Consider the following 57,671-nt stretch of genomic DNA (forward strand, 5'->3'; position numbering starts at 1 on the left):
CCCCAACCCCCCCTTATTAAGGGGGGGCTAAGACTTCATCCATAGCACATATGAAAGAAAAATGGTATAATAATTATTCTCAGTTGATGATTGAGAGAGAGAACGATTATCAGCGGCGGTTAGTTATTAATTAAGCCGTCGGATAAATTCTAAAGGTAAACCATCAGTATCAGCAATAAAAGCTACTTCATAAACATTTTGCCCGATCGCCTGTTGAGTCGGTTCTAATAAAACTTTCAAAGGTTGAAACTGGTTTGGTTGGTCTTTAGCTGCTTCCTCAAACTGTTTTTTGAGAGACTGCAACCAAGTAGGCAAGTCAGTTGTCGCCTCAGTTAAATCGAAAGATAAATGATAATACCCAACATAATGCTCGTCACCGAAAGCATCCGGTGCGGGTTTTGGTTCCGGGATTTGGATTAGTTCGATGCGTCCGTTGAGACCTTCCATCCAGCAGGCTAAGGTGTAACCTGTGGTAAAGCGATCGCTCACAGTAAATCCTAACTGTTCGTAAAAGGCGATCGCCCGGTGAATGTTAGCAGTGCGAATCGAGGCGTGGTGCATTCAATTTTAGATTTTAGATTTTAGATTTTAGATTGGGGAATTGGGAATTGGGAATTGGGAATTGGGAATTGGGAATTGGGAATTGGGAATTGGGAATTGGGAATTGGGAATTGGGAATTGGGAATTGGGAATTGGGAATTGGGAATTGGGCATTGGGAATTGGGAATTGGGCATTGGGCATTGGGCCTTGGGAATTGGGAATAACAAATAACCAACAACAAATAACCAATAACCAATAACCAATAACTAATAACCAATAACCAATGACTAATAACTAATGACTATTCAAACAATCGAAAATAGGGATATCTAGTAGGAACTCCCGGCTCTTTTTCCAAATCAAAATTAATCACTTCCCAGCAAGGTTCCTCCTGGGGATCGGGGCTAAAATCCACAGGTAAACCGTACAGCCTCGGGTGCGGCGATTCCGGCTGCCCTCGCCAAGGCGTGCTGCGTTCCAAATAAGTGCTGATTAATTCCCGATAGCGTTGGGCAACGATTACGCGAGTTGCTCGGTACCCTTGAGTATAAAGTCGATCGAGCGCTTCGTGAATTTCAAACCGAATCCCGTCGGGGTGGGTGTGCTGACGATACCATTCATCCTCCCAGCGGCGCCAGTGCCGCCCTGACTGAAGATGAACCAGTTCCCCCGTTTTTGGATCTGCCTCAAATGCCCCGTGACGCGAACACAAATAGGTATCGGTGAGTGTTAAAGCCGGAATTGTTTGGCGACAGTGGGGACACTGAATTTCCGGGCCAAACATCGGGTATTGCAAGGCAACTTCAATCATTTATTGCGTCCCAGCATATTTATCTGCAAAAGTGGCAAATAGTCTTATTATATCCCGTATCAACAACCAGCTAATCTGCTAGAAGTATCACGATCGACCAAAAAGATGAGTAATCTCAACGAACCTCTGCCTTTACTTCCTGCTTATTGGCCCGCGCCGGATCTCTCCCAAGCTGCTTTTGTCGCTTTTGGCGCTGTTGTCATCGGCTGGGTAGAGGTGGCTGCGGGCGCTAGTATTTGGTACGGGGCGGTGGTTCGGGGGGATGTAGAGCGAATTGCGATCGGCAAAAGTACCAATATCCAAGATGGAGCAATTCTGCACTGCGATCCGGGAAAACCGACTGTGTTGGAAGATTTTGTGACAGTCGGACACCGAGCGGTGATTCATTCAGCTTACATTGAACGGGGGTGTTTGATCGGGATTGGGGCGATCGTCCTGGACGGAGTGAGAGTGGGCACAGGCTCGATCGTCGGTGCAGGGGCGGTTGTCACCAAGGACGTTCCCCCTCGCACGCTGGTTGCGGGAGTGCCTGCGAAGCGGCTGCGGGATGTCTCTGAGGAGGAATCTGAGGAGTTGGTGGAACACGCTAAGCGTTACGAAAAGTTGGCTTTGGTGCACGCGGGGAAAGGTTCTGATTTGGGATTTGGTTAGTTGATAGAATAATATCAATTCCGGTTGCACCGGAATAATATAGAGGACACGGCAGTGCCGTGTCCCTACGCCAGATTAATTGTAGGGACACGGCAGTGCCGTGTCCTGGCTGTGAGTAATATTAATTCCGAGGCTACCGGATTTGATATAAAGTGTTTAGCATTGCTCTGGGCTAGTTTTATTTGACATGAATGCTAAACTACAGTAATTAAAATCAAGCAAAAAAACTATTGGTTTCCAATGGCTTACACCGCGCCAAAACTCCTAACTTTTGAAACATTTGTCGATCGATATTGTGACAACTCTCGCTACGAACTCGCTGACGGAGAATTAGTTGAGATGGAACCCACAGGCGCCCACGAAACCGTCGGCGGTAAACTAGCAACTCAAATCGGCATCGCCATCGCAGCCGAAAAACTACCTTGGTTCATTCCCCGCACTTGTTTGATCCGTCCATTTTCCGACGCAGCTACGGCGCGCCGTCCCGATATTCTCGTATTAGATGAAACCGCCATTGTTAGCGAGCCACTTTGGGAAAGAGAACCTGTGATTGCGCTGGGACGAACTATTAAATTGGTGGTAGAAGTAGTCAGCACTAATTGGAAAACAGATTACGCCCGCAAGATTGAAGAATATGCTCTTTTAGGAATTCCAGAATATTGGATCGTTGATTGTCGCGGATTGGGTGGCGTAGCTTTTATCGGTAAACCCAAACAACCTACTATCACCGTTTGTCAACTGATTGACGAAGATTATACCAAGCAACAATTTCGCCTCGGACAACCGATTATTTCTCCTTTGTTAAAAAGCTTGGAACTTCAGTTAGATGATATTCTGCCGCGATAAAGTGGGGTGTCAAACTAGATATAGGAATTACCCACGGGTAGTCAGGGTTTCGACACTTCGACGGAGTTTATTCTGATTCATCTATCATCGGTTTTTGGGCAGCGTGTCGCACAAAAATAATCTGAACGCTATCATCAACAATCGTAAACAGAATTCGATAGGCATTTCGTCCCTTGCCGTAAACAAGTTGTCGTATTTCTTCGTCAAAAAAACTATTCTCAAACGCGAAGGAACAACGAGAAGGCATATTTTCTAGCGATCAGATAGCTTTGTACAAGCCTTCTAACCAATTTCTAGCCTTCTGAGAAGAATGATTACTCAACCAAAAATAAGATTCCTCTATCGCTTTTTGCGCTGCGGGTTGGATAATGACTTGATATTTCTGATTCATGGCTAACTGTCTAGCTTATCAAACAGTTGATTGAAAAAATCCTCCGCTTTTTGCCCTTCCCCTCGATCCATTTGTGCCAAACCCAGTTTAATTCCCTTTAAAGTCTCTAATAACTCAACCGCATCTAAAAGTTTCTGATAGGATTCAGCATCCTGAATAACTAACTCTGCTTTCCCATTGACAGTTAGAACTAAAGGATGTTTTGTTTGTTTGAGGCGCTGCACAAACTCAGTCGTATTACGTTTAAAATCGGTGAGAGAATGTATATCTCTTGAAAGGTTAATCATAATGATGACATGAAATTAGCATTTAATTAAATGTTAAACGATACCTGCGGAGTTTGTCAATCTAAGCTTAGGTGATATTCTGCCCCGATAAAGTGGCTTGCTGCAATCTAAAATCTAAAATATAAATCAGAAACTGGGTTTTTTGCGTAAGTCCTATATATACTATTAAAGCTCTGCCGGAATTCCGCCGATCGCCTTTGCTTATAAAAATAAATTATGAACGATCGCACATCCAATCCAAACATCCCTCCACACACCTGGAAACGCGCCATTGGCCAGGGTTGGGACAATCCCTATACAGTCCGCTACGCAAGCAATCTCGACGACGGCCCCTGGCACGGAATGCCTCTGGGCGGGTTCGGGGCCGGCTGCATCGGGCGATCGCCCCGAGGCGACTTCAACCTCTGGCACATCGACGGCGGCGAGCACATTTTTCGCAGTTTACCGGCTTGTCAGTTCAGCGTTTTTGAAGAAACAAAAGGCAAAAAACAAGCTTTTGCACTGTCCACTGAACCGCCTACAGATGGCAGTTTATCTAGTTGGAAATGGTATCCCTCGGAAGGAAGAAGGAAGAAGGAAGAAGGAAGAAGGGAAGAAGAAGAAGGAAGAAGGGAAGAAGGGATAGGAGAAGAGTCAAATTCTGGGACTTATCATGCTTTGTATCCGCGCAGTTGGTTTGTTTACGAAAATGTCTTTGAAGCTCAATTAAGCTGCGAGCAATTTTCGCCAATTTTGCCGAATAATTATCAGGAAAGCAGTTATCCAGTTGCAATGTTTGAATGGGTGGCGCACAATCCTACAGATGCGCCGATAACTCTTAGCATTATGCTGACTTGGCAAAATATTGTGGGCTGGTTTACTAATGCTGTACCCCCCCAGCCCCCCCTTACTAAGGGGGGGTACGGGGGGGTTCCCGTGATGGTGCGAGATGATGGTAGTCCATTTTATGACTATCAATCCCGGTGGGGAGAAAGTGCCGGGAATATGAATTTGTTGGTGGAAGATTTTCACCGTATAGGTTGCGTGATGACGCGGTTGTCTGCTGGCGACGAACCGCAAGAGGGGGATGGACAATGGGCGATCGCAACTGTGACTAATCCGGCGGTTGAAGTATTCTATCAAACTCGCTGGAACCCGGCGGGGGACGGCGATGATGTTTGGCGCAATTTTTCGGCTGAAGGTTTCTTGTTGGATGACAGAGACGAGACAGCCGCAGCAGCCGGGGAACAGTTGGCTTGTGCGATCGCAGTTCGGTTTACAATTAGACCAGGCAAAACTCGCAAAATTCCCTTTATTTTAGCTTGGGATTTGCCCGTTACTGAATTTGCATCTGGAGTTTCTTACTACCGCCGCTATACCGATTTCTTCGGGCGGAATGGCAAAAATGTTTGGCCGATTATTCGCACGGCGATGAAGCATTCTGATACTTGGCGCGAAAGTATTGAAGCTTGGCAAAAACCTATTTTAGAACGCACAGATTTGTCCGACAGTTTCAAAATGGCGCTGTTTAATGAGTTGTACATTTTGACTGACGGCGGTACTCTTTGGAGTGCGGCGGACGAACGCGATCCCAAGGGTCAATTTGGAGTTTTGGAGTGCATTGATTACCGCTGGTATGAAAGTTTAGACGTGCGGCTTTACGGTTCTTTTGCTTTGTTGATGCTGTGGCCGGAATTGGAAAAGTCGGTAATGATTGCCTTTGCTAGGGCAATTTCTGCGGGAGACGATACGCCGAGAATTGTGGGCTGGAATCAAGCTTCGGCTATTAGAAAAGCAGTCGGGGCGACTCCGCACGATTTGGGCGCTCCTAACGAACATCCTTGGGAGAAAACGAATTATACCAGCTATCAAGATTGCAATTTGTGGAAGGATTTGCCTTGCGATTTTGTCTTGCAGGTTTATCGAGATTTCCTGTTGACTGGCGGCACAGATTGCGAGTTTTTGCAAGAGTGTTGGCCGTCAATTGTTGAGGCTTTGGCTTATCTGAAAACCTTTGATGAGGATGGGGACGGCATTCCTGAGAATTCGGGTGCACCGGATCAGACGTTTGATGACTGGCAAATGCGGGGAATAAGTGCGTATTGCGGGGGTTTGTGGTTGGCGGCGCTGGAGAGTGCGATCGCGATCGGCGAAATCTTAGAAGATGCAGCACCTGAGATAATTCCCAATCCCCAAGAGAAGATTGCATTATATCACAGTTGGCTGTTACAAGCAAGACCTAGCTATCAAGAAAAACTGTGGAACGGTCAATATTACCGTTTGGACAGCGAGAGTAAATCGGAAGTGGTGATGGCAGACCAATTGTGCGGTCAATTTTACGCGAAGCTGTTAGGATTGCCGGATATTGTGCCGCCAGAATGTGCTGTCAGCGCTTTAGAAACTGTGTACGATTCTTGTTTTTTGAAGTTCAACGATGGCGAGTTTGGGGCTGCGAATGGGGTAATGCTGAACGGTTCGCCGGAAAATCCTAATGCGACTCATCCTTTGGAAGTTTGGACGGGGATTAATTTTGGGTTGGCTGCTTTTTTGGTACAGATGGGAATGGAGGAGAAAGCGTTTAAATTGACGGATGCGGTGGTGAAGCAAATTTATGAGAATGGGTTGCAGTTTCGCACGCCGGAAGCGATTACGGCTGGGGGGACTTTTCGGGCGAGTCACTATTTGCGGGCGATGGCAATTTGGGCGATTTACTATGTTTTGAATGGTAAAACCGCAGATATTGGCAGGTGAACACTAATTAACGCTGCCTCTGATTTATTGATCTCTCTTTTTTGGAGGCTTTGCGTCATCAGCATCAAGACTGGTTCGATCGTTCAACAGCAACCGTAAACTATACGATCGCCTGCATTGTTGACTGTTGACTGTTGACTGTTAACAGTTAACAGTTAACATCATGAGGAGTGCAACCGGAATTGATATGATGCAAGAACTGTAAAGAAACCCGGTTGGGAGTGTGTATTTTATAAACCTGGAATACGCTGTATTATAGCTATAAACGGGGTTTTTTGGGAAAATACACGCCTGAAAACCATCAATCTCAAAAAAACCCGGTTTCTTTGGGTTTGATGCGTAAGTCTCAATTATTATCAACTACCAGACTTAAGATCGATCGCCTAACAGTTCTTCTGCTACCAATCCTTTCTGAATTGCGAGAACAGCAGCTTGAGTGCGATCGCGCACTTCTAACTTTTGCAAAATCGCGTGAACGTGCACCCGCACAGTCCCCGGTGCAATGTACAATATTTGTGCAATTTCCTGATTGCTTTTCCCACTAGCAACTAAAGCCAATATTTCCTGTTCTCGCTTCGTCAGCGGATTGTCTAAAACTTCCGATTTTACCCCGACTTTCACAGGTTCAGGATGAGTAAAAACTGCCCTAATTTCTGCAGTTGCGCCCTTATCCCACCAAGAAGCGCCCGACGCTACCGATCGAATTGCCAAAACCAAAGTTTCCGCCGCAATTCCCTTGAGACAATATCCGTGAGCTCCAGCAGCCATCAATCTTTCAATTAACGATTTTTGCGAATGGGATGTTAAAATTAAAATGGGAATTTCTGGATGTCGCTGTTTAATTTGGCGGCACGCTTCAATACCACCAATTCCCGGCAAACCTACATCCAAAACCACCACATCCGGCAAGTATTCTTGAGTCAATTCTACCGCAGTTTCGCCATCTTCAGCTTCGGCAATTATTTGCAAGCAACTTTCCTGCTGCAATCGAGTTTGCAGTCCCAACCGAAACAGTTCGTCGTCTTCAACTAGCAGAATTCGTAAGGGAGAATTAGGTTTCATTGGCGGAGATTGCTGGTAGTCGGAATCCAAACAAAGCACCGTGGGGTAATTTGTTTTCTGCCCAAATTATACCGCCGTGGGCGTCAATAATTTGGCGAGATAAGTATAATCCCAATCCCGATCCTTTAGCTTGCCGATCGCTATTTCCTTGATAAAAACGCTCGAATAGGTGCGAGAGTTCCCCTGCGGTAATTCCCAACCCGCTATCGCTCACTTTCACTACCTGATAATTTGAATGAGATGCCATCACAATTTCTACTTTGCCGCCTCGGGGAGAATGGTTGAGCGCGTTTGTTAGCAAATTAACAAAAACGCGCTGGAGTTGGACTGCATCGCCGTTTACCCACAAACAGCGACGGAAATCTGACTCTCCGTAACTCGTACTAATATAAACTCGACGCGCCGCCGATAAATCTGCGAGTGTGGCAATTACCTCTGTTGCTAAAGCTACTAAATTTACAGGAGCAAGTTGCAGTTTCAAACCTTCAGTATCGTTGCGGTAAATATCTAACAGGGTTTCTACTAATTGTAGCGACATTTTGTGCGATCGCGCCATTGTTTCGAGAACCTTTTGCTGACTGGGAGTAACATCGCCAAATTTTGCCGATTTAAAAGCTTTAATTGTTTCTATCGCCCCCAGCATCGGCGTTTTCAAGTCGTGAGTCAAAGTAGAAACAAAATCCTCGCGGATGGTGGCTAGCTGCTGCTGCGACTGCAACTGAGCTTTAGCAAGAGCGATCGCTTCTTGGTATTGCTGATTGCGATCGCTCAAATATCCCGTCACTCCCAAAGCCATAATTGCGATCGCTCTATTTGCAAAAGTTGCTAGGGCGATCGTTTCTCCAGGAGGGATAAACACATTCAACAGAGTCAAAGCTGCCGCTATCAGCGTAATTTGTAATTTCCCCAACCGACTCAAGCGCGAATTTGCCAGTATAATCGGCCCCGTGTACAAGTATCCAAACAGATACTCCGAGGGAGTGCTAAATTCCAGCGCGATCACAATAGCAAACAAAATGGCGATCGACCATCTTCCGCGCAAATACTTCTCTTGAAGCAGTACATTTTTGGGGACTTTTAATAAGCTTTTAAACATTCCTAATCAATCCATTTTAACATGACCAGTCCCGAAAGAATTGACCCTCAAACACCTAGTTTTTTACCAAAAAACTCAATTTTAGCCCTTAATTGCGCTAAAAACTCGATTTTTTGAGTCGGAGTGCGTAATATCAATTCCGGTTGCACTCATACATGATGTTAACAGTCAACAGTCAACAGTCAACAGTCAACAGTCAACAGTCAACGTCTGAATTTACTATTCCGATGAAGAGATGATTTGATATAAGTCCTGAAATATTCAGTAGATTGTCCCGCACAAAACAGCGTTTACACAGCATCTATACCTGCAAGTATAGACTTCAAACATCATCTAAACATTCGCCTATTAGTAAAAGTATATAGCATAGAAGCATAAATTCTAAACAGTAACTTATATCTTAAGACTAATTATCAAACACCCCAAAATTCTGTAGAGTAATCAATAAAAGTAAACCTAACCTTGCGGCCTACGGGAGTCGTTCATGAGCTTTGCAGAACCAAAACTCATTCAAATACCGATCCAATTCAACAGCAGTTATTGTGGCCTAGCACTAAGTGCCATACAATTGCCCGATCACTGCTGTTGCTTGGGATTAATAAGAGAAAACCGATTCATTATAGCCAGCGAAATTCCAACAATTTTCTGCGGAGATCGGATCTTAGCAGTAGCAATTAATCGGGCGATCGGCCCCGAACTAGAAGCAACCTTAAAGAAAATTCACCCCGTTTTGTGGACTTCCTTCCGAAGCCATTTTCCGAGGAGTGAAGCGGATTTATTCAACAACGAGGATTTTTTAACTAAGTTATGCTGCAAGGATTAAGTCAAATCGGATTAACGCTAATCATTTTAATCGCGATCGCCCCCGTCTTGGGCAATTACATGGCGCGGGTGTACATGGGAGAACGAACCATCCTCGATCCCGCCATTAAACCAGTAGAACAACTCATCTATAAAGCAGGCAACATCCGTGCTTTAGATTCCATGACAGGCTGGCAATATGCGCGATCGCTATTATACAGCAATGTAGCAATGGGCATATTTGTTTTTCTAATCTTCATGCTTCAGGGAGTGCTACCTTTAAATCCCACCAGCCTCAGCGCACCAACCTGGGATACCGCCCTGCACACAACAATTTCATTCCTCACAAATACCGACCAACAGCATTACTCCGGCGAGACAACATACAGTTATCTATCCCAGTTAACTTTGGGTTTTTTAATGTTTACCTCAGCCGCCACAGGTTTAGCAGTAGGAATCGCCTTTATTCGGGGACTGACTGGCCGCCCGTTAGGTAACTTTTACATCGATTTAATTCAATCAATTACCAGAATTCTCCTGCCATTATCTTTAATAATCGCCTTGCTATTGCTAATTTCAGGAGTACCCGAAACCCTAGCAGGGCCACAAGTTGCCACCACCTTAGAAGGCAGCACCCAAGTTATTGCCCGCGGCCCAGTAGCTCACTTTGAAAGCATCAAACAACTAGGAGAAAACGGCGGCGGATTCTTCGGGGTTAACTCTGCTCACCCCTTTGAAAATCCCAACCCTTTTAGTAACCTGCTGGAAATCCTAGCAATGGTTTGCATCCCAGCAGCATTCATTCACACCTACGGCAGATTTGCCAACAACAAAAAACAGGGATGGCTGATTTTTTGGATGGTATTTATAATGTTTGTTGCCTTGATTGGCGTTGCAGCAGTTGGCGAATATCAAGGAAATCCTCAAGTCAATAATTTACTGGGTTCCGTGCAACCAAATTTAGAAGGAAAAGAAGTTAGATTTGGCTGGGCAGAAACTGTACTTTGGGCAGTGACTACAACTGGTACAATGTGCGGGGCTGTGAACGGGATGCACGATTCTTTAATGCCTCCCGCAGGTTTTGCTACTCTGTCTAACTTGTTTCTGCAAATTGTTTGGGGCGGACAAGGAACCGGAACAGCTTACTTATTTATTTACCTGATTTTGAGCGTATTTCTCACAGGATTGATGGTAGGAAGAACGCCCGAATTTTTGGGACGCAAAATTGAAAAGCAGGAAATAGTTTTAGCCAGCGTGGTTTTGTTAATTCACCCGATCGCAGTTTTAATCCCTGGTGCAATTACCCTCGCCTTTACCGACAGCTTGAGCGGCATCAGCAACCCCGGATTTCACGGCATTTCGCAAGTGATGTACGAATACGCTTCAGCCGCAGCTAACAACGGTTCAGGCTTTGAAGGATTAGGAGATTCTCAACCCGCAGCAACAGGACTTTGGTGGAATTTAAGCACCTGTTTTAGTTTGCTTTTAGGACGCTACGTTCCAATTGTTGCAATGCTGTTGCTAGCTGACAGCATGACAAACAAACAACTGGTTCCCGAAACAACCGGAACACTCAGAACAGACTCAGTTTTATTCACCAGCGTCACAGCAGGAGTAATCATAATTCTGGGCGCGCTGACATTTTTCCCAGTTCTAGCTTTAGGGCCAATTGCCGAAGGATTTGAAATTAGCAGCGCTAAGTTGGAACCCACACCGATAACTGCACCCACAACACCTTTAGCAACACCAACTCCTCCACCTCAATAGCAAAAATTTGTCAACCTTATCCTCCTCTTTCTCCGTGTTCTCTGTGTCCTCTGCGGTTCATTAAAAATCCAAATTATGGCTTCTTCCAATACCCCCAATCCTCAAAAAAATTCCCGTTCCAGAGGCCCTCGCGAGTCTCGCAAACATACGCCCAAAGCAAATACAAAAGGGCTTTATCAAAGAGCTTTCAAAGAAGCTTTTGTCAAGCTAAACCCGCGGGTGATGCTGAAAAATCCAGTAATGTTTGTGGTGTGGGTTGGCACAATTGTGACTGCATTATTAACGATCGACCCCACGCTGTTCGGCCCGGTTCCCGGCGAAAATCAGAGAGTTTTCAACGGTTTAGTCACATTTATTTTGTTCTTCACTTTGGTATTTGCTAATTTTGCCGAAGCAGTAGCAGAAGGGCGCGGCAAAGCGCAAGCAGACGCGCTGCGATCGACCAAAGCCGACACCACAGCCCGCAAACTCTTACCAGACGGTTCAATTCAAGAAGTAAGTTCGACAGCCCTGAGACGCGGCGATCAAATTAAAGCGATCGCAGGCGATGTCATTCCCGCTGACGGCGAAGTGATCGCAGGTGTCGCATCTGTGGACGAATCTGCGATCACCGGCGAATCGGCCCCAGTGCTCAAGGAACCGGGTTCGGACATCGCCAGTTCCGTTACCGGCGGGACACGCATCCTTTCTGACGAACTGACGCTGCGGGTGATGGCCGACCCCGGTAAGGGCTTTTTGGACAGGATGATCGCGCTGGTGGAGGGCGCAGAACGCTCGAAAACGCCGAACGAGATCGCGCTGACTGTGCTGCTGGCGGTGCTGACTCTGGTGTTTTTGATTGTGGTTTCGACGATTGGGCCGATCGGCAATTATGTAAAAACTCCTGTGGGCGTGGTGACGCTGATTTCGCTGCTGGTGGCGCTGATTCCAACAACCATTGGCGGTTTGTTGAGCGCGATCGGCATTGCGGGGATGGATCGCGTCGCTCAGTTTAACGTCATAGCGACCTCTGGGCGCGCCGTAGAGGCTTGCGGCGACGTGAATACGCTGATTTTGGACAAAACGGGGACGATCACCCTGGGCAACCGTTTAGCCGAGGAATTCATTCCGGTCAACGGTCACTCGCTGGATCGGGTTGCGAGTGTGGCGCTGGCTGCTAGCGTGTTTGACGAGACTCCAGAGGGAAAGTCGATCGTCCGTTTGGCGGAAAAATTGGGCGCTACAGCAAAATTCGATCGCGCTAACGCCACCGGCCTAGATTTTTCCGCCAAAACCCGGATGTCTGGTACCGATTTGCCCGACGGGACGGAGGTTCGCAAGGGTGCGGTGGATGCGGTGAAGGGTTTTGTGCGATCGCGCGGCGGCAATTTCGGCCAGGATCTCGATGAAGCTTACGAGCGAGTTTCGCGCTTGGGAGGCACGCCGCTAGCGGTTTGTCAAGGCAGCGACACCTACGGAATTATCTATTTGAAAGATGTGATTAAACCGGGAATTCGCGATCGGTTTGACCAACTCCGAAAAATGGGAATTCGCACCATCATGCTCACCGGAGATAACCGAATTACAGCATCAGTAATTGCCGACGAAGCCGGAGTTGACGACTTCATTGCCGAAGCAACTCCAGAGGACAAAATCGAAGTGATTCGCAAGCAACAAGCCGAAGGCAAATTAGTAGCAATGACGGGAGACGGAACCAACGACGCACCCGCCCTAGCCCAAGCAAACGTCGGACTCGCGATGAATTCTGGAACCCAAGCCGCGAAAGAAGCTGCAAACATGGTGGACTTAGATTCTGACCCCACCAAACTAATTGACTTAGTGACAATTGGCAAACAATTGCTAATTACTCGCGGCGCGCTGACTACATTTTCCCTAGCCAACGACATCGCTAAATATTTTGCAATTATTCCAGCCATGTTTGCCCCCGTTGGCGATTTAAACATCATGGGTTTAGCGAGCGGTCAATCAGCAATCTTATCCGCATTAGTTTACAATGCTTTAATTATTCCCGCATTAATTCCCCTAGCATTAACCGGAGTAAAATTTCGCCCGTTAAGTGCAAATCAACTGTTGCAGCGGAACATCTTAATCTACGGATTGGGCGGAGCAGTCGCGCCGTTTATCGCCATCAAAATAATCGATGTTTTCATTGCCGCCGTCGGGCTAGCATAGAAGAAGTCAGTAGTCAGTAGTCATTAGTCATTAGTCATCAGTCATCAGTCATTAGTCATTAGTTATCGCCTCCTTTAAAACTCGTTTCTTAGTAAAACCTATGAACGCAGATATAGAGGCTCTATATCTACTTTAGAACACCAAAAATTGGAGAAACTATGAGACGGAACAATTTGATCAATGATGTTTTGCCCAGGACTTTTCAAGAAACAATTGAGTTAGCACAAATGCTCTCGCAGCGACATCCAATCCCGGTACAGCTATTTCTAGTAATGTGCTTTAACTTAATAATTGCACCCGCTGTTTATGCCGCTGCGGATGAAGGCTTGACCAAAAAAGCTGCATGGGGTTTAAGTCTTTTGGGTTTGGCAATAATCGCGCTCGCAGTTTACTTGTTTGTCGTGATTTTTCAGCCGGAAAAATTTTAGCAAAATATCTGTATTGCGACTCCCAGAAACCGGGTTTTTTACCGAATCTGCCGGCCCAAACGAAATATTTCGCGAAAAAACCCGGTTTCTTGCCCCCGCGTGTAAGTTGTCCTTTGTTCTTCATTCATTCATTCATTGAGGTAATTCATGAGAGAGATAATCAAAGCAATTCGCGTCACTTTAGTTTTGTGGGGAATCACCGCAATTATTTATCCCTTAATCGTGCTAGTAATCGGTCAATTCGCCTTCAACTCGCAGGCAAACGGCAGCTTAATTACTAAGCAGGGAGTTGTAGTCGGTTCATCCTTAATCGGTCAATCATTCACCTCGGATAAATATTTTTGGAGCCGCCCTACTACCACAAATTACAGCAGCTTTGTACCTACTGATTTCGACCCGACAAAGGCAGATAATTTAACTCAAAGAACTGGCGTTTCGGGAGCTAGCAATCTTGCTCCCAGTAACTCTGATTTGCTGCGTCGAGGCAATGAAAAAGATGGTTTTCAAGGGGTGCAAGTTGAAGTAGCCCGCCTCAGTGAAGCTGGCATCAAACCTGCGGCGGATTTAGTTTACACCTCCGGCTCTGGTCTAGATCCGCACATTAGTGTAGAATCAGCTAAGGCGCAAATTGAGCGGATAGCAAAAGTGCGATCGATTAATCTCAATCAAGTAGAAATGTTGGTATCCAAAAATACAGAAAGCCGATTTCTCGGAATTTTCGGCGAACCGGGAGTTAACGTCCTCAAACTCAATTTAGCTCTCGATAGTTTACAATAATTTAGAGTCATTAGTCATTAGTCAGTAGTCATTAGGAAATTGTTAGCTGTTGACTGTTAACTGTTAACTGTTAACTGTTGACTGTTGACTGTTGACTGTTGACTGTTGACTGCCAACTGCCAACTGCCAACTAACAACTGCCAACTGCCAACTACCAACTGCCAACTACCAACTGCCAACTGCCAACTACCAACTGCCAACTACCAACTGCCAACTGCCAACTTATCTATTAAGCTATGATTCACTCTAGCGAACTCACCAACAATTCAGACGCGGTTTATGCCCAAACTAACCGCAATTGCGATCGCACCCGCCGGGGAAAGCACAAAATATTTATCGGCATGGCTCCCGGTGTGGGCAAAACTTTCCGAATGCTGGAAGAAGGGCATCGACTCAAATTAGAAGGCATTGACGTGGTTGTTGGACTGTTAGAAACCCACGGACGAAAAGAAACCGCCGAAAAGGGAAAAGGATTAGAAATAGTGCCGCGAAAACAAATGCTGCGCGGCGAAAAAATGCTAGCTGAAATGGATGTGGAAGCTGTCATATCGCGCCGCCCCCAATTAGCATTAATTGACGAACTCGCCCATACAAATATTCCCGGTTCTCAGCGAGAAAAACGATATCAAGATGTCGAAGAAGTTCTGAATGCTGGAATTGATGTTTTTTCCACTCTCAACATTCAGCATATCGAAAGCCTCAACGATTTAGTAGCGCGAATTACCGGAGTTGTAGTCAGAGAAAGAATTCCCGATCGCATTCTAGAAGAAGCTGACGAAGTAGTGGTTATCGATGTCACGCCGGAAACTTTAGAGACACGGTTGCGAGAAGGCAAAATTTATGCACCCGAAAAAATTGAACAATCTTTAAAAAACTTTTTCCAGCGCCGTCATTTAATTGCTTTGCGAGAACTCGCCCTGCGAGAAGTTGCAGACAACGTTGAAGAGGACGCAGCAACTTTAAAAGGTCAATATTGCAACATTCACGAACGAGTTTTAGTATGCGTCTCGACTTATCCCAATTCCTTGCAACTGCTGCGGCGGGGCGGGAGGATTGCTAACTACATGAATGCTCCATTTTATGCTTTGTTTGTTAACGATCCAGAAAAATTTTTAACAAAAGCAGAAAGCTTGCACGTTGAAACTTGTGAGAAACTCTGTCAGGAATTTAACGGACAATTTTTGCGAGTCAACGGTAATAAAATAGCCAAAGCAATTTCCGATGTAGCTAAAGAGTATCGCATTACTCAAATTGTGATCGGTGAAAGCCAGCAATCGCGGTGGAAATTGCTGCTGCGGGGTTCTTTGACTCAACAGTTAGTGCGATCGCTCAAACACGTAGATTTGCACATCATTGCTACCGAAAAAAGTCATTAGTTAGTGGTTAGTGGTTATTGGTTATTGGTTATTAGTTATTAGTTGTTGGTTATTGGTTATTAGTTATTGGATATTAGTTATTGGTTGTTGGTTATTGGTTATTGGTTATTAGTTATTAGTTATTAGTCCTCAATCATATGATATTATATCTGCTTGAGTGTCGTCACAGAAAAGGTTTGTGGTGTGGTTAATCGGACATGACACGATATCATTAGTCATTAGTCTGATGATGTTGGTGAATTAACGAGAATTTCTGTAGGGATTACTGCACCAAGAATCTTGAATTTATACTAACAATTTTTATCAACCCGCCCCCACCACGCGACCAAATTTTATCGCCGAGAATTCAATGGAGATGATATTGCAAATGCAACTTTTAGAGGACAGCAGACTCTAGCATAATACGGATGCACTAAAAGTGTTTACCTGTTATAGTCGCAATTGTTAAACTGATTAAAAGTGCGATCGTCATGATAGATCATTACATTCTCAACTTGCTAGCCATTGGCATCCTCTTGCTGACAGTCACCTTGGCTTCGGGATGGATTTCGCGATTGCCACTGTCTTATGCCTTAATTTATCTAATTGTCGGTATCGGATTGGGGCCCTACGGCATCAACTTAATTCAATTGCGGCCAGAAGCTATATTTTTAGAAAGACTTACAGAATTTGTAGTGATTGTTTCTCTGTTCAGTTGCGGCTTAAAAATGAATCGCCCGCTACAATTTTGGGCTTGGAATTCCACAGCGCGGTTGATCGGTTTTTTAATGCCAATTTCGATTTTTGCGGTAGCCGCCGTCGGTCATTGGTTCGTGAAATTAGATTGGGGACCGGCTATTTTATTGGGAGCAATTCTCGCTCCCACCGACCCAGTTTTAGCGTCAGAAGTTCAAGTAGCTAATATAGACGATCGCGATGAATTGCGTTTTGGTTTAACATCGGAGGGCGGTTTAAACGATGCTTTATCTTTTCCCTTTGTTTACTTCGGCATTTATGCGATCAAAGATAACAACTGGTCGAACTGGTTTTCGCAGTGGGTAGCAGTTGACTTAATTTGGGCGATCGCCGCAGGTCTCGTCATGGGCATTTTAGTAGCTAAAGCCGTCACTTGGATCGAACGCCAATTGCAACGCTACAGACCCGCCGACGAATTAATGGAAGATTTCATCGCTCTCAGCACAATTCTGCTCACCTATTCCCTCACAGAAGTAGTCAACGGCTACGGATTCCTCGCAGTTTTTGTAGCAGGAATAGTCGTACAGCGCAGTTACCACGACCCCGAAAAACCGCTTTCCCAACTAAATTTTACCGAGCGCATTGAAAAGTTAACAGAAGTAGCAACTCTTTTACTATTAGGTTCGCTTCTGCGCCTAGAACCTATGTTGGGACAGGCCGGCTATTCCCTGTTAGTGGGTGGATTGTTAATTTTTTTGATTCGGCCTGTGGGAGCTTGGATTAGTACGATCGGCAGTCCATTGCATCCCGCCAGCCGATTACTGTGCGGTTGGTTTGGTATTCGCGGTGTCGGTTCAATTTATTATCTTACCTATGCTTTAAGTCAAGGTTTGAAAGGCGAAATCGCTGAAATAATAGCCTGGATAACCTTTACAACTATCGTCATTTCTGTGATAGTCCACGGCATCAGCGCCACCCCGTTGATGAACTGGTACGAGCGCCGAATTAAACCTCAAGTATCGGATTTAATTTAATTTAGTAAGGTTCGTGAATTTAATAGTCCTGCACGTAACTGTCACACAACAATCGACTTGTAGGGTGCGTCAGGTGAAGTTCTCTAACGGCGATCGGGAATTTCGGGAGCTGACGCACCTTACTGTATAATCTAAAATCGACTTGTAGGGTGCGTCAGGCGAAGTTCTCTAACGACACCGAAAGAAAAGAAGATTATAATTTTTTGGATAACTCTAATATAAACGTTCGCGGAATCAAACATGGATCGATTTGAATTTCAGCTAGCAATGCTGCAACAAGGAGCAGAGCAACTAGAGACAAAAATAGCTAATTTCAATACAATTTTGCTGCAGTTAAAAACTGCGGCAATTACCATTTGGGTAGCGTTGATTGGTTGGGTGTTTGCCAACAAAATAGATGCCTTGGTTCCGCTGGGATATGTTGTAATTTTTGGTTTCTGGTTTTTAGAAGCAACCTACTGGAGGGTGCAATTTTATCACATACAAAGAGTCCATGCAATCACCCAATTCTTGAATGATGAAAGGGCCTTAGATGAAAGTTTTAAAACCCGTTCTATACCGGAAGGTTTAGTTCACCCGCTCGGTTTTTTGAAAATATTTAAAGTGCCTTCTTTAGGTCGAGCTATCTGCGCTCCATCAATCTATATTTTTTATACCTTTTTGTTTGCTGTTAATTCGGTCGTTTGGTTGATAACTCTTAAAGCAGCCCTCTAACTGAGTAAGATCCCAATGTGCGAGCGACCGGACAATATCTTCCATCCAACTAACTAAAAGTGTAAATTGGAGGTTCAATTTGCTTGCTACTCCAAAAAACGGTTGCTTTCTGTATCGTTTGGGTTAAGAGTTCGCCTGTTCTCTCCTTAATACTCTGTTGGTTATTTGAAAATAACCAGAACTGTTCGCGATCGACTTATACTACGACAGCAACCTCTTATATTCAGGACTTAGACAACTGGCATACTCAAATCAAGCTGTAGGGTGCGTCAGGTGAATTTCTAGAACGATTATTGAGGGTTTAAAAATCTGACGCACCTTACTAATTGTGACTATTTCCAATTTTAAAAGGACACGACAATGCAGTCCTTACCCGCAGCTAAAAAGGTTTCACCCCAACTAATAAAGCGAGTTCCCGCCACTTCCAATAACAATCTACCTCACCAAAACCAATTTCCCTAAACCAGCGCAATTGCGTTTCCACATCGAGCAATTTATTAGACGGATCGTCGGGCGAATCGCTAATACCAAGCGCCTCTCGAAACTTCTCGTGTAAAGCCTTTGTTGGGGACGCTACGTGCTCCAAATTGCCAAAAATGCCTCCGGGTTCCAAAAGCTCAAAAATCTCGGTGTAGAGGGCTAATTTGCGATGGTTATTTACGTGATGAATCGCAAAACTAGAAACGATCGCATCAAACTTGCCCAAATCCGGCAGCGATTCGTCAAAATTGTGCTCGATTACCGTGACATTCTTGTCATCAGCAAAACGAATTCTGGCTTTTTCCAGCATTGTCGGCGAAAAGTCGATCGCCACACACTCAACATTCGGGCGATCGCACTTCAGCAAACCCAACAACCGTCCATCACCCGTACCCACATCCAGAATCCGGCGCACAGTTTGCGGCACCTCCTCCAACAAAACCGCCTCACCCTCAGTGCGGTGAGGAATACCATCAGCCTTAGCCAGATACCACAAAGCGTGTTCCGCCGAAGTCCAAAGATTGACTTGACTCATAATTTTTTAACCCTCATAAATCTCGCCATTTTTGCGAGTAAAAATCCAACTATTACCGTCAGCTTTCGCAACTAAATCATCATCGGGATAATTTGCTGAATCTCCCAGAGTGCGATCGCCAATTTCCAGATAAACCACATCAGTATTCGTGCGGTTGACTAAATGATGCCCGTCTGCATCCCCAGCCCGAAAACCCGCCGCCATACCCGGTTGCAGCACTTCCTCACCCGCATTAGAAATCAGAGTAATCTCCCCTTCCAGAACATACACTAACTCATCTTGACGAGAGTGCCAATGTCTCAGAGCAGAACAACTTCCCGGCGCAAGTCTCACCAAATTTACCCCAAAATTCTGCAATCCGGCAGCATCGCCCAAGCGTTTTTTCACCCTTCCCGCCACCGCAGATTGAAATTGCAGGGGATATTTAGAGCCTGTAATATCCGGCACATTTTCAGGATTCACAATCATAAAAATACTCCTTTCAGTATTTGTGACATCTCTTTCTTTTCTTAATTCGCGTACTTCGCGTCTTCGCGGTTAATTATTCCAAAAATTTCAAAGTAGTAGAATTTTCCCGAATTAGTCCGCACCAAACAATTACCCCGATCCGTTAAAATCGGCAGCCAAGGCTTACCCGGAAAATCAGCAATCATGATTTGCTCGGCATGATTTCCCGTCACCGCTTGCAGGCCTTCTCCCCTGCGAAAAGTAGTCACCACAGACCACTGAACAACCTTGTTTTTGTTTCTTTCAAACAAATCAGCAGGCGCATCAACGCCATCTACAGAAACCGATCGAAATCGCTGAGCCATAAAGCTAAATTAGCCCCCAATCCTCAAACCAAAATCACAGCCAGAGAGACAATTCTAATTTCTGCTTTCATCGATCGCAAAAAGTCCTTAAATCCAGGCTCATCATAATTTTATACCCGCTGGCAGTCGCTCGTCACCCTAACATCCCACCTCCGACAGTTTCCGCAACCCATTAAGAATGTGTTATATAATATTTAGATTCATTAAGAAATATTGCAAAAATGCTTCTTTCACCCTCTGGCGCCAGCAAACTCAAAGAATCTTTAAAAGAAAAAGTATTCTTTGGGAATGAGCCAACCCCCGAACTCATAGCCATCTTACTGATTTACTTCGTCCAAGGCATTCTCGGACTAGCTCGCTTAGCCGTCAGCTTCTTCCTGAAAGACGATCTTGGCATGACTCCGGCCGAAGTATCAGCAATGATGGGTGTTGTCGCCCTACCTTGGATTATCAAACCCTTGTTCGGCTTCATGTCGGACGGTTTGCCCATATTCGGCTACCGCAGACGACCTTACATCGTCCTCTCCGGGCTCTTGGGCACGTCAGCATGGGTGAGCCTCGCCACAATTGTACACACGCCACTGGCCGCCACAGGGGCGATCGCCCTGAGTTCCCTCTCCCTCGCCGTCAGCGACGTCATCGCCGACTCCCTCATAGTCGAAAGAGCTAGAAAAGAATCCGTCGCCGACGCAGGTTCCCTACAATCCTTATCCTGGGGCGCATCAGCCCTCGGCGGACTAATCACCGCCTACCTCAGCGGCTACCTGATGCAACACTTGGGAACCCAAACCATATTTTTAATCACCGCATCTTTCCCGCTAATCGTATCAGCAACAGCTTGGTTAATTCACGAAGAAAAAATCAACAAACAATCCGACTTTGACACAGTAAAAAACCAATTCAAACAACTGCGCCAAGCTGTCACCCAAAAAACAATTTGGCTGCCCACCGCCTTTCTATTCCTGTGGCAAGCCACCCCAAGTTCCGACTCCGCCTTCTTCTTCTTCACCACCAACGAATTAGGCTTTCAACCAGAATTTCTCGGCCGAGTGCGCCTCGTCACCAGCATTGCTTCCCTCCTCGGTATTTGGCTGTTTCAGCGATACCTCAAAGCAATTCCATTTAGAGTAATTTTCGGCTGGTCAACAGTAATTGCAACAGCCTTGGGTATGACTACATTATTATTAGTAACTCATGCCAACCGAGCATTAGGAATAGACGACCAGTGGTTCAGCATCGGAGACAGCCTGATCCTGACAGTAATCGGACAAATTGCTTATATGCCGGTGCTAGTTCTCTCAGCGCGATTGTGTCCTCCCGGTGTCGAAGCTACATTATTTGCCGTGTTAATGTCAGTCACCAACTTAGCCGGACTTTTGTCCCACGAAGGCGGTGCACTTTTGACCCACTTACTCGGAATTACTGAGAGCAATTTCGACAACCTCTGGCTGCTAATAATCATCACAAACCTCTCCACACTGCTACCCCTGCCATTCCTAAATTGGCTTCCTGCAGAAAATGCAGAAAGTGGCGACCAAAACGATCGACAATCACTCCCCCTACTAGAAGCAGAACTAGGAGGCGCAAAACAAGGCGGACAGAACTTCATACCCGAATATTTTCCCGACTTAGTACCGACAGTCAGGTCAGAAAAACGCCGCTCTGACTAACGCAAATGAAGGAAGAAGGAAGAAGGAAGAAGGAAGAAAATTGACTGCGAATATCTTTCTAGTTTGATTTAATCTCCTTTCATCTCCTTTTTTCTTACTTACTTTCTTTCTCTCTGCGCCCTCTGCGCCCTCTGCGGTTAAATCAATAAAAACTTATTCCACCAATGCAAAACTTACAAACTTCCCAACCCCAAACACCCGCCCAAAAACCATCATACACGCGCACAGACTGGCAGCGCGGCTACGAATCCCAACCCTGCGAATCCGACTACTGGATTGACGACATCGAAGGCGAAATCCCAGAAGGCTTGCAAGGCACATTCTTTCGCAACGGGCCCGGATTATTGGATGTCAACGGCGAGCGCATCCATCACCCCTTCGACGGCGACGGGATGGTTTGTGCGATCGCAATTTCCGACGGCCGCGCCCACTTCCGCAACAGATTCGTCCGCACCGAAGGCTACCTCGCCGAACAAAAAGCCGGAAAAATCCTGCACCGAGGCGTTTTCGGCACACAGAAACCCGGAGGCTGGCTTAGCAACATCTTTGACGTCAAAATCAAAAACATAGCCAACACCAACATCATTTATTGGGGCGACAAACTGCTAGCACTCTGGGAAGCAGCACAGCCCTACAGACTCGACCCCCGCAGCCTAGAAACACTCGGATTAGACACCCTAGACGGCATCTTAGAACCCGGTGAAGCCTTCGCCGCCCACCCCAGAATTGAAAAAGGCAAAAATGGAGCCGGAGACAAATTAGTCAATTTTTCCGTCAAGCCCGGTTTGTCAAGTACAATTACCATTTACGAACTCGACACAAGCGGCAAACTTTTACAAAAACACGCCCACGCAATCCCCGGTTTTGCCTTCCTGCACGACATGGTAATTACCCCGAATTACTGCATATTCTTCCAAAATCCCGTCAGCTTCAATCCCCTACCATTCTTGTTAGGAATGCGGAGTGCATCCCAGTGCATTCAATTTTCGCCCAACCGCCCGACGCAAGCAATTTTAATTCCCCGCAACGGCACCGACGAGGTAAAAGTATTAGAAACCGAACCTTGTTTTGTCTTCCACCACTGCAACGCCTGGGAAGAAAACGGCGAAGTTTTTGTTGATTCTGTTTGCTACGACTCATTCCCAACCGTCGAGGCGGACGGCGATTTTCGCGAAATTGATTTTGACAGCATTCCAGCGGGGGAATTGTGGCGGTTTAAGTTAAATTTGAACGAAAAAACTGTTAACCATCAAGTAATTGAAACTCGGTGCTGCGAGTTTCCGACATTGCATCCCAACAACGTCGGACAGCCTTACCGATATCTTTATATTGGTGCTGCGGATGCTCCGACGGGAAATGCTCCTTTGCAGGCTATTCTTAAAATGGATTTCCAGACAGGAGAACAGCAAATTTGGAGTGCTGCGCCGCGCGGTTTTGCGGGGGAACCTGTTTTTGTTCCCCGTCCCGATGCTATGGCGGAGGATGACGGCTGGCTGCTGGTTTTGATGTATGATGCAGCTAATCATCGATCGACCTTAGCGATTCTAGATGCTAGCGACATCACCAAAGGGCCCCTAGCGCGCCTGCATTTAAAACAGCACATTCCCTACGGTTTGCACGGAAGTTTTACACCAAACGTACTGCTTCCTATCGATTCGTAGTAACTGTTAGCGATGCAAGAGGGACTCAAATTGCGATGGAAAAGGTTTGATCGTTTGGAATGCGAGTCCGCATTCATAACTAGGGCTTTAGTCCGAACGATTAAACCTTTGTTGTAAAGGGTTGGCTGTAGAAATGCTCACAAAATTTTAAATTGTCAAATATCCATAATTAATGCAAATTGTAAACAAAAATCATCTCAAAAAACTACTCGTTTTAATTTGCAGCACAGTCATATTCTTGGCAATTATTTTATCTATTTACTCTCACAATGCTAAGGCCCAAGAGCCTTACAAATTATCTCCAGAAATCCCTGTAACACCAAAAGGCTTGGTTGAGGTCAAAATGACAGTAATTGGAGTAGAGCCAGTTAAAAACCAATTAGAAACTCGCTTGCAGTTTGAGCTCAAAGGTATTTATAAAAAAGGGCCAACTTACCCTGCTCAAGATTTGTTAATGACCGTTAACGGTGCGAATGTAGAAGATTCAGAAATTACCTTTAAAGAAGGTAAGCCGATGATTGTACCTGCATTAAAGTTTAATTTGATCGAGGGCAAAATTAACAATTATCCCTTTGACACGCACATTGCTAAAGTAGCGATTTCCCTCGATCCGCTGGCTTCGATAGGTAAAAAATTTGCTCCTTTTCAAGTAAATCCAGTACCGCTGAAATTTAAATTCAATGCTGATGTTCCCGGCTTCGACATTAGTTATAAGCCGCTGGAAGAAAATTCATCTATCTTTATTTACATCGATGTTTCTGCAACTCGATCGCTTCCAGTGAAATTCTTTGCCTTGGTGATTATTGTCATCATGTGGGTGCTGTCAATTATGGCGCTGTTGTTAGCACTAAAGGTGATGAAATCTGGTAAATTGCCGGAAGTGGGAATGCTGAGCTGGACTGGTGTAATGCTGTTTGCTTTTCCGGCAATTCGCAACGCTCAGCCGGGGGTGCCGCCAGTGGGAACTGCTAGCGATTTCCTGTCGTTTTTTTGGACTGAAATTATTGTTGTGGTGGCGTTGGTGATTATTGGTAGCTGTTGGTTGAAGCGGTATCATCCGCCGATTGAGTGATAACGGGAATTGGGAATTGGCCCGCGCAGGGCATTGGAAATTGGGCATTAGAGTTAACAAATAACCAATAACAAATAACCAATAACAAATAACCAATAACAAATAACCAATAACTACTGACTACTGACTACTGACTACTGACTACTGACTACTGACTACTGACTAATTTTTTACCTGCAAATTCTCAATATCCTGGGCCGGTACGCCTAAGCCGCGCAAGATAGTAAAAGCAATAATTCGATATCCCGATGGATTTGGGTGAACTCCATCGGCTGCTAACAAATTTAGAGTTTTTCCCGCGTGTTTTTGATAGGTGCTGATTACTTCCCGAAAAGGTGCATTTAAATCGATAAATAAGCACTGATTTTGTTTGGCGATTTCTCGCATTGCTACTACGTATTCTTGCAATCTGCGATTTTCCGGGCCGTCCAAAATTTCGCGAATTGGAGTAGGAGAAAGCAGGGCGACTCGAATTCCGGCGGCTTTTGCTGCCTGCACCATTTTGGTTATTTTGTCTATGTATTCTGCTAGCGATACTCCGGCGGCTAGGTTGCCTTGCGGATGAAACTGAAGCTTTTGGAAGTCGAAGAAGGCGTGCCAAACGTCGTTGACTCCGGCGTTTATGGTGATTAAATCTGGCTGTTTGTCGATCGCATCTTTCTGAAAACGCGCCTGCATATCACTCGCCTTGTTACCGGAAATTCCGGCGTTGACGACTTCGATTTTGCCGTCGGGATACAGGGCATTCAGATAGCGTTGCAGCAGCCAAACGTAACCTCCGGGATATTTGCCGGCTTCGGTGATGCTGTCGCCTACTGTGACAATTCTCCCCTTGCCGGCGAGGAGGTTTTGGATTTCGGGCGGCGGGGTTGCTTGGGATAGGGATTCTGTAAACACGGGAAGTAAGGAGTGAGGAATGTTGAAGATGATAACGGCAGCAATTACGGCGAGGGCTAGTCTGATTAATGCTTGCTGTTTCGGGGGTTTGGGACGGGGCGATTCCCTACGGGATAGCTTCGCCGCGCGTACATTTGGAGACATTACGCAGTTTGTATTAAATTGATGCTTGAGGAAATTGTATGATGAAACTACAACAGTTATTACAATCCAAGCGCGAGGATATCCTGCAGGTGGCGCTGCGACATGGGGCGTTTAATGTACGGGTGTTTGGTTCGGCGGCGCGGGGTGTTGTCGATGATAGTAGCGATATTGACCTTTTGGTGGATTATGATTTACAGAAAAATTCGCCTTGTTTCCCAGGCGATGCTCTTGATGAATTTGCAAGATATACTAGGTTGTAAGGTAGATATTATGACGGAACAAGGATTAAGTCGTTTGATTAAGGATCGGGTTTTGGCGGAGGCGAAATATTGCGTCATTTTTACTTTAAAGGAGGCTGTATGATGACTTTACAAGAAATTATCGATCAGGTTCAAAGTTTATCAATAGAAGATCAGGATCGGTTGTTTGAGTTGATCCGCAAGCAACGGATTGAAAATCGGCGGGCTGAAATTTTGGCGAATGCTCAAGAGGTTTTTAAGGCTGTAGAGACGGGAACAGCCATGAGAGGAACTTTTGAAGAGTTGAAGTCATATTTATTGGAGGAGGAGGAATGATTTTAACAACCGATCCGATTTTCAAAAGAAGTTTTAAGCGATTAATCAAAAAAAATCAGCAATTACAAGACCAGATATTAGAGGTTTTAGAATTGTTGGGCGATGATCCTTTTAATCCGGCTTTAAAATCTCATAAGTTAACGGTAAAATTGAACGGTTTATGGTCTTGTTCAGTAGCTTATGATTGTCGAATCATTTTTGCTTTCAAAAAAGATGCTACAACAGGTGATGATTTAATTGTCTTGGTTGACATTGGAAGCCATGATGAGGTTTATTAATATGTAGCTGCGCCTTGACCCTATGCCCTACGGCTGCAAGCCCCTTGATTTGGATTATGATAGAAACAAGACTTACGCATTTCAAAGTAATTCTTTTTGGCCCATGAGTTCCGATTTAGTTCCCTTGCTTCCGAAAGTATCGATCGGCCGTCGCGCTGCTGCTTTCTGCATCGACGCAATTGCCGTTTGGCTGCCCTGTTTGCTTCTCGGCGGAAATCCGATCGTCCAAACCATCTTTTTTTTCCTGCTGTGGATGCTCCTGCGCGTACCCATTGTCAGGAAAAACCACGGTCAAAGTCTCGGGCGCTGGGCCTTGGACATGAAAATTATTGATGTTAGACTCGAACGGATTCCCGGAGTGCAGAAACTTTGCAAGCGCGAGGGATTGCTGGGCATTTGCGCCGCCCTAGCCTTGGTCGGTGTAGGCGGGCTCACATCTACCAACGCCGCCGTTTTGCTGCTGATGCTGCCGCTGGCGATCGACTGCAGCACTGCTTTCATCGACACCGCCCGGTTTCCCCAAACTTTTCACGATCGACTCGGCAAGACGATCGTCATCGGTAGCAAGCGCGGCTACTCCCTCGACATCAAAGTTAGAAGATTACTTGACCAAGTGCAGACCAGTGTGAGACGATAATAAATTGTGTTTAAATTAGTCGAAATTTATTTAGAATTATGGCTAAAGGTGTCCGGATCATAATTACTCTAGAGTGTACTGAGTGCCGAACAAACGCGAGCAAACGCTCCAAAGGCGTGTCTCGGTACACCACGACCAAGAACCGTCGCAACACGACGGCGCGGCTGGAACTCAAAAAGTTCTGCCCCCATTGCAACAAGCACACTGCCCACAAAGAGATTAAGTAGTCAGCCGTAAGTTGCGATCGGTCAGTTGTCAGTTGCGATCGGTCAACAGTCAACAGCCAACAGTCAACAGTCAACAGTTAACAGTAAACAAACAAAGAACCATGACTTACTTTCGCCGGCGCGTTTCGCCAATCAAACCAGGAGACCCGATCGACTATAAAGATGTCGAGTTGCTCAAAAAATACGTCACAGAACGCGGTAAAATACTGCCCCGCCGGATTACCGGTTTGACAGCAAAACAGCAGCGAGATTTGACCAGAAGCATCAAAAGAGCAAGAATTGTAGCTTTGATGCCCTTCGTAAATCAAGAAGGCTAATTCGATTTTGGATTTTAGATTTTAGATTTTGGAAAGATAGGACTTACGCGAAAACAACGTCTTTTTGTCGCAAGCGAGAATCGCTAATCGAGCGCAAGATTGGGTATTTAGTCGGTGCAGCGTAAGTCTTAATCAAAATCTAAAAAGTTAAAAATTAAAGCACAAAAAGCCCAACTTTTTAGATGTTAGTTTTAACAAGAGATGTAAAAAAGATAAACATCCAAAATCTAAAATCCCCGGATCGCAACCAGACAAATAGCAAGAGTGAAATATTCCAATAAAAATTAATAAAGCTGGCAAGTGGAGAAGGGAACGTTAGTAGAATTTAGAGTGCACGGCGATCGCCGTCTGGCAGTTGCCGATCGCCCCGACGGCAAGAAAAACTGGGTAGTGGTAGACGAAAAAGGCCAACCGCACAGCATACCGCCCAAACAAATCAGCTACGAAGCAGTCGGAGAAAGTTACAAACCCTCCGACATTGCCAAATTTCTTAAAGAAGTAGAAGGTTACTCAGATCCGTCGAGTTTAGAAGTCGCTTGGGAACTCCTAGTGGGCGACGGAGAAAGCACAGATCCCGAATCCCTCGCCATGCTGCTATTTTCCGATCGCACTCCGGCCCAGTGCTACGCAGCATACTGTTTGCTCTCAACAGACAAACTGTATTTCAAACAAAAGGGCGATCGTTACGAACCGCGATCGGCCGCCCAAGTAGCCGAAATCAAACACCAGCAAGAAGTAGAACAGCAGCGACACCAAGAATCCCAAGGATTTTGGGATCGAGTCAAACAGCGGCTGGCTGGGGAAAATGTCGAGTGGATTAATAGCGATCGAACTCGCCTCGACGCCCTAGAACGCTTTGCAACCCTCGGAGAAGAAGCCACGCACCGCACCCCGGCCTTAGAAACTTTAGCCAGCTTAGAACGCTCCGAAAACCCCGAAGCAGCATTTCAACTCCTAGTCGATCTCGGCCTGTGGAGCACCCACGAAAACCTGTTTTTGCGGCGCAGCCAAATTCCTCTACAATTGTCCGCAAAGGTATTAGAAGTGGCCCAAAGCTGCCTAGAAAATCCCCCAACCGACTCGGAGACAAACCGTCTCGACTTAACTCACCTCAAGGTTTACACGATCGACGACGAAAGCACCACCGAAATCGACGACGGACTAAGCTTAGAATTCCTCGAAAACGGCCAGCAGCGGCTGTGGATACACATTGCCGATCCCACCAGCTTGCTTTCCCCCGGAGACGAACTCGACCTCGAAGCCAGAAAGCGCACCACTACAGTTTATCTGCCCACCGGCATGATTCCCATGTTTCCCTCAGCATTGGCAGCCGGGCCGATGAGCTTAGTTCAAGGCAAAGAGTGCAACGCCCTCAGTTTTAGCGTCACCTTAGACGAAATCGGCGCGGCCCAAGATTACAGCATCCACATCAGCAAGATCAAACCAACCTACCGCTTAACCTACGATGATGTAGACGAAATGCTGGAGTTGGGAATCGAAGCAGAACCGGAAATAGAGGCGATCGCCATTGCGGCCAAACTGCGGCAAAAATGGCGCGAAGTCCAAGGCGCAATCAACATTTTCATGCCCGAATCCGTGATCAAAGTCCACGGCGACGACATCGACATCCACGTCATCGACGACTCCACAGCCCGAATGCTAGTAGCTGAAATGATGATTTTAGCTGGCGAAGTCGCCGCCCGCTACGGTCAAACTCACAGCCTGCCAATACCCTACCGCTATCAGCCCCAGCCAGAACTCCCCCCCGATGAAGAACTGCTGGCCGTACCCGCAGGCCCCGCCCGCGCTTGCGCCGTGCGCCGCTGTATGCCCCGCAGCGAAATGGGCTTGACCCCCGGACGTCACGCAGGCTTGGGTTTGGAATTGTACGCTCAAGTTACTTCTCCCATCCGCCGCTATACCGACTTGCTGGCTCACTTCCAAATTAAAGCCCACCTGCGAGGCGAACCACTGCCTTTTTCTGCCCAAGAAATACAGGATATTGTGATGTGTCTCGGCACCGCAGTCAGAGAAGCTTCTACCGTCGAACGCCAAACTAACCGCTATTGGGGATTGGAATATTTGCGGCGCAATCCCGATCGAGTTTGGGAAGCTTTAATGCTGCGCTGGTTGAGGGAAGATAGCAATCTCGCATTGATTTTATTGGAAGAATTGGGCTTAGAATTGGCGATGCGATTTGGTCGATCGGTCGAAATTGGCGATCGGCTAGAAGTCAAAGTCACACATTGCGATCCGCGATCGGATGTGATTAACTTCCAAGAAGTGATTCTTGAACCCGCACAATAGGATTTGAGATTTGAGATTTGAGATTTTGGATTGCCAAAATCTTAGCGAGAGGAGTTATGCACTGGTGGCGATCGACCAATAAGCTTAAGTTAGCAATCTCACCCGAATTTCGACTTACGAATTTAGGGGAAATTGCTCTTCAACCCGCGCAGGCGGGTTTTGTTTCTGTACGGCTGTTGAAACCGCCGTCTCAGATCCTGTCGGGTCGATTACCATAACAAAAACGGATCGCTCGTGCGGAATCTGATTTCAGTCAATCGATCGCACACAACCTTAACTCAAATCTCAAATTTAAAATCACAAAATGGCCAACTCAATTCACCAAGTTCAGCCGCCCCTAGAATTCATACCCCCAGCCTACAACCCCCTAATCGTCCGGGGCACTCAGCAAATACTCCCCTACTGGCTGCGATTTCGGACGAATATCAGCCACATTCAAGCCGAAAACGTCGAAACCCTCGCCGAACTATTCCACCAATTTCAAAATCAGAAAGTTCGCTTCTTGCTGGCCTTCCGCCACCCAAACTCCGACGATCCCTACTGTTTGGGACAACTAATTTGGAAACTCGTACCCCAAACAGCGCGGGCTAAAGGCATTCCCCTGCAATTTCCGGTACATTCCCACTTTATCTACGATCGCGGAATTCCCCTCTGGGCCGGTGCTGGAGTCGGCTGGCTGTATTCTCGCCTCGGCGGTACTCCGATCGTTCGCGGTAAAATCGATCGCGCCGGATTGCGATCGGCCCGCGATTTATTCGCCAACAGCCAATTTCCCATCGCCGCCGCCCCAGAAGGCGCTACCAACGGCCACAATGAAATAGTTAGCCCCCTCGAACCGGGAATCGCTCAAATGGGCTTTTGGTGCGTTGAAGATTTGCTCAAAGCCGGACGTACTGAGGAAAAAGTGTTAATTGTGCCGATCGGCATTCAATACCGCTATGTCAACCCGCCTTGGGAACCCCTAGAAAAACTTTTAACTCAATTAGAAATAGATTGCGGACTCCCACCCTTAGACCGCACCAACACCACCAATTTAGAGGCAGAAAATTCCGATCCCGAAGACCAAAATTACAAATTTCAATATCTGCGCCTGATTCGACTTGGCAGCCACTTGTTAACAGTAATGTCCGAGTTTTACAGCCGTTTTTATCATAAAAAGATACAGCCAACGACCTCTATTTTAACATCATTATCGCTACCAGACACAACTGCCAACGATTCGGGCAATGAAGTGATGGTTGCTAGACTGACAGCACTGTTAGACGTGGCTTTGCAAGTAGCAGAAGAATATTTTAACTTAAAGCCCAAAGGTAGTTTGATAGACCGCTGTCGCCGTCTGGAACAAGCAGGCTGGGACTATATTTATCGAGAAGATATCAAAGATATTGCAGCACTTTGTCCCTTAGAAAGAGGATTAGCCGATCGCCTCGCCGAAGAAGCAAGTCTGCGGATGTGGCACATGAGACTTGTCGAAAGTTTCGTCTCCGTTACCGGCAGGTACGTCCAAGAAAAACTCACCGCAGAACGTTTGGCAGAAACAACTTTACTGCTGTGGGACGTACTGACTCGCATCAAAGGCGGAAATCCTTTCGGGCGACCTTCTTTGGGCAAACAGCAGGTGAAAATGACCGTGGGCGAACCGCTCTCCGTGGGCGATCGCTGGCAGGGATATCAAACCAGCCGTCGGTTAGCAGTTGCCGAACTCACTCAAGATTTGCAATCAGCTTTAGAAGCAATGATTAAATCTTAATTAATCATAACCCCAAGCAGCAAGAAGTCAATAGCAATTAGAACCCAAAATGACGGATTGACCGATCGATTTCTCAATTATTCAATTATTCAATTCTTCAATTCTTCAATTCCTAAATCTAAAGTTTCAAATTTCAAATCTCAAATCGACTAATTTCTCACCTGTTTGAGAAAAACGATGTCTTGCATTTCCTTTCTTAGTCAGTTTGAGATTCCTGAAGCAAACAAGTTGTTATAAACGTGGGAAAGATGTATAATAAACCCCTAATATCAAGTCCAGGTTAATGGGAGCATCTGTCCGCCAACTTGTGTAGTGCGAGTTATTGAGGTGTTCGCACGGACTCGTATAACCTGTGTTGTGTTCGCGACAATTCCCACTATCACAAAAAAATGCTTTTAGCCAAGCCAGCAATACTCGCCAGTTAATCACTCATAATAAAGTTGTTTGCTCTCCCCCTCTTAAAATCTTGAGGACTTTAGTCCTCACTACCAACTTAATTATAATTGTTTAACAGGACTCCCTCTGACATGAAACGCTCGATAATGAAGCCCCAAAAAATAACCGATGAATAACAAACCTATCGATTTGTCTACTAACTCAATTAAGGTAAAACTCCTGAATCATTTAGCGCAGGAATTGCTCACCCCACTCACTTCTGTCATCGGCATGGCGAGCGTGTTGAGCCAAGAAATTTACGGGCCGTTGACGAGCAAGCAAAAAGAATATATCGACGTGATTCAAGACAGCAGTCGGTGTTTGCGATCGCTAGTTGAAGAAATTTTGGAACTAGCAAATCTCGATGAATCGTCTTTCACCTTGAAGCGAGTCGCAGTCGATATAGAAGGTTTGTGTCAGCAAGTTGTGACAACCCTGTCGCCGGCGGCAAGTAGGCGAGAGCAAGAAATTAATTTCACGATCGGGCCCGGGCCGCGCATCTGGTTGGCAGATAAGGATAAGGTTCAGCAAATGCTGCACCACTTAATTTTTAGCATTATTCAATCGGCTGGGGCAGGCAGCGTGATTCGAGTCCACGTTTCTCGGAAAGAAGATGGTATCAACATCGGAGTTTGGGTTTTTCATCCTTGGTTGGGAGAAAGTTTGCCCCATGCTAAACTCTACTCCGACTACTTGTTGAAGGCCACAGCAGGTAGCGGTTGGCGATCGAACTCCGAAACCTCTTCCCCGGAACTCGAACCGCAACTGGCGACACAGATACAGAGTGCCCAGCGGTTAACGCTGGCGTTTTCTGAGTTGGCGGCTTTGGTGGCCGAGAATGCCGCGGATACCGCACCGGTGTTAGCTGGTTACGGGGCTAGGGAACGATTGGGGCTGCTGCTTTGCTGCCAGTTGGTGGAAATTCAAGGCGGCCAACTCTCGATTCAAGGCACCCCGGAATCTGGATATCGCTACGTGCTCTGGCTCCCCTGCACTAATGCTACGGAGTTGTTGGAAGGTTTCTGAAGGAAGAAGGAAGAAGGAAGAAGGAAGAAGGAAGAGGGGGAGGAGGAGAATTGCCCAATTACCGATTCCCAATTCCCAATTCCCAATTACCAATTACCAATTACCAATTACCAATTACCAATTACCGATTCCCGATTCCCGATTACCAAGTACAAATCTAAAATAGAAATGAATTCAGTTTGGCAACAGTTAAGTCTGGCAAATTTGCCGCTCTCTCAGTGGCAAAATGGCAGTTATATATTGAATTGGACGATCGGCAATGCGCGCAGTTGGCGAGAAAGTAGCTGGCTGATGCAGTGGGCGGAGCCTCTGGGTTTTGGTTTGCTGGCCTTGACGTTCAGTATGGGCCCGTTTGTGAACAATGCCTTGGTGGGGCTGTTAATGGCTGCTGGTGCAGCATTTTGGGTGCTGCTGACTGTTTCTGACGATCGCACGATCGCCCTCACACCCATTCACTTGCTGGTACTGCTGTACTGGGGCATTGCCACCGTCGCCACCGCCATGTCGCCGGTGAAAGCCGCCGCTTTTGTCGGTTGGGGCAAGCTAACGCTGTATTTGCTGTTTTTTGCCCTCATGGCGCGGATATTGCGAGACCCCCGCCTGCGTTCCTGGTTGATTGCAGTATATTTAAATGTCGCTCTAGTAGTCAGTTTCTACGGCGTGCGACAGTGGATCGATCAAGTGCCACCATTAGCTACTTGGAACGATCCGACATCAACTCAAGCCGATCTCACGCGAGTTTACAGCTTTTTGGGCAATCCAAACTTGCTCGGTTCCTATTTGCTGCCAGCAATTGCCTTAAGCGCCGCCGCACTTTTTGTGTGGAAAGGATGGGGAACAAAACTTTTAGCCTTGACGATGCTGGTGGTGAATTGCGCGTGTTTGCGCTACACCGACAGCCGGGGTGCTTGGATCGGTTTTGTGGCTCTGCTTGTGGTGTTTTTAGTGCTGCTTTGGTACTGGTACAGCCCTTCTATGCCTCGGTTCTGGCGCACTTGGGCGCTGCCGTTAGGGTTGGGAGGTTTGGCTGGTGCGTTAATTTTGGGAGTGGTTTTGGTGGCGCCATTGCGCGAGCGAGTTTCGAGTATGTTTGTCGGCCGCGGCGACAGCAGCAACAATTTTCGGATTAATGTTTGGAATGCGGTGATTGACATGATTCGCGATCGGCCAATTCTCGGAATTGGCCCCGGAAACACTGCCTTTAATAAAGTTTATCCGCTTTATATGAAGCCGAAATTCACTGCTTTGAGCGCTTATTCCGTGCTGCTGGAAATTGCCGTAGAAACAGGATTTATCGGTTTAATGTCTTTCCTGTGGCTGATGACTGTCACCGTCACTCAAGGTTTGTTGCAGATCAAAAAATTGCGCGACGCGCAATTTAATATCTCTAATTTAGAGGAAGCGTCCCCAAATCTCAAATCGAATCAAGGGTTTTGGTTGATTGCGGCGATCGCAACTTTAACCGGCATGATGGCCCACGGTTTTGTCGATACCGTTTGGTACAGACCAGAAGTTAATATGCTGTGGTGGTTGATGGTGGCGATTATTGCTAGTTTTTACAGGAACTCGCAGCAGCAGCAAAATTCAGCTTTGACAGAAAGCGAGTAGATAAAAATGCTGGCACAGAACATCTGTTCTTTTGCAAAAAGCATTTGTTTCTTTTAGTGCTTTCTGTCAAAGCTCGCCGGTTGCAGGAGCTCTTCGAGATTTTGATATCATCTCCGGTAAATTACCATCACAAAAACGGTTCGTAGTACATCAGTCAGTCTCCGCAATCTATGAGCGGACACTGACTGACGCACGCGCGATCCAATTTTCTTGTTTTCAATCGACCGGACATGATATTATGTCAAATCCGGTTGCACCGGAATGATGTTAACAGTTAACACTCAACAGTCAACAGTTAACACTCAACAGTCAACGCCTGAATTTACTCTTCCGATGAAGAGAGGATTTGATATTACTTGATAGCTGTACGAATACAGCCACGATCAATAGTAGGGTGCGCGCTGCACGCACCCTACATAAAATTACTACATACTACATACCTGCAAATGTAAAGTGCTGGTGTCACACCCTACAAAATTCATGGAAAATAACTTTTATTCTTCGCTCTCCGAAGGCATGACGAATCTCGGGCACGGATAATTTCCACCATTTCTATCACTGCAACGCCGCCACGTTGACTGATTCGAGCTGAACGGCGTTTCGGATGATTCATTAACTGTAGATTGAACAGTTGCAGGAGTGGGTTGTGCTTTTGAGGCTTGACTGAACTGCAATACTGTGATAATTGCCAGTATGGTTGATGAAAGCAAAAATGTGCGTTTCATTTATTTGTTTTTTCCTCTTTTAATCGTTGACGTGCCATTCCTATCCATATATCCTCATCGAACTCTTGAGAATCCGCATACTTTAGACAAATTTTCCACTGCGGTAGCGCTTCCTTCGTTTTTTTCATCCCTTCTAGGACTTGCGCTTTCAGGCAATAAGTTGCTGGGCCTTCACTATCAAGCTTAATGGCTGCATCCAGATGTTGCAATGCTTCTGAATATCGACCCTGTTTCAGCCGCGCCCATCCCAAGTTTTTAAGTAAAGAATATTTAACTCGATCGTCCTCAGCTACTTTCAAACCTTGCCACAGCAAGTGAACCGCAGCAGCATAGTTTTTATTATCAAGAATATATAACCTCGCCAAATTGCTGTAAGCAGCAGGCAGACCTAGTTTGGCAGCTTGCAGATATTTTTCTCGGGCGCATTGCAAATCTTGCACCTCTTCGCAAAGCCATCCCAAATTGTAAAGAGCTGCGCGGCTTTTGGGGTCTACAACGAGCGCCAACTCATAGGCTTGTTGAGTATCGGCCAATCGATTGGCTTTGTAGTTTTCCAAACCTCTATTATTAAACAGTGATGCGAGTTCCGGCAACCCAAATTGCCAACCACCAAAACCTACTGTTAGGATGAGCAGGAAGGCCGCCCACTTCGACTGGTGATACTTTTTCCCTGGCTGTTTCATGACATTAAAAATATTAGCTAATGGTGTCGTTTTTGGCAAATTTTCACTGTTAGTTAAGTGATAATTTGTTTGCCGTATTTCATTGCCACCCTCATGACATCATCATCTTAGGAATTGACTTAGGCCTGAGCCTATTTCTCATTTCTGGTTTGCAACTCCACAGCCGAATGCTTGCGTAATGCTGCCACTACCTAGATGTATTCGAGCATAGGTTAATTTTTCGCGGGGCTCGAACACCTATCCGGATCATTTCAGAAAAAAGCCAGAAAAAAGCCGCAAGCCCTCAGCCTGAAAGGAGAAAGAGCCTTGACTGCTACGGATGTTGTGAGTAATAATACTTAGTTGTGGGGCGATCGACAATAGACTCATTGCATATAGCCTTTCAAGCGAAAGATGAGATACTATCCTGTATAGGGCATGGGGCATAGGGCTATGGGCATACCTCACCACGCTTGAGAAGTGCTATAAATCTTCCATCGATGGGAAAACCGCAGATGTATTTCAATAACAGAAAGAGAATGAAGAGCAATTCAAATCTAATGATTAATCGCTAATCACTAGACTTGAGTTCCACTCAAATCAAACACAGATAACATTGAATTATCTGCATCCGTCAGTGTTTATCTGCCTGAAATCTGCGGTTAACAAAGCGAATATTTATGTAACTCAAGTCTACTAATTACGAACACAAATAAACGATAACTCATGTAGATAGGACTCTAAAAGCCTGTTTTTTACAGGCTTTGAGAAGATTCGTCCAATCACTAAAATTGCTTGATTGCGCGTTCCATATCCCGCTTGTCTTCGCGTTTCTTCAAATCTTCACGCTTGTCATACAATTTTTTACCTTTACCCAAACCGATATCGAGTTTAACCCAGCCGCCTTTCAAATACATTTTTAACGGCACTAAAGTCAAACCTTTTTCTTCCACTTTGCCAATTAGTTTACGAATTTCCTGCTTGTGCATCAGCAATTTGCGAGTGCGTCTTGGTTCGTGATTAAAATAGTTGCTAGCACTTCTCCAAGGCGAAATATGAACGTTTATCAGCCACAGTTCGCCATTCCGAACTAAGCCGTATCCGTCCCGCAAATTCGCTTTTCCTTCCCGAATAGATTTAACTTCGGTTCCTTTCAACTCGATGCCCACCTGATATGTCTCTATAATTTCATAGAGATGCCGCGCTTGTCGGTTATCGCTAACAATTTTGTATCCCGGACTTTTTTCGCTCATTTTTACCTCCGCTGAAATTATTATAACGCTAGCTTGTCTGTAGAAAAAATAAAAGCTTGACAAAACTTAAATTTCAGGTCTAGGCATTACCAATGTTGCTGAGCTAAGATGTCACCAACGTGAATGTCAAGCGGTATCATGCAGCGCACCAATATTCCAGATTCTGGAATTCCAGATTCTGTTACTCCTTATCCTGCGGTTAATTTGGTTTGGTTAGCTCCTTTTTTACTGTCGCTCACTTGGTTTTTTGCCAATATCTCGGCAGTTAAATGGCTGTTATCCTCGTTTGTTGAGATACCGACACTGTACAAGATAGTAATTAGTTTTCTGATTGTAGCATTAGTAGTGCGATCGCTCAGTTCGGGAACTCGCCCGCCCGCATTGTCCCCCAAATTCGTTGTGAGGCGCTATCCGCTGGTATTAATGTTGGGTGCGAGCGTTTGCTCGATCGCCCTTGGGTGCATAATAGACATCAAACAAATTACCATCCTGCTATTTATCCTCGGAACCTACGGGCTGTACGGCTTAATGGTAGAGCCAAACTTTTGGCGAAAAAACCTGCCAATAGCGGGGCTGCTAGCTTGTATTTTACCATTCAACACTCAGCTCAATAACGGATTGGGTTTGCCGGCGCGAGTGCTGACAGCTCAGGTAGTAGAAAAATTGCTATCGGTTTTCCAAATCGGGGCTATTTCTTCCTACGATATCATCGTCTTAGAAAACGGCATCGCTCAAGTAGACGTACCTTGCAGCGGCATTAAAACCCTCTTAGTAGGGACACTATTTTTGCTAGCTGCTACCTGGTTAGAAAGCCGTCAATTGGGTTTTAAATGGCTAGCAGTATGCGCCGTCAACTTCATAATGTTAGTTTCGGCTAACGCTTTGCGGGTAGTCGTATTAGTATTAGTTGCCCAAGTTTTTCAACAGCCAATTTATGCCGAAATCCTGCACGTACCCCTGGGAATAGTCGGTTTAATTAGCGCTTGTTTTTTGAGTTGGTTGATGCTGCAAAAAATACCCAAAATTTCCGCAGACAAACAAATTAATCTTGAGTCGCAACCAGATGCAGAAATCCTCAAAAATCAGCCCTTAGCAAAAGCCGGACTAATTGCGGCCGTCGCTGTGTTGGCAGCAATTTCTCAATTGTATCATGTAGAAAGCGAAAAAGTAGCGATTGCCCCCCTGAAATTTCCCGAACAAATCATATCCGAACCAATCCCCCTGAATCCCAGCGAACAAAAATTCTTCGGCAATTACCCAGACACCAAAACAGAAAAAAAGAGATTTATCTCCGGTAACTTGCGCGGTTCCATGCTAACCGTAGCCAGCACATCCTGGCAGACATATCACGCACCAGAGTTGTGCTTTATCGCCAGCGGCATCCCCGTCAACCGCATAGAAAGAAAACAGCTAACTCCTGCCATCGCAGCCCGCTGGCTGTCTGTCAAAGACAACCAACTATCTGCCACCTACTGGCTGCAATCTTCCCAGCAAACAACCGATAATTTCTTAGAGCGAATCCGCAGCGACATCAACCACAAAAATCATACTTGGGTACTTGTGTCAATTCTTTTTGACAATTCCGTAAACCCCGAAAGTTCCGAAGTCCAATCTTTTGCTAAAAACGTACACAACACCGTTAATTATAGCTTAACAATAGCAAAAAATGAAAAAAATTAAGCTGGCATTGAACATAATTTTTCAGCTAATATTTTGGCTGTGGAACCTGACATTCTTGTCAATAGTTTATCTAGGAATTTTGCCCTATCTGGCAATCCCGTTAATCCAAGCCACGATAGACGGAATTATCCCCCTGGAATTTGCCTTGACCTTAACAGCACTGATAGCAGTGCCTACAGTATTTACAATCATCGGGTTCAAGGGTTTTCGCAAGCAACCATTGCAGCTAATGCGCCTGTTTTACGGCGTAGAAGCGCCCTTATTTTTGCTCTGCCTAGTAAGGCTGTTTCTGCTGCGCGAACTGACTCCACCGAGCTCTCAAATCATTTGGACAATAGGATTGTGCATTGCAGGATTTTTAGTAGAAACTCTCTACGGATATTTGGGAAAAACAGAAAATATTCAAGATATTTCAACATCTCAAGATGCTGAAAACAAACCGCAACCTCTAAGTGGATTAATTGGCAAAAAACAAATTGCCTGGATACAGTTAGGAGTTCACAGCTTAATGTTGCTAGTTGGCATTTGGGCGGCCACATTGCTGATGTTTTACGCACTGCCCGTCGCAAGTGTGATAATAGTTGGATTTCTTAGTTTTGCTTGGGTGACACCGCTGATAGAATCTTTCAAGTACAGTTCATTTGAGATAATTTGGTGGTTGCCATTATCCTTAATCTTATTTGGTTTTACCTCCAGCTTGTTCGTAGTAATGCCTTCGCTTTATGGCTTTCTCTACATCCAATCTGCCCGCAAAATATTAAATAGTTTTGCTTCGCAATACGGAAAAAATCAAGCAATCGCGGGCAGCTTGGGAGTGATGGCAGCTTGGCTGGCTATTTTCGCAGCTTTGCAGCAGCAGCCGCAAATTCAAGCAATGAAAATTCTGGAAACTCCCGCAGCTAACGAGACGGCGCGTCAAACTTTATTAGCCAAGTCTGATATGATTCGATCGGGCTTAGTTAACGCCTATTTGTCTCCTTACCGCTACCTGAGCACTGTGGGAGAAAATGACCACATTTACTCGCTGTACAAAAATACTTTAAATCTGCCTGACCAAGCAGCTAAAAGCGTACAGAACAGCTATAATATTTTAATGTCGCCGTTTTTGTATCAAGGCTCGAGTTCCGATGTCAAAAAAGCCGAAAAACTTTACGCTGGATTCTTCGATACAGAAATTCAAAAAGGTGACACAGAAGCAGTAAAACACGCGGTGCAGTCAACATCTAACCGGGAAGAAGCTAAGGCTGGTTTGTTGAATGTCAATGAGGAAAAAGTATGGTTGGATTCCCAAGAAGTTACAGTCAAAGAAAACGGCGATTGGGCTGACGTTCAAATCTACGAAGTTTACAAAAATCAAACGCCCAACTTGCAAGAAGTATTTTATTACTTTTCTCTGCCGGAAAGCGCCGCAGTTACAGGAGTTTGGCTGGGCGATACTGGGGATTTGCAAAAGCGTTTTGCTTTTACTGTGTCGCCCAGAGGTGCCGCCCAGCAAGTTTACAACGAGCAGGTGAGAGAAAGGGTAGATCCGGCTTTGCTCGAACAAATTGGCCCGAAACAATATCGCTTGCGAGCTTTTCCTGTTCCGCCTAAACGAGAGTTTGCGGTTACTAACGGGCCAACGGAAATGCACCTTTGGCTGACTTACAAAGTCCTGCGACAAGCACAGGGTTGGGCGATGCCAATTTTGGCTGAAAAACGCAATATTTTTTGGAATCAAAATACTCGCCGAGTTATCGCTGGAAAGGAGATTAAATACAAGGGTAAGGAGGCCAAAGAAACTTGGCTTCCAGCATTTTTACCCGCAGTTGCAACGCCAAAAGCAATACCGCATTTAGCGAATTTACCCGGCAAAAATACTGTTTTTGCTCAGCCCCTGATTGATGTAAATTACTTTTTGCCAAACGTTAAAAAGTTGGCCTTGATCCTGGATACTTCTCGGAGTATGGCGACAGAAAAAAAAGAACTTAAGGAGACTTTTGATTGGTTGAAAAAGAATGTTTTAGCCACAAACAGTGTGGATTTATATGTGTCGAGTGCGGCGGGGATGCCGCCGAGGTTGGTGGAAAACATACGCAGTTTTGATGCGAAAAAGTTGACGTTTTACGGTACAATTCAACTTAAGGATATTCTGCAACAGTTTGCACGGTTGCGCGGCAATAGAAGTTATGATACTGTATTCTTGGTGAGCGATCGCCACAGTTACGAGTTATCGGACGATCGCAAAACCAGCGTTTCTCTAACTGCACCTTTATGGACAGTACATTTGGGAGGTTTGCCCCCTGGCTATGACGATGCTACTTTAAAGTTGATTCAAGATAGTGGCGGCGGAGTTTCTACCGATATCAAAGAAGCAATGCAGCGAGTGGCGACGATGGCGGCGTCGGGGAAATCTGTAGTTAATGTTGTTGATGGTTATGCTTGGAGTTATGCCAAAACTCCGAAGGTGGCTGCAGGGGTTCCGAAAATAACTAATGATGAAAATGAAGGTTTTAAACCGATAGCTGCGCGGCAGTTAATAACGGCACTCAGCAAGCAGAAAACTGCTAATCAATTGACTCAATTGGATGCGATGCACTCGCTTGCTAAAACTTTTAAAGTCGTCACGCCCTATTCTTCGATGATTGTGTTGGTTAATGACGAGCAAAGAGCGCAGCTAAAGGCGGCGGAAGGTAAAAACGATCGATTTGAACGCGAGGTAGAATCGGGTAAGGAGGAGTTGACGAAACCGAGCAATCCTTTGAATGTTTCGGGGGTTCCCGAACCGGAAGAATGGCTGCTTTTGATGGTTGGGGCGATCGGGCTTTTGGCGATTTTCCTCCGTCAGCGGCGCGCAAAAACGGTAAGTTGAAAAGCGCGCGCCCTGACTCAGAAACCGGGTTTCTTCCTCACTCGGGCGTGAGGATGCCTAAATTGTCGCAGAAACCCGGTTTCTTGGCCCTAGGGATTTAGAAACCGTTTGAAAAGCGCGCGCCCTGACTCAGAAACCGGGTTTCTTCCTCACTCGGGCGTGAGGATGCCTAAATTGTCGCAGAAACCCGGTTTCTTGGCCCTAGGGATTTAGAAACCGGGTTTCTTCCTCAATCGGGCGTGAGGATGCCTAATATCTGGACGGTTGCATCGTCAGGTGATTTAACCGGCGCTAGAACACAGAGTACACAGAGTCCGAGAATATATATCTGAATCATTCCGATGAAGAGAGGATTTGATATAAATTGTCGCAGAAACCGGGTTTCTTGGCTGGGCGCTGGTGATTCAGAAAACAAGTAAATTATGACTAATCGATATTGACAAAAACGATCTCGCCCTCAATTTTTACCGGATAAGATTCCAGCGAATCCGGTGAATTCAAACACTTACCAGTATCTAACTTAAACCTAAATTTGTGAAACGGACAGGTAATGAGCCCGTTATCAACCTTACCCATATCGATCGGATATTCTAAATGCGTGCAAGCATTGCGGTAACAAGTGACATTTGCGCCTTGGCGATTCAAAATCAGCGAAATATCCTCAACTTTTACCTTCACAATATCCCGTTCGGGAATCTGATTTAGCGCTGCTATCTCTACCCACATAAAAAATTATACTTTTCTATTTACTTATCCCATATTCTACGGATGAATCTGACTCAAAATCACCCTCAACCGATCGTAATCATCCTTCAACAAAACACTCAAATTCCTGCCCGCTTCCACCAACCAAGATCGATCGCGCATCCGCAACTGATAAATCTCCCGAATCGTCGCCGCCGCCAGCGCATCCACCGGCGCATTAGTCACCCCCAGCAGCGTCCTCAAAAAATCCAACTGTACCGTAAAATCAATCACCTCATCCGGTTCGCAACAATAAACCGCCTGGTGAATTTGCGGCGGGCGCGGCGGCAAATACTGATAAATTTTACCCCTCGACGGGCCGTTACCGTTGAACTTTTCCGGCGCAGTCTCAAACCCCACAATCGCCACTCGAAACTCGGTTTTGAGCATCGCAAAAATCTGCGGTTGTTCTTCCCGCAACTCTTCCAGCGACAAACCCAAAGCGCGAGCTCTGTGCACCGAGTCGATCGGGCTAGTCGTCGCGTAATAAACCACACCGTAGATTTGATTTTTTGACTCTTCATCCAGCGCCTTAACCCAACTTCCAAAAGGCGGCATCACCGGAAAACTCAAGTCATCCGGTTCCAAACATTGAGCCATAAATTCCGAAGTTGCCGTCTCGATTACCTCAGCAATGCGATCGGGATGGCGCTCTTTTGTAGCAAATTGGGGTAAAGGTAAACGCATAATTTTAGTTATTAGTTATTAGTTATTGGTTATTAGTTATTGGTTATTGGTTATTGGTTATTGGTTATTGTTATTGGTTATTAATTATTGGTCATTAGTCATTGGTTTTCTGTTACTTATTAACTATCGGTTTTTGAGCATTTCAATTGTCTACAAACAAACAATCTAACTGTGAGTGGGTGGGTCTCAAAGCACGTCCTGAATATACAATCTCAATGCGCGACAGCTTATTCCGTGAGTGTTCAGATTTTGGTTAGCTTACCAATTCCCAATTCTCAATTCTCTTCAGATTAATGACTAATGACCAATGACTAATGACCAATGGCTACTTCGTCCGACCAGCCGTAGCATCCACAAGTTCTAACTGCGACAGCCGAAACGAGATCAGCTTGTCCCAGTTGCCGCCTTCAAACAATACCGCGACTTTCCCGTCGGTAACTCGCTGGACAAGTCCTTGAAAGCCGTAGTAAATCTCGCCCTTATCTTTAACTCGAACTGCCGAACCTGGAAAAATCATAATTGTTTGAAAGTTAAGTTTGACTGTTTATAGTTTACTGTTTTTTGGCGATCGAGACTTGAGCCTAAAACCCAAGGCAGAACCTCCCTCATCTGCTTTCCCAAGAACATCCCCCGAAGGAGGCTAAAAGTTAGTTCGGGAGGCGCTGGGACTCAAGAAACCGGGTTTTTGATGAATCGGCAGGCTGCAACGAAGTAAACGTCACAAAAACCCGGTTTCTCGGCACCGATGCCTCCCCGACTAACTTTGTTAGGCTAAGGCTGCTACGGAAACCTTACCAGCAATCCTACCCGCGATCGCCCGCAACTCCCTCGCCGAAGCAGAATCCGGTTGTCCCACCACAATCGGCACACCGGAATCGCCACCTTCCCGCAGCGGAATTTCCAGCGGAATGCGGCCTAACAGCGGCACTCCCAACTCCGCAGCCGTCCTTTCCCCGCCACCGGAACCGAAAATATCATATTGCTTGTCAGGCATATCCGGCGGCACAAAATAGCTCATGTTTTCCACAATTCCCAATACCGAGACTCCCAACTGCTGGAACATCTTCAACCCCTTGCGGGAATCCAGCAAAGCCACCGTCTGCGGAGTCGTCACAATTACCACACCAGCCATCGGCACCGCTTGCGCCATTGTCAACTGTGCGTCTCCAGTACCCGGAGGCATATCGACAATCAGATAATCTAAATCGCCCCAATTCACTTGATAGAGGAACTGCCGGATGATCCCGTTCAACATCGGCCCGCGCCAAATTACAGGTTGGTCTTTGTCAATTAAAAACGCCATCGACACCAATTTGACACCGTAATTAAAGGCCGGTTCGAGGCTTTCCCCGCTTTTTCCGTCCCTAACCATCACTTTCGCGTCTCCCAAACCCAACATATTTGGGTCGTTGGGCCCGTAGATATCCGCATCCAACAAACCCACCTTCGCGCCGGTTTGCGCCAGCGCTACAGCCACGTTTACCGCTACCGTGCTTTTGCCAACGCCGCCTTTGCCGCTGGATATGGCGATAATATTTTTGACTCCTTCTATTCCTTGGCGATCGGTCACTCCCTTCTGTTGCGGCGTTTCGGCTGTCACCTCCACCGCCACTTTTTCGACTCCTGGCAACTTTTTGACCGCTTTTTGGCAATCTTCGACAATAAATTCTCGCAGCGGGCAAGCAGGCGTTGTCAGCACTAAAGTAAAACTGACTGTACCGCCGTCAATTTTAATGTTACGAATCATGTTCAATTCCACCAAACTTTTTTGCAGTTCGGGGTCTTGCACCGGTCGCAGGATCTCTAAAACTGAACTAATATCGAGTGTCTCGGGCATTGTGTTCTCCACCATAGCTCTGCAATTGGGTTAGCGAATTTTCGATCGCAATTTAAAGTATATTTTTGTTGCTATTTTTTAATGTATCTTCATTACGATCATTTGCAGACCTGCGGTGGCATAATTACAATGCCGACTGGATTGGGAAATCATCCCCCGTCTAAGACTCAAATCTGACAACAGAAATTCTTATGACAGTTTCTACCACACTTAAAACCAACTCTTCTGTGTTTTTGCCGCCCGCTGACTCTAGAGCTAGAGTCAGCCAATTTATGAAAACCCTACAAGATGAAATTTGTCAAGCCCTCGAACAGCTCGACGGTGGCAGCAAATTTAAGGAAGACTCTTGGGAACGCTCCGAAGGCGGGGGCGGACGTTCTCGCGTGATGCGCGAAGGCAATGTGTTTGAACAAGGCGGAGTTAATTTTTCCCAAGTTTGGGGCGAAAGTTTGCCGGCTTTGATTCTTGCGAAGCACCCAGAAGCGGCAGGTCACGATTTTTACGCGACTGGGACTTCGATGGTGCTGCACCCCCGCAATCCTTACTTGCCTACGGTTCACCTCAATTACCGCTATTTTGAGGCTGGGCCGATTTGGTGGTTTGGTGGCGGTGTCGATTTGACTCCTTATTACCCGTTGGCTGAGGATGCAGCTCATTTTCACAAAACTCTGAAAGCAGCTTGCGACAAACACCACTCGGACTATTACCAGACATTTAAACTCTGGTGCGACGAATATTTCTACCTGCCGCACCGCCAAGAAACTCGCGGTGTGGGCGGCCTGTTTTTTGACTACCAAAACGGTCAAGGCCCGCTTTACCGCGACCAGAATGTCAAAGGAAAAGCTGCTGAATACAGCAAGAATGCCGGGAACCCAGAACCCAGAAGCTGGGAGTCGCTGTTCGCCTTCGTACAGGACTGCGGCCGCGCATTTTTGCCGGCTTACACCCCAATTATAGAAAAGCACCGATCGAAAGAATACGGCGATCGCGAGCGCGATTTCCAACTTTACCGCCGCGGCCGCTACGTTGAATTTAACTTGGTGTACGATCGAGGCACAACCTTTGGCTTGCAGACCAACGGACGCACCGAATCGATTCTCATGTCCCTGCCACCTTTGGTACGCTGGGAGTATTGTTTCGAGCCAGAACCCAACTCTCCAGAAGCCGAACTCTACTCGAAGTTCTTAAAACCGCAAGATTGGGCGAATTGGATGCCTCAGCAGTCACCGACCTGAGTTAAACTACTGGGAAAGTAACCACCGCGATAAATAGTAATAAATTTGAGGGAAGGGTCAGTGATTCATATTGATCAAAAAACCCACACGCTATCTGACGGTACAACAGTTATCGTCTTAGCACCGACAGGACGGTTGGACATCACGACAGCTTGGCAATTCCGCCTCAAGTTGCAAGAGTGTATTTCCAAACTCAGCCGCCATGTCGTCGTGAATCTTGGTCAGGTAAACTTTATCGATAGTTCTGGCCTGACCTCATTGGTAGCCGGTATGCGCGATGCGGATAAAGTTAAGGGAAGTTTCCGCATTTGCAATGTTCATCCAGAAGCCAAACTGGTGTTTGAAGTCACCATGATGGATTCTGTGTTTGAAATCTTTGAAACGGAAGAAGAAGCTTTAGAGGGGGTGCCGCGCGCCAGTTGAGCGCTCCCGCTGGCATCGGTTGCGGCGTAAGGACAATTTAAGAAGACCGGGCGATTGAAATCGCGTCTACACCAACAAAACCGGCCTCCGCCGGTTGAAGAAGACCGGGCGATTGAAATCGCGTCTATACAAACAAAACCGGCCTCCGCCGGTTGAAGACAAAGGCGGTGAAAATTACGTCATCTTCTTCTTTAGTCCGCGGAGGCGGACGAAAGTTTTTGTAAACCTGGTTTCAACCGCCGTCCGATATTTGTTTTTGTAAACCTGGTTTCAACCGCCGTCTGAATTTTGTTTATCTAGACGCGGTTTCAACCGCCGTCTGATTTGCTCCCAAACCTATTGGCCAGTATCTCAGAAGCAAAATCCTGGCGCTTGACAAATCTCAAAGGGCCCATTAAAGCTCCCCAGATGGCCTTGCCTGTCGTGGGGCTTATTCCTTTGTCGTAGCTGAGAAATTCCTCCCCTGCTGCTTCAAATCCCAAGTCTACTTGGTAATTTTGCCCGCCGTAGGCAAAGCCGCAGTGAGTTCCCTCTGGCAGAGATGCCCGAAAACGATAGCGGTTTGAGGCTAAATTTTGCACCGCAACGGAGAGGGTGCAGCCAGGGAGGAATTCGATTTCCTCCCTGGTTAGTTTTTCTAACAAGTCGGGGTTGCTACCTGCTCCTTTGACGGCTGCAATATCCTTGAACATATAATACTGAGCTTCTATAAGTCCCGGCGCTGTCTTTGCGTGCCTCAGTTGCACGATGCGGGGGCGGTAGGGCTTGTCTAGTTCCAGAATGTTGGCTTGTTCGGCAAACAGGGCAATCCCAGGCTCGGAAAATATATCCGCAGGCAGGGGTCTTTGCCACAAACGAAGGTGGACGTACCAAGCCGGGTCTGCTAGCGCTTGTTCCCGGTTGTCAAATTCGCCCGCCATGTACTGGGCTAAAGCTATTAATTCAGGAGAAATTGTCATATTTGTTTGATTTTTCAGTATTTAGACTTGACATTCAGCATTTATTGTGGTATGGGTTGCCAGTTTTGGGCGGGCAAGTCAGAAGATTAGATTGGTGAGCGATCCCAGAAGAGCTATGATTGTAAAGATACTTGGGTTTGGCCCTGGTAGTGCGACAGTTTATTTGTGGCTGCCGATCGCGCGCAAAATCTTTTAAATAAAATTTTGCCTCGCTTGAGGGCTGGTACAAATAAAAAAAAACTGGCAATTTTTGTCAGCAAAGCTCATAGACTTTCACGACTTTACTCACGCGGCGCGCGCTGCTGCAAAATTATTTATCTATAAGACATCAGGTGAACAATAACCGTACAGTTTCAGATACTAAGCGAAGTTTCTATACGATTCACACTCGACCGATCAACTCAATTTACCGTCGGGTGGTGGAAGAGTTGATGGTAGAAATGCACTTGCTTTTGGCGAATGCCGATTTTCAATACGACCCGATTTATGCTTTGGGCGTGGTGACAGCTTTCGATCGATTCATGCTCGGGTACGCCCCTGAAGCAGACAGACTTTCGATTTTTAACGCTTTGTGTAAGTCCCTAGAAGACGATCCCGAACGCTACAAACAAGACGCTCAGCGCTTGGAAAGCATGGCGGGCAAACTTTCCGGGTCAGATTTGCTCTCGTGGCTCGATCGCTCCACCAGCTTTGAAGATACAGGAGATTTGCAAGCATCTTTAGGGGCGATCGCCAGCAACCCTCAATTTAAGTACAGTCGCTTGTTCGCGATCGGCTTGTTTTCGTTGTTAGAAAAAGCTGACCCCGAAATGGTAAAAGACCAAGAAACGCGAAACGGCGCGATCGCCAAAATCAGTGCGGCCTTGCACCTCCCTGAAGAAAAAGTTAGCAAAGATTTAGATTTGTACCGCAGCAATTTGGAAAAAATGGCCCAAGCGCGAATAGTGCTTCAAGATGTCATCCAAGCGGAACGGAAAAAACGGGAAAAGCGAGAGGCCAAAGTTACCGTCAGCCCCACGGCAGACTCTTCTGACAGCAACAATTAATCGTTGGAAAAAACAAGTCCTATCAATTCCAGTCGCACTCCTGGTGATGTTAACGGTTAACTGTTAACTGTTAACAGTTAACAGTGAATTTACTATTCCGATGAAGAGAGGATTTGATATTACATTGTGTCCGCTCAATGAACCGGACGCGCGATCGATCTGGGTTGCTCAAGAACTAGAAATCCCGCTTTCTCTCAAGAGAGCGGGATTGATTTAAGCAAGATAGAGTAGTTTGTTGTACTAAGGCTGCTGCTCAAAATTAGTGGCGTTAGCTTGCAGCCAAGTGCTTAGCTGTGAAAGAACTTCGTTTCCAGAAGACTTGCCCAAAGCTGTGGGGTTTGGGGTGTCTGGCCTGTCCAAGTTGCGGGCGATGGCTGCGTTGACTTCTTTGGAAATCAAATCGTGAAGTTGTTCTTTAGCCCTAGCTCTTTGAAAATGAGCTCCCTCTTCCGTCGTAGCATACAGAGGCGGCAGCCTATTTAAAGCATAAGCCGCAATATCTCCCACATCCAGACTCAGGTCAGTCTTCTCCTCAATCTCGGCCACCCTGGCGATCGCCTCACTGAGCACCAACTCTTCCATCACGTTGATGAACTGTTTGCGGGGCAGAACCACGACTTCCCCGGTTAACAACGAGCCCATCAGGCGATCGAGAGCCATGTACTCTTCGATCGACAATTCCGAAGCCGTGTTGCAGATCCGTCCCACCTCAGCTTCCATAGAGGGCGTTAAATAGCCGTCTTGCAAAGCCTGTTCAACAATTTTTTCAATACTCATATATGCTTCCCACTCAACGGCATCATTAATAGAGTTTTGTGAAGACGCTATTGTTAGCGTCTTGAGATTCGAGTTTTGAGGATTGAGTTGAGAATTTTTAGACAAATCCTAACTCAATACTGATAACCCATAACAGTTATCTAAACACCCTAGCCACAAACTTACCCCATAATTGACGGCTTTATTCGTCAAAACCCGTAAAAATTCCTACTCAATTCCCTTTGAGATTCGAGTTTTGAGGATTGAGTTGAGAATTTTTAGACAAATCCTAACTCAATACAGATAACCCATAACAGTTATCTAAACACCCCAGCCACAAACTTACCCTATAATTGACGGCTTTATTCGTCAAAACCCGTATAAATTCCTACTCAATTCCCTGAAGCCGCCAAGGTACGGGATCGACAGACTGCCCGTGCACGTAAAGTCCCCAGTGCAGGTGAGGGCCTGTCGCAGCTCCAGTTGACCCCAAAGCACCGATTACTTGACCGGCTTTGACGAAATCGCCTTCCTTGACATCAATTCGGCTGAGGTGCATCAAAATACTTGCTACCCCCTGACCGTGGTCGATACCAACGACATTCCCGTGGATTTTGAACCCTTGGGATTCGCGTCCCACCAGAGACACCCGACCTGCTGCGGGTGCGATTACAGGGGAACCGTAAGCACCGCCGTAATCCACGCCGCGGTGGTAGTAGTCTTTAGCAAATACTCCATTATAGTATCGCTGCACGCCGTAAATAGTGGTAACTTCTCCAGAGTTAGGGCGCAATAATTTGCCGTTCCAAAACTTTTCGGGTGTCACCAGTGCTTTAAATGCGTCTACGGGATCGAACTCCGCATCTGTACCTTCCTCGTCTTTACCCGGAGGTAGCCAGATGGACTGAGTGGGAAAATTTCGATCGCGCACTTGCACGTTCAACTTCTGTGTCTGTCCGTCACCTGCGACTTCTAAAACGCGGGCACCGGGTTTCTCTACCGGTGTCGTCGGTAACAGAGCCCGAAAGCGGCCGTTGCCCATTGGAAACGCGGGGTAGTTTTTCTGCTGTAAAGAAACTGTTGGAGTTTCCCCGCCGTTACCGTCAACCTGAATCATTACTGACAGCGTATCTCCCAGTTCGGGATTTTGTGGAGTGACTACTACCTGCAAAGCTTGCACCGGCAGGGCAAAACTCAGAAGGCCAGCAACAATAGGCGCGATCGAACTAGCGTAGCACTTACGCAAAAAACCCGGTTGCTTGGAAAATCGCTGCTGTTCCCTTGAGATGCTGGATGCAGAAACAGGGTTTTTTGCCTTGGCGTGCGTAACTTTTGTAGTGGTTAGCTGGTTTGCTTTCAACCCTTGCCCCTGTAAAATCCCACCTGCAACTATTTCCGCACTTACCTTGCTGTTGCCTCGATTCACCGTCGTTCTCATTGTTAGCTTTCCTTAAATTTTGTCAGCCAGATATTTTTGTTGGCTATACAGCTCAAATATTATAATATAAACAGAATTCGTTTTTGACAACTCAAATAAAACTTTACTTTAGCAAATGCGACAATCAAAACAACCAGCTAGCTATTGATTCAATTCACCGCACGCGACCTAATTTAATTCCAACCTATATCAATCATTAAGTTGTAAATTTTAGCTAGCAATAACAGCAATATATGGCAGTAATCCTCAAAATGAGGTATCGATCGAGCACTTCTTCAATCCCTGCATTCTCCAATTTCAAATCTTTACTAGAAAAGTATCCAATCTCAACTCCTCATTTTTTCGATCTCGTCCTAACATCTCCTAGGAATTTTCACGCGATTTGCGATAAAATTATTAGGATAAATTTTCTAATAAGCGCGTAAACTTGTTAAAAATAACTCAATTTATGCTTGCTTTAATTAGTTTTAATACTTGACCATAATTCTAGCCATAGGTTTGAGGTGAAGGCATGATAATGGGCAATCAAAAATAAAAAATATGGGTAATTGCTAGAGACTTAACTATCGTATAAAATACCCTATTTTTCCTTAAATTTTTAAATTTTTAAATTTTAAATTTATTCGGCAGATGAATCAACCGAGCTTGAACTTGGGTATAAAATTGCACTTTCTGCACGACGGTCGTCGGGCGATTGTATGGGTTTATGGATGAAATTAACGCGCCAAACACAGTCAACACATTAAACACTATAATATAACTTTACACTTTTTTGATAAACTTGTGCAAGAAGACTTCCGACTGATCGTTGACTTAGTTATAGTTCTCGCTGCTGCCGCAGCAGGAGGACTCTTTGCATCGCTGTTGCGACAGCCAGTAATCCTCGGATACCTCCTAGGAGGGATCGTAATTGGGCCCGCTGGTTTGGGGCTGATTAAAGAATTAATTCAGGTAGACACCCTCGCTGAATTCGGTGTTGCCTTTCTGTTGTTTGCTTTGGGAGTAGAGTTTTCCTTCGCCGAACTCCAGAAAGTTAAAGCAATTAGTCTGGGCGGGGGAGGCTTGCAAATTGTGCTGACGATCGCCTTTACAACTGCAATTTCCTTGGGCGTGGGCTGGGTAGAATCGCCCGCTCAAGGCGTGTTTTTAGGGTCGATTTTGTCGCTTTCCTCTACAGCAGTTGTACTCAAGTGCTTGATGGAACGCAACGAAAGCGGTACTTCCCACGGTCAAGTCATGCTGGGAATATTAGTAGTTCAAGACTTAGCATTGGGGCTGATGTTAGCAGTTTTGCCTGCTCTCAACGAGCCTGCAGAGGCGATCGGCATGACGGTAGCTTGGGCTCTGCTGCGGATCGGCTTATTTGCCGCTGGTGCTGTAGTTGCAGGCATTTGGATTGTCCCGCAATTGCTGCGCTATCTCGCGAAAACAGAAAGCCGAGAACTGTTTTTGCTGGGAGTTGTGGTTTTGGCTTTAGGTATTGCGCTGCTGACAGAATATTTGGGTTTCTCGATCGAGATGGGCGCATTTGTGGCGGGCTTAATGATTTCTGAGGTGGAATATGCCGACCAGACTCTAACTTACGTTGAGCCTTTGCGAGATATTTTTGCATCCTTATTTTTTGTCACCATCGGTATGTTAATCGACCCGATGTTTCTCTGGAGCCATCTAGAATTAATTCTGGGACTGGTATTTCTAGTATTTGTTGGCAAATTCTTGATAATCACGCCCCTCGTCCGACTATTTGGTTATCCGTTAAAAACAGCATTGATCGTAGGTTTGGGCTTAGCTCAAATCGGAGAATTTTCCTTTGTACTCGCTAGTTCCGGTCAAATGATGGGACTGGTTTCGCGAGAAGTTTATCTATTAATTTTAGGAACGACAGCAGTCACCTTGGTGCTGACTCCGTTTGTATTGAGAAGTGTGCCGCAATTATTGAATTGGGCGGAAAATTTCGGGCCTTTGCAGCGATATTTTGACGAAACATCTCAACCTGTGGAAATCGCAGAAAATTTGCCGGAACAAAATCATGTTGTGATTTGCGGCTACGGGCGAGTTGGCAGAAATTTAGTCAAAATACTGCAGGGCCGCAACTGTTCAATTGTGGTGATCGATGAGTCAGAAAGGAGAATTCAAGATTGCAGATTGCTAGGAATTCCCTACATTTACGGGAATGCTGCTAGCTTGCACGTTTTGGAATCTGCCGGGATCGAACGGGCTGCTTCAATGGCGATCGCCCTTCCCGATCCCATGAGCACTCGCTTGTGTCTGAAGCGGGCTTTAGAATTAGTTCCCGATTTGGATATTGTCGTCCAGGCCAACCAAGATAAAGACATCGAACTGCTTTATCAACTAGGGGCGTGGGAAGTTGTGCAGCCAGAGTTTGAGGCCAGTTTAGAACTGTCGGCCCACTTGCTCGGCGGCATAGGTGTCTCGCCAATGGCTATCGGGCGGGAAGTCCAGCAAATTCGCAGCAGCCGCTATCTGGAATTGCGGCCGGCGCGCGAACCTTTGGCGATTTCGCGGGATTTGAAGGTGGCGGTTCGAGATATGAACAGCGAGTGGTACAACTTGCCGCAGGGTTCTCCGATCGCCGGCATGACTCTGGAAGAAACTAATTTGCGGCAGTTGACAGGGGTCAGCGTAATGGCGATCGTCCGCAAAGATGGGGAGGAAATTGATTATCCCAACGGAAAGACAGCTTTGCAGTTGGGCGATCGAGTTTTTGTCGTGGGAGAACCGGAAGAACTCATCAGTTTTGAATTGCTGGCGAAGGGAGAAGTTTCTGTGCCGCACGGCGACAGTTCTTGTCAGTGGCTGAGGCTGCCACCAAAAAGCCCTTGGGCTGGCAAAAAACTGTCAGAGATAGATGTACTCGCCCAGTACGGCGTGCAAGTGCGGGCGATCCGCCGGGAAGGGAAATTTACTCGCTGGCCCGATGGAACTAGCAGTTTGCTAGAGGGCGATCGTTTGCTGCTGTGCGGCGGCTTCTACGAGCTCGGCTTGATGCAGCGGACGGCCTCGCCCCCGGTTCCGCAACCCGCCTTAAAGCTGCCTTTTGTCACGGCTCAAGTCAGCGAAAAGCTGTTTAGCGATTAGGCAGTTGGTAGTTGACAGGAAAGCCGTTGGTTGTTGACAGGAAAGCCCTTGGTAGTTGACAGGAAAGCAGTTGGTAGGAAAGCAGGAAAGCAGTTGGTAGGAAAGCAGGAAAGCAGGAAAGCAGGAAAGCAGTTGGCAGTTGTTAGTTGGCAGTTAACAGCTAACAGTCAACAGTCAACAGCTAACAGTTAACAGCTAACAATGCCCGATGCCCGATGCCCTGCGCGGGCCAATGCCCTGCGCGGGCCGATGCCCGATGCCCCATGCCCTGCGCGGGCCGATGCCCGATGCTTTTAGGCCCGATGCCCCATTCTCAACGGTTAGGTTTGATATAGGCAATTGTTGGTCGCGAGATCAGAATTTGTGTTTCTGAGGCATCTACGAGGCAAAGGCAGCTATGATCCTGCCAAAAAATTCTGCCGACTAGCAAGTCGCCGGTCGTGAGTTTGATTTCTACCTGTTCTTTGTCTTTGATGTAGCTTTGTATTAGGCGAATGCTGGGCAATCCGGTCTCAAATTCAGACATACTGGGAAATGGGTAAGTTAGTCATTAGTCATCAGTCATCAGTCATCAGTCATCAGTCATTAGATTTGTCCCCAAAAATATTCAAGAACGGGCGGGATGCCTGTTTCACAGGAATTATGGGGGAACTCTATTAATCGCCAACGGCAGACTCAGGACTAGGATGATACGGGGATGCCCAGTACCAATGACTAATGACTAATGACTAATGACTTTAGAAGTCTATCAACTAATCAGTTTTAACCAAAAGAGGTTTGTTTTTTATGCCGATCGAGTTTGCGAAGTATCACGGACTGGGCAATGATTTTATTCTGATTGACAACCGCCACTCCCCGGAACCGGTGATAACACCAGAACAAGCTGTCGAAATGTGCGATCGACATTTTGGCATTGGCGCAGACGGCGTGATTTTTGCTCTTCCGGGTCAAAACGGCACTGACTATACGATGCGGATTTTTAATTCCGACGGTTCGGAACCGGAAATGTGCGGCAATGGGATTCGCTGTTTGGCTAAGTTTATCGCCGATTTGGAATCGAAAGAAATTCACCCCCCCCAACCCCCCCTTGCTAAGGGGGGGAGTGAATCGAAGGAAATTGACCTCTCCCTTGCTAAGGGGGGGAGTGAATCTAAGAGTGAGTACCGGATTCACACCGGTGCGGGCGTTATTATCACCGAATTGCGATCGGACGGTCAAGTTAAGGTGGATATGGGAGTTCCCCGGCTGCTGGCTGCGGAAATTCCGACAACTTTGGCCGCACCGGATGCTAAAGCTATTGATGTCCCGATCGAGGTAGCGGGTAAATCTTGGTCTGTTACCTGTGTCAGCATGGGTAATCCTCACTGCATTACTTTTGTAGACGATGTTTCGGCTGTTGCTTTAGAAACTGTCGGGCCTGTATTCGAGCACCACCCAGCCTTCCCGCAACGCACAAATACTGAATTCATTCAAGTAATACGATCGGACTACGTAAAAATGCGGGTGTGGGAAAGAGGCGCAGGTGTTACTCTAGCTTGTGGGACTGGTGCTTGTGCTGCTGTGGTAGCTGGAGTGTTAGTCGCTAAGTGCGATCGGACAACTGCTGTTGAACTCCCCGGCGGCGTTTTGGAAATCGAATGGGCTGAAGTTTCTGGGCGGATTTACATGACCGGGCCGGCACAGCGAGTATTTACTGGTTGTATTAGTCTTTAGTCATCAGTCATCAGTCATTGGTCATTGGTCATTAGTCATCAGTCATCTATGGGTGGTTTAAGGAAGTTTTTTGTATAATTGACAAAAAAATCAAATTGGATAATTCAAAATTTTTCTTGAATTCTGACTAATGTCTTCCCCGTTGAGAACTAATTGGCTGCGGACTACTGACTAATGACTAAAATCTAAAATCTAAAATCTAAAATCTAAAATCTAAAATTTACTAGGTGGATGTGCATGGCTGGAGGTATTTATCTGATTCAGGACGACGACAGGCTGGTAGAAATGATGGAACAGCCCTACGATTCGGAAGACCAGTTACAAGATTTGCTAGTAACTTACCCGAATTTGATTGCGGGAGACCAAATCGATCGAGCGACGGCGCGCAGGTGGCTGTTAATTTCGCGGGAAGCAGCAGCGCCCACCGATGAGGAAACAGCCGTCCAGTGGTCGCTGGATCATTTATTTCTCGACCAAAATGCAGTTCCTACTTTGGTGGATGTCAGGCGAACTCCTAATGCCGAACTGCGGCAAAAAGTTTTGGGTCAGTCGATCGACTATGCTGCTAATGCGGTAGTTCACTGGCCAGTCGATTCAATTATTGCTCTGTTTGAAGCGAATTGTCGCGATCGGGGTCGCGATCCCGAACAGATTTTTGAAGAGTTTCTGGGCGCGGATGCTAATGAAGACCTATTTTGGCAGAAGGTTAAAACTAATTTGCAAGCGGGTAAAATTCGCTTAGTATTTGTCGCTGACGAGATTTCCGCTGAAATGCGCCGAGTTGTGGAATTTCTTAACGAACAAATGGACCCGGTTGAAGTTTTTGCACTGGAAATTAAGCAGTATGTAAGCGAAGACGGTTTGAAAACATTGGTTCCCAGAGTGATCGGCCAGACAGCCGAAGCACAGCAGAAAAAATCCAGCGCAACGCGCGAAAGAAGGCGCTGGGATGAATCGTCATTTTTTGCGGAAATCAAGGCTAGACGGGGCGCGGATGAGGCGCAAATGGCAAAAGCAATTTACCTTTGGGCGAAAAGTCAAGAACCCGAAGTTCAGATCCAGTGGGGAACGGGGGATGCCTACGGCGGTTTCGCCGCTCAATTGCCTCAAAGGGGAAGAAAACCCTATCAGTTATTCACTGTAGATATTGCTGGCAGAATGGAGATTTCTGCTGATAATTACGGTTCCCAGCCGCCGTTTAATGCGGAACAGAATTGGCTGGAATTGAGAAGTAAACTGAGTTCGATCGGTCTGTCGTTGCCTATAGAACCAGGTGAGAGAAGGTCGCCGAGTCTGGCTTTGTTTACTTTGCAAGATGAATCTGCCCTAAAGCAAGTTATCGAAACTTTTGATTGGATTACTAATGAAATAAAAAAAGCGTAGTTATTGGGAATTGGGATAGGGCATGGGGCATGGGCATTGGTGTCAACTTAAGCTTTTGGTCCACCAGTCCTCCCGCCCACCCTTCAGTCCGCCAGGGAATGAATTCCCTGTCTAATAGCTAAAGTCCTCTCAAAGAGGACTAATGAGTTCTTCAGTCCTCTTTGAGAGGACTTTAGCTTTGAGGCAGGGGTTTAAACCCCTGCCGGACTATCGGTTTGATGTTAAGTTGACACCAATAGGGCATGGGACGCAGTCTACTTACTTCACTTTCTTGAGAACCGCTATAAATGGTTTCAGAGAAAAGTTAAGAGGGTTGCAGGGGAAGTTGCGGTTAAAATAGCTCACCAAAACAAGTGGATTAAGTTTATGATAGTGTTTGAACTTTTGGCAAAACTTGTGGGAATTGAAGAGTCATTTGATTATATTGGTTTTTCGTCCGGGGAGGATAACGAACATTATTTTGTTATGCAAAGACATGAATTTCATAAAGAAGATGCTCTTCCTAACCTAGGGAGTGTCTACTCGGAGATAGACGATCAGTGTTGGGGAGAATATGGAGGAATTAAAGAAGTTACTTTAAACCGCGAACG

At 46.2% G+C, this 57,671-nt stretch carries 57 protein-coding genes (1 of these 57 running past the window's edge); 35 read left to right on the plus strand and 22 right to left on the minus strand.

Going from position 1 to position 57,671, the window contains the following annotated elements; translation table 11 throughout:
- Window positions 1-126 precede the first annotated feature (126 nt).
- A complete protein-coding gene (locus AACV78_RS13590; protein WP_194013059.1) occupies window positions 127-561 on the minus strand; it encodes a VOC family protein in 435 nt (144 codons plus the stop codon).
- A 32-nt stretch (window positions 562-593) separates the two neighbouring features.
- On the opposite strand from AACV78_RS13590, the gene AACV78_RS13595 reads away from it, so the two are divergent.
- Window positions 594-800 carry a hypothetical protein gene (locus AACV78_RS13595; RefSeq protein WP_194013060.1) on the plus strand — a complete coding sequence of 69 codons (207 nt, stop codon included), beginning with the start codon at window positions 594-596 and terminating at the stop codon, window positions 798-800.
- 42 nt (window positions 801-842) lie between these two features.
- Here AACV78_RS13595 and AACV78_RS13600 read toward each other — a convergent pair whose 3' ends face one another.
- Window positions 843-1,352 (minus strand): TIGR02652 family protein, encoded by a 510-nt coding sequence (locus AACV78_RS13600; protein WP_194013061.1) that lies wholly within the window; start codon window positions 1,350-1,352, stop codon window positions 843-845.
- A 105-nt stretch (window positions 1,353-1,457) separates the two neighbouring features.
- On the opposite strand from AACV78_RS13600, the gene AACV78_RS13605 reads away from it, so the two are divergent.
- Together AACV78_RS13605 and AACV78_RS13610 are read left to right on the plus strand one after the other, a co-directional pair.
- Window positions 1,458-2,003 carry a gamma carbonic anhydrase family protein gene (locus AACV78_RS13605; protein WP_194013062.1) on the plus strand — a complete coding sequence of 182 codons (546 nt, stop codon included), beginning with the start codon at window positions 1,458-1,460 and terminating at the stop codon, window positions 2,001-2,003.
- Between the two features lie 240 nt (window positions 2,004-2,243).
- Window positions 2,244-2,849: a Uma2 family endonuclease gene (locus tag AACV78_RS13610; RefSeq protein WP_194013063.1), complete on the plus strand. Its 606-nt coding sequence runs from the start codon at window positions 2,244-2,246 to the stop codon at window positions 2,847-2,849.
- 67 nt (window positions 2,850-2,916) lie between these two features.
- Here the strand turns inward: AACV78_RS13610 and AACV78_RS13615 are convergent, their stop codons facing one another.
- Both AACV78_RS13615 and AACV78_RS13620 read right to left on the minus strand, forming a co-directional pair.
- Window positions 2,917-3,096, minus strand: coding sequence for a hypothetical protein (locus tag AACV78_RS13615; RefSeq protein ID WP_228042237.1), 180 nt, complete (start codon window positions 3,094-3,096; stop codon window positions 2,917-2,919).
- Between the two features lie 146 nt (window positions 3,097-3,242).
- The gene (locus AACV78_RS13620; RefSeq protein WP_172187146.1) at window positions 3,243-3,527 is read right to left on the minus strand and encodes a type II toxin-antitoxin system Phd/YefM family antitoxin; all 285 of its coding nucleotides are present in this window, start codon (window positions 3,525-3,527) and stop codon (window positions 3,243-3,245) included.
- 216 nt (window positions 3,528-3,743) lie between these two features.
- Here AACV78_RS13620 and AACV78_RS13625 point away from each other — a divergent pair, with 216 nt between their 5' ends.
- Complete coding sequence (locus tag AACV78_RS13625; protein WP_194074299.1) at window positions 3,744-6,257, plus strand: GH116 family glycosyl hydrolase; 2,514 nt, start codon at window positions 3,744-3,746, stop codon at window positions 6,255-6,257.
- A gap of 369 nt (window positions 6,258-6,626) precedes the next feature.
- Here the strand turns inward: AACV78_RS13625 and AACV78_RS13630 are convergent, their stop codons facing one another.
- Entirely contained in the window at window positions 6,627-7,319 is a 693-nt protein-coding gene (locus AACV78_RS13630; RefSeq protein ID WP_194012056.1) for a response regulator transcription factor, read from the minus strand.
- Window positions 7,309-8,415 carry a sensor histidine kinase gene (locus tag AACV78_RS13635; RefSeq protein ID WP_194012055.1) on the minus strand — a complete coding sequence of 369 codons (1,107 nt, stop codon included), beginning with the start codon at window positions 8,413-8,415 and terminating at the stop codon, window positions 7,309-7,311. Before AACV78_RS13635 ends, AACV78_RS13630 begins: the two co-directional genes overlap by 11 nt.
- 807 nt (window positions 8,416-9,222) lie before the next feature.
- Between AACV78_RS13635 and kdpA the strand changes: the two genes are divergently transcribed.
- From kdpA to kdpC, 4 genes are all read left to right on the plus strand, one after another.
- Window positions 9,223-10,983: a potassium-transporting ATPase subunit KdpA gene (gene kdpA / locus AACV78_RS13640; RefSeq protein ID WP_194012054.1), complete on the plus strand. Its 1,761-nt coding sequence runs from the start codon at window positions 9,223-9,225 to the stop codon at window positions 10,981-10,983.
- Between the two features lie 75 nt (window positions 10,984-11,058).
- The gene (gene kdpB, locus AACV78_RS13645; RefSeq protein WP_194012053.1) at window positions 11,059-13,155 is read left to right on the plus strand and encodes a potassium-transporting ATPase subunit KdpB; all 2,097 of its coding nucleotides are present in this window, start codon (window positions 11,059-11,061) and stop codon (window positions 13,153-13,155) included.
- A gap of 158 nt (window positions 13,156-13,313) precedes the next feature.
- Window positions 13,314-13,583 (plus strand): potassium-transporting ATPase subunit F, encoded by a 270-nt coding sequence (locus AACV78_RS13650; RefSeq protein WP_194012052.1) that lies wholly within the window; start codon window positions 13,314-13,316, stop codon window positions 13,581-13,583.
- Window positions 13,584-13,730: 147 nt separating this feature from the next.
- Window positions 13,731-14,360, plus strand: a complete 630-nt coding sequence (gene kdpC / locus AACV78_RS13655) for a K(+)-transporting ATPase subunit C (RefSeq protein WP_194012051.1) — start codon at window positions 13,731-13,733, stop codon at window positions 14,358-14,360.
- Between the two features lie 56 nt (window positions 14,361-14,416).
- Here the strand turns inward: kdpC and AACV78_RS13660 are convergent, their stop codons facing one another.
- The gene (locus AACV78_RS13660) at window positions 14,417-14,560 is read right to left on the minus strand and encodes a D-galactonate transporter (protein WP_194012058.1); all 144 of its coding nucleotides are present in this window, start codon (window positions 14,558-14,560) and stop codon (window positions 14,417-14,419) included.
- Window positions 14,561-14,596: 36 nt separating this feature from the next.
- On the opposite strand from AACV78_RS13660, the gene AACV78_RS13665 reads away from it, so the two are divergent.
- From AACV78_RS13665 to AACV78_RS13675, 3 genes are all read left to right on the plus strand, one after another.
- Complete coding sequence (locus tag AACV78_RS13665) at window positions 14,597-15,736, plus strand: universal stress protein (RefSeq protein ID WP_194012050.1); 1,140 nt, start codon at window positions 14,597-14,599, stop codon at window positions 15,734-15,736.
- 470 nt (window positions 15,737-16,206) lie between these two features.
- Window positions 16,207-17,445 (plus strand): cation:proton antiporter, encoded by a 1,239-nt coding sequence (locus tag AACV78_RS13670; RefSeq protein WP_194012049.1) that lies wholly within the window; start codon window positions 16,207-16,209, stop codon window positions 17,443-17,445.
- 240 nt (window positions 17,446-17,685) lie between these two features.
- The gene (locus AACV78_RS13675; RefSeq protein ID WP_194012048.1) at window positions 17,686-18,159 is read left to right on the plus strand and encodes a hypothetical protein; all 474 of its coding nucleotides are present in this window, start codon (window positions 17,686-17,688) and stop codon (window positions 18,157-18,159) included.
- Window positions 18,160-18,538: 379 nt separating this feature from the next.
- On the opposite strand, the gene AACV78_RS13680 is transcribed toward AACV78_RS13675, so the two are convergent.
- Genes AACV78_RS13680 through AACV78_RS13690 form a run of 3 tightly spaced genes read right to left on the minus strand, consistent with a single transcriptional unit; the run spans window position 18,539 to window position 19,986 of the window.
- Entirely contained in the window at window positions 18,539-19,174 is a 636-nt protein-coding gene (locus AACV78_RS13680) for a class I SAM-dependent methyltransferase (RefSeq protein WP_194012047.1), read from the minus strand.
- A gap of 6 nt (window positions 19,175-19,180) precedes the next feature.
- A complete protein-coding gene (locus tag AACV78_RS13685) occupies window positions 19,181-19,642 on the minus strand; it encodes a cupin domain-containing protein (protein ID WP_194012046.1) in 462 nt (153 codons plus the stop codon).
- A gap of 41 nt (window positions 19,643-19,683) precedes the next feature.
- On the minus strand, window positions 19,684-19,986 hold the full coding sequence (locus AACV78_RS13690; RefSeq protein ID WP_194012045.1) for a hypothetical protein: 303 nt from the start codon (window positions 19,984-19,986) through the stop codon (window positions 19,684-19,686).
- Window positions 19,987-20,207: 221 nt separating this feature from the next.
- On the opposite strand from AACV78_RS13690, the gene AACV78_RS13695 reads away from it, so the two are divergent.
- From AACV78_RS13695 to AACV78_RS13705, 3 genes are all read left to right on the plus strand, one after another.
- Window positions 20,208-21,656: a folate/biopterin family MFS transporter gene (locus AACV78_RS13695; RefSeq protein WP_194012044.1), complete on the plus strand. Its 1,449-nt coding sequence runs from the start codon at window positions 20,208-20,210 to the stop codon at window positions 21,654-21,656.
- A gap of 164 nt (window positions 21,657-21,820) precedes the next feature.
- A complete protein-coding gene (locus tag AACV78_RS13700) occupies window positions 21,821-23,317 on the plus strand; it encodes a carotenoid oxygenase family protein (protein WP_194074300.1) in 1,497 nt (498 codons plus the stop codon).
- Between the two features lie 172 nt (window positions 23,318-23,489).
- Window positions 23,490-24,389 (plus strand): DUF4436 family protein, encoded by a 900-nt coding sequence (locus AACV78_RS13705; protein ID WP_194010710.1) that lies wholly within the window; start codon window positions 23,490-23,492, stop codon window positions 24,387-24,389.
- Window positions 24,390-24,551: 162 nt separating this feature from the next.
- Here AACV78_RS13705 and AACV78_RS13710 read toward each other — a convergent pair whose 3' ends face one another.
- The gene (locus AACV78_RS13710) at window positions 24,552-25,430 is read right to left on the minus strand and encodes an SGNH/GDSL hydrolase family protein (protein WP_194010709.1); all 879 of its coding nucleotides are present in this window, start codon (window positions 25,428-25,430) and stop codon (window positions 24,552-24,554) included.
- 38 nt (window positions 25,431-25,468) lie between these two features.
- Between AACV78_RS13710 and AACV78_RS13715 the strand changes: the two genes are divergently transcribed.
- From AACV78_RS13715 to AACV78_RS13765, 11 genes are all read left to right on the plus strand, one after another.
- Window positions 25,469-25,690 (plus strand): nucleotidyltransferase family protein, encoded by a 222-nt coding sequence (locus AACV78_RS13715; protein WP_333422224.1) that lies wholly within the window; start codon window positions 25,469-25,471, stop codon window positions 25,688-25,690.
- 99 nt (window positions 25,691-25,789) lie between these two features.
- Window positions 25,790-26,005, plus strand: a complete 216-nt coding sequence (locus AACV78_RS13720; RefSeq protein WP_228042238.1) for a hypothetical protein — start codon at window positions 25,790-25,792, stop codon at window positions 26,003-26,005.
- Window positions 26,002-26,283 (plus strand): type II toxin-antitoxin system RelE/ParE family toxin, encoded by a 282-nt coding sequence (locus AACV78_RS13725; RefSeq protein WP_194010708.1) that lies wholly within the window; start codon window positions 26,002-26,004, stop codon window positions 26,281-26,283. Before AACV78_RS13720 ends, AACV78_RS13725 begins: the two co-directional genes overlap by 4 nt.
- A gap of 103 nt (window positions 26,284-26,386) precedes the next feature.
- Window positions 26,387-26,920: an RDD family protein gene (locus AACV78_RS13730; RefSeq protein ID WP_194010707.1), complete on the plus strand. Its 534-nt coding sequence runs from the start codon at window positions 26,387-26,389 to the stop codon at window positions 26,918-26,920.
- 38 nt (window positions 26,921-26,958) lie between these two features.
- Window positions 26,959-27,147, plus strand: a complete 189-nt coding sequence (rpmG, locus tag AACV78_RS13735; protein ID WP_015175916.1) for a 50S ribosomal protein L33 — start codon at window positions 26,959-26,961, stop codon at window positions 27,145-27,147.
- Window positions 27,148-27,248: 101 nt separating this feature from the next.
- Complete coding sequence (gene rpsR / locus AACV78_RS13740) at window positions 27,249-27,464, plus strand: 30S ribosomal protein S18 (protein ID WP_194010705.1); 216 nt, start codon at window positions 27,249-27,251, stop codon at window positions 27,462-27,464.
- A 300-nt stretch (window positions 27,465-27,764) separates the two neighbouring features.
- On the plus strand, window positions 27,765-29,771 hold the full coding sequence (locus AACV78_RS13745) for an RNB domain-containing ribonuclease (RefSeq protein WP_194010704.1): 2,007 nt from the start codon (window positions 27,765-27,767) through the stop codon (window positions 29,769-29,771).
- A 304-nt stretch (window positions 29,772-30,075) separates the two neighbouring features.
- Complete coding sequence (locus AACV78_RS13750) at window positions 30,076-31,521, plus strand: lysophospholipid acyltransferase family protein (protein ID WP_194010703.1); 1,446 nt, start codon at window positions 30,076-30,078, stop codon at window positions 31,519-31,521.
- Between the two features lie 564 nt (window positions 31,522-32,085).
- Window positions 32,086-32,982 (plus strand): sensor histidine kinase, encoded by an 897-nt coding sequence (locus AACV78_RS13755; RefSeq protein ID WP_194010702.1) that lies wholly within the window; start codon window positions 32,086-32,088, stop codon window positions 32,980-32,982.
- A complete protein-coding gene (locus tag AACV78_RS13760) occupies window positions 32,954-33,148 on the plus strand; it encodes a hypothetical protein (RefSeq protein ID WP_194010701.1) in 195 nt (64 codons plus the stop codon). The genes AACV78_RS13755 and AACV78_RS13760 overlap by 29 nt, the downstream gene beginning before the upstream one ends.
- 2 nt (window positions 33,149-33,150) lie before the next feature.
- Window positions 33,151-34,590, plus strand: a complete 1,440-nt coding sequence (locus tag AACV78_RS13765; RefSeq protein ID WP_194010700.1) for an IctB family putative bicarbonate transporter — start codon at window positions 33,151-33,153, stop codon at window positions 34,588-34,590.
- A 494-nt stretch (window positions 34,591-35,084) separates the two neighbouring features.
- Here AACV78_RS13765 and AACV78_RS13770 read toward each other — a convergent pair whose 3' ends face one another.
- The 3 genes from AACV78_RS13770 to smpB form a co-directional block, all read right to left on the minus strand.
- Entirely contained in the window at window positions 35,085-35,315 is a 231-nt protein-coding gene (locus AACV78_RS13770; protein WP_255512971.1) for an Osc7112_2153 family protein, read from the minus strand.
- A complete protein-coding gene (locus AACV78_RS13775; RefSeq protein WP_194010699.1) occupies window positions 35,312-36,037 on the minus strand; it encodes a tetratricopeptide repeat protein in 726 nt (241 codons plus the stop codon). Before AACV78_RS13775 ends, AACV78_RS13770 begins: the two co-directional genes overlap by 4 nt.
- Before the next feature lie 725 nt (window positions 36,038-36,762).
- Complete coding sequence (gene smpB, locus AACV78_RS13780; RefSeq protein ID WP_193971280.1) at window positions 36,763-37,230, minus strand: SsrA-binding protein SmpB; 468 nt, start codon at window positions 37,228-37,230, stop codon at window positions 36,763-36,765.
- Between the two features lie 123 nt (window positions 37,231-37,353).
- On the opposite strand from smpB, the gene xrtO reads away from it, so the two are divergent.
- Together xrtO and AACV78_RS13790 are read left to right on the plus strand one after the other, a co-directional pair.
- Window positions 37,354-38,910, plus strand: coding sequence for an exosortase O (gene xrtO / locus AACV78_RS13785; RefSeq protein ID WP_228042239.1), 1,557 nt, complete (start codon window positions 37,354-37,356; stop codon window positions 38,908-38,910).
- On the plus strand, window positions 38,897-41,761 hold the full coding sequence (locus AACV78_RS13790; RefSeq protein WP_194010698.1) for a TIGR02921 family PEP-CTERM protein: 2,865 nt from the start codon (window positions 38,897-38,899) through the stop codon (window positions 41,759-41,761). Before xrtO ends, AACV78_RS13790 begins: the two co-directional genes overlap by 14 nt.
- 426 nt (window positions 41,762-42,187) lie before the next feature.
- Here the strand turns inward: AACV78_RS13790 and AACV78_RS13795 are convergent, their stop codons facing one another.
- From AACV78_RS13795 to AACV78_RS13810, 4 genes are all read right to left on the minus strand, one after another.
- Window positions 42,188-42,487: a Rieske (2Fe-2S) protein gene (locus AACV78_RS13795; protein WP_194010697.1), complete on the minus strand. Its 300-nt coding sequence runs from the start codon at window positions 42,485-42,487 to the stop codon at window positions 42,188-42,190.
- A 36-nt stretch (window positions 42,488-42,523) separates the two neighbouring features.
- Complete coding sequence (locus AACV78_RS13800) at window positions 42,524-43,192, minus strand: HAS-barrel domain-containing protein (protein ID WP_194010696.1); 669 nt, start codon at window positions 43,190-43,192, stop codon at window positions 42,524-42,526.
- 325 nt (window positions 43,193-43,517) lie between these two features.
- On the minus strand, window positions 43,518-43,709 hold the full coding sequence (locus tag AACV78_RS13805; RefSeq protein WP_194010695.1) for an NAD(P)H dehydrogenase subunit NdhS: 192 nt from the start codon (window positions 43,707-43,709) through the stop codon (window positions 43,518-43,520).
- Window positions 43,710-43,958: 249 nt separating this feature from the next.
- On the minus strand, window positions 43,959-45,029 hold the full coding sequence (locus AACV78_RS13810) for an Mrp/NBP35 family ATP-binding protein (protein ID WP_194010694.1): 1,071 nt from the start codon (window positions 45,027-45,029) through the stop codon (window positions 43,959-43,961).
- 191 nt (window positions 45,030-45,220) lie between these two features.
- Here AACV78_RS13810 and hemF point away from each other — a divergent pair, with 191 nt between their 5' ends.
- A complete protein-coding gene (hemF, locus tag AACV78_RS13815) occupies window positions 45,221-46,264 on the plus strand; it encodes an oxygen-dependent coproporphyrinogen oxidase (RefSeq protein ID WP_194010693.1) in 1,044 nt (347 codons plus the stop codon).
- 60 nt (window positions 46,265-46,324) lie between these two features.
- A complete protein-coding gene (locus tag AACV78_RS13820; protein WP_106149243.1) occupies window positions 46,325-46,687 on the plus strand; it encodes an STAS domain-containing protein in 363 nt (120 codons plus the stop codon).
- A gap of 308 nt (window positions 46,688-46,995) precedes the next feature.
- Here the strand turns inward: AACV78_RS13820 and AACV78_RS13825 are convergent, their stop codons facing one another.
- Window positions 46,996-47,646: a chromophore lyase CpcT/CpeT gene (locus AACV78_RS13825; protein ID WP_194010692.1), complete on the minus strand. Its 651-nt coding sequence runs from the start codon at window positions 47,644-47,646 to the stop codon at window positions 46,996-46,998.
- Window positions 47,647-47,978: 332 nt separating this feature from the next.
- Here AACV78_RS13825 and psb29 point away from each other — a divergent pair, with 332 nt between their 5' ends.
- Window positions 47,979-48,692 (plus strand): photosystem II biogenesis protein Psp29, encoded by a 714-nt coding sequence (gene psb29, locus AACV78_RS13830; protein ID WP_194010691.1) that lies wholly within the window; start codon window positions 47,979-47,981, stop codon window positions 48,690-48,692.
- A 240-nt stretch (window positions 48,693-48,932) separates the two neighbouring features.
- Here the strand turns inward: psb29 and AACV78_RS13835 are convergent, their stop codons facing one another.
- Together AACV78_RS13835 and AACV78_RS13840 are read right to left on the minus strand one after the other, a co-directional pair.
- Window positions 48,933-49,469, minus strand: a complete 537-nt coding sequence (locus AACV78_RS13835) for a late competence development ComFB family protein (protein ID WP_194010712.1) — start codon at window positions 49,467-49,469, stop codon at window positions 48,933-48,935.
- A 367-nt stretch (window positions 49,470-49,836) separates the two neighbouring features.
- A complete protein-coding gene (locus AACV78_RS13840; RefSeq protein ID WP_228042241.1) occupies window positions 49,837-50,886 on the minus strand; it encodes a M23 family metallopeptidase in 1,050 nt (349 codons plus the stop codon).
- A gap of 783 nt (window positions 50,887-51,669) precedes the next feature.
- On the opposite strand from AACV78_RS13840, the gene AACV78_RS13845 reads away from it, so the two are divergent.
- Window positions 51,670-53,985 (plus strand): cation:proton antiporter domain-containing protein, encoded by a 2,316-nt coding sequence (locus AACV78_RS13845; RefSeq protein WP_194010690.1) that lies wholly within the window; start codon window positions 51,670-51,672, stop codon window positions 53,983-53,985.
- A gap of 33 nt (window positions 53,986-54,018) precedes the next feature.
- Window positions 54,019-54,177, plus strand: coding sequence for a hypothetical protein (locus tag AACV78_RS13850; RefSeq protein WP_194010689.1), 159 nt, complete (start codon window positions 54,019-54,021; stop codon window positions 54,175-54,177).
- Window positions 54,178-54,298: 121 nt separating this feature from the next.
- Here the strand turns inward: AACV78_RS13850 and AACV78_RS13855 are convergent, their stop codons facing one another.
- Entirely contained in the window at window positions 54,299-54,511 is a 213-nt protein-coding gene (locus AACV78_RS13855; protein WP_194010688.1) for an Hfq-related RNA-binding protein, read from the minus strand.
- 260 nt (window positions 54,512-54,771) lie between these two features.
- On the opposite strand from AACV78_RS13855, the gene dapF reads away from it, so the two are divergent.
- The 3 genes from dapF to AACV78_RS13870 form a co-directional block, all read left to right on the plus strand.
- Window positions 54,772-55,698 carry a diaminopimelate epimerase gene (dapF, locus tag AACV78_RS13860; protein ID WP_194074301.1) on the plus strand — a complete coding sequence of 309 codons (927 nt, stop codon included), beginning with the start codon at window positions 54,772-54,774 and terminating at the stop codon, window positions 55,696-55,698.
- A 237-nt stretch (window positions 55,699-55,935) separates the two neighbouring features.
- Entirely contained in the window at window positions 55,936-57,081 is a 1,146-nt protein-coding gene (locus AACV78_RS13865) for a hypothetical protein (RefSeq protein WP_194011791.1), read from the plus strand.
- 366 nt (window positions 57,082-57,447) lie between these two features.
- Window positions 57,448-57,671 carry the 5' portion of an Imm10 family immunity protein gene (locus AACV78_RS13870; RefSeq protein WP_194011792.1) on the plus strand. The gene runs 160 nt beyond the window's last position, so 224 of the gene's 384 nt are visible here — the first part of the coding sequence; it begins with the start codon at window positions 57,448-57,450; its stop codon lies beyond the right edge, outside the window.

It is taken from the genome of Tychonema sp. LEGE 07196, from assembly GCF_963890365.1.
Classification (GTDB): Bacteria; Cyanobacteriota; Cyanobacteriia; order Cyanobacteriales; family Microcoleaceae; genus Microcoleus.

Coding starts and splice junctions, on each gene's coding strand:
- AACV78_RS13590 (WP_194013059.1), bottom strand. CDS start 561: ATGCACCACGCCTCGATTCGCACTGCTAACATTCACCGGGCGATCGCC.
- AACV78_RS13600 (WP_194013061.1), bottom strand. CDS start 1,352: ATGATTGAAGTTGCCTTGCAATACCCGATGTTTGGCCCGGAAATTCAG.
- AACV78_RS13605 (WP_194013062.1), top strand. CDS start 1,458: ATGAGTAATCTCAACGAACCTCTGCCTTTACTTCCTGCTTATTGGCCC.
- AACV78_RS13610 (WP_194013063.1), top strand. CDS start 2,244: ATGGCTTACACCGCGCCAAAACTCCTAACTTTTGAAACATTTGTCGAT.
- AACV78_RS13615 (WP_228042237.1), bottom strand. CDS start 3,096: ATGCCTTCTCGTTGTTCCTTCGCGTTTGAGAATAGTTTTTTTGACGAA.
- AACV78_RS13620 (WP_172187146.1), bottom strand. CDS start 3,527: ATGATTAACCTTTCAAGAGATATACATTCTCTCACCGATTTTAAACGT.
- AACV78_RS13625 (WP_194074299.1), top strand. CDS start 3,744: ATGAACGATCGCACATCCAATCCAAACATCCCTCCACACACCTGGAAA.
- AACV78_RS13630 (WP_194012056.1), bottom strand. CDS start 7,319: ATGAAACCTAATTCTCCCTTACGAATTCTGCTAGTTGAAGACGACGAA.
- AACV78_RS13635 (WP_194012055.1), bottom strand. CDS start 8,415: ATGTTTAAAAGCTTATTAAAAGTCCCCAAAAATGTACTGCTTCAAGAG.
- kdpA (WP_194012054.1), top strand. CDS start 9,223: ATGCTGCAAGGATTAAGTCAAATCGGATTAACGCTAATCATTTTAATC.
- kdpB (WP_194012053.1), top strand. CDS start 11,059: ATGGCTTCTTCCAATACCCCCAATCCTCAAAAAAATTCCCGTTCCAGA.
- AACV78_RS13650 (WP_194012052.1), top strand. CDS start 13,314: ATGAGACGGAACAATTTGATCAATGATGTTTTGCCCAGGACTTTTCAA.
- kdpC (WP_194012051.1), top strand. CDS start 13,731: ATGAGAGAGATAATCAAAGCAATTCGCGTCACTTTAGTTTTGTGGGGA.
- AACV78_RS13665 (WP_194012050.1), top strand. CDS start 14,597: ATGATTCACTCTAGCGAACTCACCAACAATTCAGACGCGGTTTATGCC.
- AACV78_RS13670 (WP_194012049.1), top strand. CDS start 16,207: ATGATAGATCATTACATTCTCAACTTGCTAGCCATTGGCATCCTCTTG.
- AACV78_RS13675 (WP_194012048.1), top strand. CDS start 17,686: ATGGATCGATTTGAATTTCAGCTAGCAATGCTGCAACAAGGAGCAGAG.
- AACV78_RS13680 (WP_194012047.1), bottom strand. CDS start 19,174: ATGAGTCAAGTCAATCTTTGGACTTCGGCGGAACACGCTTTGTGGTAT.
- AACV78_RS13685 (WP_194012046.1), bottom strand. CDS start 19,642: ATGATTGTGAATCCTGAAAATGTGCCGGATATTACAGGCTCTAAATAT.
- AACV78_RS13690 (WP_194012045.1), bottom strand. CDS start 19,986: ATGGCTCAGCGATTTCGATCGGTTTCTGTAGATGGCGTTGATGCGCCT.
- AACV78_RS13695 (WP_194012044.1), top strand. CDS start 20,208: ATGCTTCTTTCACCCTCTGGCGCCAGCAAACTCAAAGAATCTTTAAAA.
- AACV78_RS13700 (WP_194074300.1), top strand. CDS start 21,821: ATGCAAAACTTACAAACTTCCCAACCCCAAACACCCGCCCAAAAACCA.
- AACV78_RS13705 (WP_194010710.1), top strand. CDS start 23,490: ATGCAAATTGTAAACAAAAATCATCTCAAAAAACTACTCGTTTTAATT.
- AACV78_RS13710 (WP_194010709.1), bottom strand. CDS start 25,430: ATGTCTCCAAATGTACGCGCGGCGAAGCTATCCCGTAGGGAATCGCCC.
- AACV78_RS13715 (WP_333422224.1), top strand. CDS start 25,469: ATGATGAAACTACAACAGTTATTACAATCCAAGCGCGAGGATATCCTG.
- AACV78_RS13720 (WP_228042238.1), top strand. CDS start 25,790: ATGATGACTTTACAAGAAATTATCGATCAGGTTCAAAGTTTATCAATA.
- AACV78_RS13725 (WP_194010708.1), top strand. CDS start 26,002: ATGATTTTAACAACCGATCCGATTTTCAAAAGAAGTTTTAAGCGATTA.
- AACV78_RS13730 (WP_194010707.1), top strand. CDS start 26,387: ATGAGTTCCGATTTAGTTCCCTTGCTTCCGAAAGTATCGATCGGCCGT.
- rpmG (WP_015175916.1), top strand. CDS start 26,959: ATGGCTAAAGGTGTCCGGATCATAATTACTCTAGAGTGTACTGAGTGC.
- rpsR (WP_194010705.1), top strand. CDS start 27,249: ATGACTTACTTTCGCCGGCGCGTTTCGCCAATCAAACCAGGAGACCCG.
- AACV78_RS13750 (WP_194010703.1), top strand. CDS start 30,076: ATGGCCAACTCAATTCACCAAGTTCAGCCGCCCCTAGAATTCATACCC.
- AACV78_RS13755 (WP_194010702.1), top strand. CDS start 32,086: ATGAATAACAAACCTATCGATTTGTCTACTAACTCAATTAAGGTAAAA.
- AACV78_RS13760 (WP_194010701.1), top strand. CDS start 32,954: ATGCTACGGAGTTGTTGGAAGGTTTCTGAAGGAAGAAGGAAGAAGGAA.
- AACV78_RS13765 (WP_194010700.1), top strand. CDS start 33,151: ATGAATTCAGTTTGGCAACAGTTAAGTCTGGCAAATTTGCCGCTCTCT.
- AACV78_RS13770 (WP_255512971.1), bottom strand. CDS start 35,315: ATGAAACGCACATTTTTGCTTTCATCAACCATACTGGCAATTATCACA.
- smpB (WP_193971280.1), bottom strand. CDS start 37,230: ATGAGCGAAAAAAGTCCGGGATACAAAATTGTTAGCGATAACCGACAA.
- xrtO (WP_228042239.1), top strand. CDS start 37,354: ATGTCAAGCGGTATCATGCAGCGCACCAATATTCCAGATTCTGGAATT.
- AACV78_RS13790 (WP_194010698.1), top strand. CDS start 38,897: ATGAAAAAAATTAAGCTGGCATTGAACATAATTTTTCAGCTAATATTT.
- AACV78_RS13795 (WP_194010697.1), bottom strand. CDS start 42,487: ATGTGGGTAGAGATAGCAGCGCTAAATCAGATTCCCGAACGGGATATT.
- AACV78_RS13800 (WP_194010696.1), bottom strand. CDS start 43,192: ATGCGTTTACCTTTACCCCAATTTGCTACAAAAGAGCGCCATCCCGAT.
- AACV78_RS13805 (WP_194010695.1), bottom strand. CDS start 43,709: ATGATTTTTCCAGGTTCGGCAGTTCGAGTTAAAGATAAGGGCGAGATT.
- AACV78_RS13810 (WP_194010694.1), bottom strand. CDS start 45,029: ATGCCCGAGACACTCGATATTAGTTCAGTTTTAGAGATCCTGCGACCG.
- hemF (WP_194010693.1), top strand. CDS start 45,221: ATGACAGTTTCTACCACACTTAAAACCAACTCTTCTGTGTTTTTGCCG.
- AACV78_RS13825 (WP_194010692.1), bottom strand. CDS start 47,646: ATGACAATTTCTCCTGAATTAATAGCTTTAGCCCAGTACATGGCGGGC.
- AACV78_RS13835 (WP_194010712.1), bottom strand. CDS start 49,469: ATGAGTATTGAAAAAATTGTTGAACAGGCTTTGCAAGACGGCTATTTA.
- AACV78_RS13840 (WP_228042241.1), bottom strand. CDS start 50,886: ATGAGAACGACGGTGAATCGAGGCAACAGCAAGGTAAGTGCGGAAATA.
- AACV78_RS13855 (WP_194010688.1), bottom strand. CDS start 54,511: ATGTCTGAATTTGAGACCGGATTGCCCAGCATTCGCCTAATACAAAGC.
- dapF (WP_194074301.1), top strand. CDS start 54,772: ATGCCGATCGAGTTTGCGAAGTATCACGGACTGGGCAATGATTTTATT.
- AACV78_RS13865 (WP_194011791.1), top strand. CDS start 55,936: ATGGCTGGAGGTATTTATCTGATTCAGGACGACGACAGGCTGGTAGAA.